At 67.9% G+C, this 57,484-nt stretch carries 45 protein-coding genes and 6 pseudogenes (2 of these 51 cut by a window edge); 27 read left to right on the top strand and 24 right to left on the bottom strand.

The window, feature by feature from the left end; all coding sequences use genetic code 11:
* Positions 1–807, bottom strand: the 5' portion of a protein-coding gene (locus F1D61_RS06525) for a PepSY-associated TM helix domain-containing protein (protein WP_246775756.1). It extends 315 nt beyond the left edge of the window; only the first 807 of its 1,122 coding nucleotides appear in the window; the start codon lies at positions 805–807; its stop codon lies off the left edge, out of view.
* Between the two features lie 411 nt (positions 808–1,218).
* Between F1D61_RS06525 and F1D61_RS06520 the strand changes: the two genes are divergently transcribed.
* A complete protein-coding gene (locus tag F1D61_RS06520) occupies positions 1,219–2,496 on the top strand; it encodes a branched-chain amino acid ABC transporter substrate-binding protein (RefSeq protein WP_203156993.1) in 1,278 nt (425 codons plus the stop codon).
* 16 nt (positions 2,497–2,512) lie between these two features.
* Here the strand turns inward: F1D61_RS06520 and F1D61_RS06515 are convergent, their stop codons facing one another.
* The 3 genes from F1D61_RS06515 to F1D61_RS06505 form a co-directional block, all read right to left on the bottom strand.
* Positions 2,513–3,010, bottom strand: a complete 498-nt coding sequence (locus tag F1D61_RS06515; protein WP_203156992.1) for a CinA family protein — start codon at positions 3,008–3,010, stop codon at positions 2,513–2,515.
* A 42-nt stretch (positions 3,011–3,052) separates the two neighbouring features.
* The gene (locus tag F1D61_RS06510; RefSeq protein ID WP_203156991.1) at positions 3,053–3,196 is read right to left on the bottom strand and encodes a hypothetical protein; all 144 of its coding nucleotides are present in this window, start codon (positions 3,194–3,196) and stop codon (positions 3,053–3,055) included.
* Between the two features lie 310 nt (positions 3,197–3,506).
* The gene (locus F1D61_RS06505) at positions 3,507–4,460 is read right to left on the bottom strand and encodes an NAD(P)/FAD-dependent oxidoreductase (RefSeq protein ID WP_203156990.1); all 954 of its coding nucleotides are present in this window, start codon (positions 4,458–4,460) and stop codon (positions 3,507–3,509) included.
* Positions 4,461–4,650: 190 nt separating this feature from the next.
* Between F1D61_RS06505 and F1D61_RS06500 the strand changes: the two genes are divergently transcribed.
* A complete protein-coding gene (locus F1D61_RS06500) occupies positions 4,651–5,580 on the top strand; it encodes a glutaminase (protein ID WP_203156989.1) in 930 nt (309 codons plus the stop codon).
* Positions 5,581–5,622: 42 nt separating this feature from the next.
* On the top strand, positions 5,623–6,147 hold the full coding sequence (locus F1D61_RS06495) for a hypothetical protein (RefSeq protein WP_203156988.1): 525 nt from the start codon (positions 5,623–5,625) through the stop codon (positions 6,145–6,147).
* 97 nt (positions 6,148–6,244) lie between these two features.
* Here F1D61_RS06495 and F1D61_RS06490 read toward each other — a convergent pair whose 3' ends face one another.
* On the bottom strand, positions 6,245–6,433 hold the full coding sequence (locus tag F1D61_RS06490; RefSeq protein ID WP_203156987.1) for a DUF2735 domain-containing protein: 189 nt from the start codon (positions 6,431–6,433) through the stop codon (positions 6,245–6,247).
* A 403-nt stretch (positions 6,434–6,836) separates the two neighbouring features.
* Here F1D61_RS06490 and F1D61_RS06485 point away from each other — a divergent pair.
* From F1D61_RS06485 to F1D61_RS06470, 4 genes and pseudogenes are all read left to right on the top strand, one after another.
* Positions 6,837–7,870, top strand: a pseudogene (locus F1D61_RS06485) (glutamine synthetase beta-grasp domain-containing protein).
* 401 nt (positions 7,871–8,271) lie between these two features.
* On the top strand, positions 8,272–8,475 hold the full coding sequence (gene tnpB, locus F1D61_RS06480; protein WP_203156986.1) for an IS66 family insertion sequence element accessory protein TnpB: 204 nt from the start codon (positions 8,272–8,274) through the stop codon (positions 8,473–8,475).
* 548 nt (positions 8,476–9,023) lie between these two features.
* A complete protein-coding gene (locus F1D61_RS06475) occupies positions 9,024–9,680 on the top strand; it encodes a hypothetical protein (protein ID WP_203156985.1) in 657 nt (218 codons plus the stop codon).
* 60 nt (positions 9,681–9,740) lie between these two features.
* Positions 9,741–11,771, top strand: a complete 2,031-nt coding sequence (locus F1D61_RS06470) for a glycosyltransferase (protein WP_203156984.1) — start codon at positions 9,741–9,743, stop codon at positions 11,769–11,771.
* A 313-nt stretch (positions 11,772–12,084) separates the two neighbouring features.
* Here F1D61_RS06470 and F1D61_RS06465 read toward each other — a convergent pair whose 3' ends face one another.
* Positions 12,085–13,518, bottom strand: coding sequence for a mannose-1-phosphate guanylyltransferase/mannose-6-phosphate isomerase (locus F1D61_RS06465; protein WP_203156983.1), 1,434 nt, complete (start codon positions 13,516–13,518; stop codon positions 12,085–12,087).
* A 746-nt stretch (positions 13,519–14,264) separates the two neighbouring features.
* On the opposite strand from F1D61_RS06465, the pseudogene istA reads away from it, so the two are divergent.
* The 5 genes and pseudogenes from istA to F1D61_RS35295 form a co-directional block, all read left to right on the top strand.
* Positions 14,265–15,758: pseudogene (istA, locus tag F1D61_RS06460) on the top strand (IS21 family transposase); the annotation flags it as partial.
* A gap of 5 nt (positions 15,759–15,763) precedes the next feature.
* Positions 15,764–16,495 carry an IS21-like element helper ATPase IstB gene (gene istB, locus F1D61_RS06455; RefSeq protein WP_203158950.1) on the top strand — a complete coding sequence of 244 codons (732 nt, stop codon included), beginning with the start codon at positions 15,764–15,766 and terminating at the stop codon, positions 16,493–16,495.
* Positions 16,496–17,379: 884 nt separating this feature from the next.
* Positions 17,380–17,598, top strand: coding sequence for a hypothetical protein (locus F1D61_RS06450; protein ID WP_203159400.1), 219 nt, complete (start codon positions 17,380–17,382; stop codon positions 17,596–17,598).
* A 207-nt stretch (positions 17,599–17,805) separates the two neighbouring features.
* Positions 17,806–17,988, top strand: coding sequence for a hypothetical protein (locus tag F1D61_RS06445; protein ID WP_203156982.1), 183 nt, complete (start codon positions 17,806–17,808; stop codon positions 17,986–17,988).
* Positions 17,989–18,396: 408 nt separating this feature from the next.
* Positions 18,397–18,636: an FkbM family methyltransferase gene (locus tag F1D61_RS35295; RefSeq protein ID WP_203156981.1), complete on the top strand. Its 240-nt coding sequence runs from the start codon at positions 18,397–18,399 to the stop codon at positions 18,634–18,636.
* A gap of 432 nt (positions 18,637–19,068) precedes the next feature.
* Here F1D61_RS35295 and F1D61_RS06435 read toward each other — a convergent pair whose 3' ends face one another.
* Positions 19,069–19,716, bottom strand: coding sequence for an NUDIX domain-containing protein (locus F1D61_RS06435; RefSeq protein WP_348649431.1), 648 nt, complete (start codon positions 19,714–19,716; stop codon positions 19,069–19,071).
* Entirely contained in the window at positions 19,716–19,979 is a 264-nt protein-coding gene (locus F1D61_RS35290) for a recombinase family protein (RefSeq protein ID WP_432443215.1), read from the bottom strand. Before F1D61_RS35290 ends, F1D61_RS06435 begins: the two co-directional genes overlap by 1 nt.
* A 165-nt stretch (positions 19,980–20,144) precedes the next feature.
* Between F1D61_RS35290 and F1D61_RS06425 the strand changes: the two genes are divergently transcribed.
* A complete protein-coding gene (locus tag F1D61_RS06425) occupies positions 20,145–21,578 on the top strand; it encodes a phosphomannomutase (RefSeq protein WP_203156979.1) in 1,434 nt (477 codons plus the stop codon).
* A gap of 850 nt (positions 21,579–22,428) precedes the next feature.
* Here F1D61_RS06425 and tnpA read toward each other — a convergent pair.
* Positions 22,429–22,860, bottom strand: a complete 432-nt coding sequence (gene tnpA, locus F1D61_RS06420) for an IS200/IS605 family transposase (RefSeq protein WP_203156978.1) — start codon at positions 22,858–22,860, stop codon at positions 22,429–22,431.
* 711 nt (positions 22,861–23,571) lie between these two features.
* Between tnpA and F1D61_RS06415 the strand changes: the two are divergent.
* Together F1D61_RS06415 and F1D61_RS06410 are read left to right on the top strand one after the other, a co-directional pair.
* Positions 23,572–24,260, top strand: a pseudogene (locus F1D61_RS06415) (glutathione S-transferase family protein).
* A gap of 86 nt (positions 24,261–24,346) precedes the next feature.
* On the top strand, positions 24,347–25,852 hold the full coding sequence (locus F1D61_RS06410) for an ATP-binding protein (protein WP_203156977.1): 1,506 nt from the start codon (positions 24,347–24,349) through the stop codon (positions 25,850–25,852).
* A 1-nt stretch (position 25,853) separates the two neighbouring features.
* Here F1D61_RS06410 and F1D61_RS06405 read toward each other — a convergent pair whose 3' ends face one another.
* The 4 genes and pseudogenes from F1D61_RS06405 to F1D61_RS06390 all read right to left on the bottom strand — a co-directional run bounded on the left by F1D61_RS06405 (position 25,854) and on the right by F1D61_RS06390 (position 29,852).
* On the bottom strand, positions 25,854–26,246 hold the full coding sequence (locus tag F1D61_RS06405; protein WP_203156976.1) for a DoxX family protein: 393 nt from the start codon (positions 26,244–26,246) through the stop codon (positions 25,854–25,856).
* A gap of 316 nt (positions 26,247–26,562) precedes the next feature.
* The gene (locus tag F1D61_RS06400; protein WP_432443214.1) at positions 26,563–27,969 is read right to left on the bottom strand and encodes an FAD-binding oxidoreductase; all 1,407 of its coding nucleotides are present in this window, start codon (positions 27,967–27,969) and stop codon (positions 26,563–26,565) included.
* Between the two features lie 181 nt (positions 27,970–28,150).
* Positions 28,151–29,034, bottom strand: a pseudogene (locus F1D61_RS06395) (dihydrodipicolinate synthase family protein).
* Positions 29,031–29,852, bottom strand: coding sequence for a GntR family transcriptional regulator (locus tag F1D61_RS06390; protein ID WP_203156974.1), 822 nt, complete (start codon positions 29,850–29,852; stop codon positions 29,031–29,033). The pseudogene F1D61_RS06395 and the gene F1D61_RS06390 overlap by 4 nt, the downstream one beginning before the upstream one ends.
* 138 nt (positions 29,853–29,990) lie before the next feature.
* Between F1D61_RS06390 and F1D61_RS06385 the strand changes: the two genes are divergently transcribed.
* The 4 genes from F1D61_RS06385 to F1D61_RS06370 are packed head-to-tail and all read left to right on the top strand — an operon-like array spanning position 29,991 to position 34,131.
* On the top strand, positions 29,991–31,358 hold the full coding sequence (locus F1D61_RS06385; protein WP_246775755.1) for an ABC transporter substrate-binding protein: 1,368 nt from the start codon (positions 29,991–29,993) through the stop codon (positions 31,356–31,358).
* Positions 31,359–31,398: 40 nt separating this feature from the next.
* Positions 31,399–32,310: a carbohydrate ABC transporter permease gene (locus F1D61_RS06380; protein WP_246775754.1), complete on the top strand. Its 912-nt coding sequence runs from the start codon at positions 31,399–31,401 to the stop codon at positions 32,308–32,310.
* Between the two features lie 10 nt (positions 32,311–32,320).
* Positions 32,321–33,136: a carbohydrate ABC transporter permease gene (locus tag F1D61_RS06375; RefSeq protein WP_203156973.1), complete on the top strand. Its 816-nt coding sequence runs from the start codon at positions 32,321–32,323 to the stop codon at positions 33,134–33,136.
* A 5-nt stretch (positions 33,137–33,141) separates the two neighbouring features.
* Positions 33,142–34,131 carry an ABC transporter ATP-binding protein gene (locus F1D61_RS06370; RefSeq protein WP_203156972.1) on the top strand — a complete coding sequence of 330 codons (990 nt, stop codon included), beginning with the start codon at positions 33,142–33,144 and terminating at the stop codon, positions 34,129–34,131.
* 153 nt (positions 34,132–34,284) lie between these two features.
* Here F1D61_RS06370 and F1D61_RS06365 read toward each other — a convergent pair whose 3' ends face one another.
* The 4 genes from F1D61_RS06365 to F1D61_RS06350 form a co-directional block, all read right to left on the bottom strand.
* Positions 34,285–36,372: a TonB-dependent receptor family protein gene (locus tag F1D61_RS06365; RefSeq protein ID WP_203156971.1), complete on the bottom strand. Its 2,088-nt coding sequence runs from the start codon at positions 36,370–36,372 to the stop codon at positions 34,285–34,287.
* Between the two features lie 103 nt (positions 36,373–36,475).
* Entirely contained in the window at positions 36,476–36,811 is a 336-nt protein-coding gene (locus F1D61_RS06360; protein ID WP_246775753.1) for a hypothetical protein, read from the bottom strand.
* 175 nt (positions 36,812–36,986) lie between these two features.
* Entirely contained in the window at positions 36,987–38,648 is a 1,662-nt protein-coding gene (locus tag F1D61_RS06355) for a Na/Pi cotransporter family protein (RefSeq protein ID WP_203156969.1), read from the bottom strand.
* A gap of 102 nt (positions 38,649–38,750) precedes the next feature.
* Positions 38,751–39,455, bottom strand: coding sequence for a hypothetical protein (locus F1D61_RS06350; RefSeq protein ID WP_203156968.1), 705 nt, complete (start codon positions 39,453–39,455; stop codon positions 38,751–38,753).
* 231 nt (positions 39,456–39,686) lie between these two features.
* Between F1D61_RS06350 and F1D61_RS06345 the strand changes: the two genes are divergently transcribed.
* From F1D61_RS06345 to F1D61_RS06330, 4 genes are all read left to right on the top strand, one after another.
* A complete protein-coding gene (locus tag F1D61_RS06345; RefSeq protein ID WP_203156967.1) occupies positions 39,687–40,238 on the top strand; it encodes a DUF4337 domain-containing protein in 552 nt (183 codons plus the stop codon).
* Between the two features lie 413 nt (positions 40,239–40,651).
* A complete protein-coding gene (locus F1D61_RS06340) occupies positions 40,652–41,308 on the top strand; it encodes a TetR/AcrR family transcriptional regulator (RefSeq protein WP_246775752.1) in 657 nt (218 codons plus the stop codon).
* Complete coding sequence (locus tag F1D61_RS06335; protein ID WP_203156966.1) at positions 41,305–42,573, top strand: efflux RND transporter periplasmic adaptor subunit; 1,269 nt, start codon at positions 41,305–41,307, stop codon at positions 42,571–42,573. The genes F1D61_RS06340 and F1D61_RS06335 overlap by 4 nt, the downstream gene beginning before the upstream one ends.
* A gap of 224 nt (positions 42,574–42,797) precedes the next feature.
* Positions 42,798–45,938 (top strand): efflux RND transporter permease subunit, encoded by a 3,141-nt coding sequence (locus F1D61_RS06330; RefSeq protein WP_203156965.1) that lies wholly within the window; start codon positions 42,798–42,800, stop codon positions 45,936–45,938.
* A 254-nt stretch (positions 45,939–46,192) separates the two neighbouring features.
* Here the strand turns inward: F1D61_RS06330 and F1D61_RS06325 are convergent, their stop codons facing one another.
* From F1D61_RS06325 to F1D61_RS06310, 4 genes are all read right to left on the bottom strand, one after another.
* Positions 46,193–47,005: an ABC transporter permease gene (locus tag F1D61_RS06325; RefSeq protein ID WP_203156964.1), complete on the bottom strand. Its 813-nt coding sequence runs from the start codon at positions 47,003–47,005 to the stop codon at positions 46,193–46,195.
* Between the two features lie 8 nt (positions 47,006–47,013).
* Positions 47,014–47,859, bottom strand: a complete 846-nt coding sequence (locus tag F1D61_RS06320) for an ABC transporter permease (protein WP_246775751.1) — start codon at positions 47,857–47,859, stop codon at positions 47,014–47,016.
* A gap of 233 nt (positions 47,860–48,092) precedes the next feature.
* Complete coding sequence (locus tag F1D61_RS06315) at positions 48,093–49,136, bottom strand: ABC transporter substrate-binding protein (RefSeq protein WP_203156963.1); 1,044 nt, start codon at positions 49,134–49,136, stop codon at positions 48,093–48,095.
* Between the two features lie 24 nt (positions 49,137–49,160).
* Complete coding sequence (locus F1D61_RS06310) at positions 49,161–50,285, bottom strand: ABC transporter ATP-binding protein (RefSeq protein WP_203156962.1); 1,125 nt, start codon at positions 50,283–50,285, stop codon at positions 49,161–49,163.
* 107 nt (positions 50,286–50,392) lie between these two features.
* Between F1D61_RS06310 and F1D61_RS06305 the strand changes: the two genes are divergently transcribed.
* From F1D61_RS06305 to F1D61_RS06300, 3 genes are read left to right on the top strand one after another with little or no spacing between them, the layout of a single operon-like run.
* Positions 50,393–51,556: an amidase gene (locus tag F1D61_RS06305; RefSeq protein ID WP_246775750.1), complete on the top strand. Its 1,164-nt coding sequence runs from the start codon at positions 50,393–50,395 to the stop codon at positions 51,554–51,556.
* On the top strand, positions 51,520–51,810 hold the full coding sequence (locus F1D61_RS33970) for a hypothetical protein (protein WP_246775749.1): 291 nt from the start codon (positions 51,520–51,522) through the stop codon (positions 51,808–51,810). Before F1D61_RS06305 ends, F1D61_RS33970 begins: the two co-directional genes overlap by 37 nt.
* Positions 51,807–52,160 carry a hydroxyisourate hydrolase gene (locus tag F1D61_RS06300; RefSeq protein ID WP_203156961.1) on the top strand — a complete coding sequence of 118 codons (354 nt, stop codon included), beginning with the start codon at positions 51,807–51,809 and terminating at the stop codon, positions 52,158–52,160. The genes F1D61_RS33970 and F1D61_RS06300 overlap by 4 nt, the downstream gene beginning before the upstream one ends.
* Here F1D61_RS06300 and F1D61_RS35285 read toward each other — a convergent pair.
* The 3 genes and pseudogenes from F1D61_RS35285 to F1D61_RS06280 all read right to left on the bottom strand — a co-directional run.
* Positions 52,126–54,765, bottom strand: a pseudogene (locus tag F1D61_RS35285) (GAF domain-containing protein); the annotation flags it as partial. The gene F1D61_RS06300 and the pseudogene F1D61_RS35285 sit on opposite strands and share 35 nt — an antisense overlap.
* Before the next feature lie 189 nt (positions 54,766–54,954).
* Positions 54,955–56,083: pseudogene (locus tag F1D61_RS06285) on the bottom strand (acyl-CoA dehydrogenase family protein).
* 27 nt (positions 56,084–56,110) lie between these two features.
* Positions 56,111–56,872: an SDR family NAD(P)-dependent oxidoreductase gene (locus tag F1D61_RS06280; RefSeq protein WP_203156958.1), complete on the bottom strand. Its 762-nt coding sequence runs from the start codon at positions 56,870–56,872 to the stop codon at positions 56,111–56,113.
* A gap of 216 nt (positions 56,873–57,088) precedes the next feature.
* Between F1D61_RS06280 and F1D61_RS06275 the strand changes: the two genes are divergently transcribed.
* Positions 57,089–57,484: the 5' end (the start) of a CaiB/BaiF CoA transferase family protein gene (locus F1D61_RS06275; protein WP_203156957.1), read on the top strand. The gene runs 717 nt beyond the window's last position; 396 of the gene's 1,113 nt are visible here — the first part of the coding sequence; it begins with the start codon at positions 57,089–57,091; its stop codon lies off the right edge, out of view.

Raw genomic sequence — 57,484 nt, 5'->3', positions numbered from 1 at the left:
GGCGGGCGCCAGGGAGGCGGTGGCGTAGTGGCCGTTCGTCGCCGCCGCGAAGGCCGCGAAGGCGGGATCGAGGGGGACGGGTGCGCCCTCCTTCTTCGTCATGGTCCGGGCCTGCGCGGCGGCGGGCGGCCGGCCGGTGAGCAGGGTGGTCGCGCCGTCGCGGTACCAGCCGTAGGACCACCACAGGCCGGTCAGCGCCATCACCAGGTAGAGCACCAGCACCCAGGTGCCGACGACTGCGTGCAGCGACCAGTACAACGCCCGGCCGCGGCGGTTGAGCGCCGGCTTCAGCCAGATCCGCCAGTCGCGCCGGCCCTTCGGCCAGCGCAGGTAGAGGCCCGACAGGGCCAGATAAACCAGCGCCAGCGCCGAGGCGCCGGTGATCGTGCGGCCCCAGCCGTCGCCGTCGCCGGGGAGCAGCAGCCAGCGGTGCAGCCGCCGCACCGTCTCGAAGAACCCTTCGCCCCGCGCCGGCCCGAGGACCCGCCCGTCGTAAGGGTCGACATAGGTCTCGGTGCCGCGCCCCGGTCCGTCGGCGAGGCGGACCTGCGCCGCCCGGTCCGGGGCGCCGTTCAGGATCATCAGCGTGACGCGCTTGCCCGGCGCCTCGTCCTTGAGCCGGGCGACCAGCGCATCCGGCGTCAGGCGCGGTCCCTCCCGGGCCGGAACGGTGACGATGCCGGGGCTCATGAGCCCCGTGACCTCCTCCTCGACGCTGAGGATGCCCCCCGTCACCCCGACCAGCATCAGCACGAGGCCGGCGGTCAGGCCGAGGAGCCAGTGGAGCTGGAACAGAGCGTTCCTCACCGGCAGGAGCCCGTATCGGGTGGGACGACGGTCGTCGCGAGCACCGGGCCGGGTAGAATCATGGATCGTATTCCCGCGTCGCACGCCGTGCCGAGCGCTCACCGCCGCAAGATCGCCGGCCGATATCCCTCGTCGTGCCGACGCTTATGGCCCGAACGAAGACCGTGTCAACGATTCAAGTCCGGAACGCGGCGTCATCATGATTATAATGATTCCAGCCTGAGGGCGTCTACAAGGTCATTCGCGCGTGAATACTGAGCAATCGAGTGAATCTCACCTGTAAAATGCGGATGAGGGCGAGCGGGCGCAGTTTCTCCTTGACGGCTCTCTCCTCCGCGCCGGACTCTCCCGTTTGGCAACGCGACGCCGGACTTCGAGCCAGAGACGATCGCGGCCGAGAGGAGAGGAAGCATGACGTCCATCCGCGAGGCGCTGCGTGGCGCCGTCATCGCCGTGTCCCTATGCGGCCCGTCCGCGATCCTGGCGCTCCCCGGCCCGGCCGCCGCACAGGAGGCGGCCAAGCAGGAGGTCGTGAAGATCGCCTTCATCGATCCGCTCTCCGGCGGCGGCGCGCCGACCGGCGAGGCCGGCCTGCGCCATTTCCAGTACATGGCCGAGGTGCTGAACGCCCGCCAGAAGCAGTTCCGCTTCGAGGTGCTGGCCTATGACAACAAGGTCAACCCGCAGGAGACCCTGATCGCCGCCCAGAAGGGCATCGATGCCGGCGCCCGGGTGCTGGTGCAGGGCAACGGCTCCTCGGCGGCGGCCGCGCTCACCGATTTCGTCGCCAAGCACAACGAGCGCAACCCGAGCCGCCAGGTCATCTACATCAATTACTCCGCCGTCGATCCGTCGCTGACCAACGAGAAGTGCAATTTCTGGCATTTCCGCTTCGATGCCAATTCGGACATCAAGATGGAGGCGCTGACGAACTTCATGAAGACGCGGCCCGAGATCAAGAAGGTCTACCTGATCAACCAGGATTACTCGTTCGGCCAGTCGGTGCGCCAGCAGGCCCGGGCGATGCTGAAGGCGAAGCGGCCCGACATCGAGATCGTCGGCGACGAGGTGACGCCGTTGCAGAAGGTCAACGACTTCGCGCCCTACGTCACCAAGATCCGCGCCTCCGGGGCGGATTCGGTCATCACCGGCAACTGGGCGCAGGACATCAACCTGCTGCTCAAGGCCGCCGCGGAGGCGGGGCTCCAGGCGAGCTTCTACACCTACTATGCCGGCGGCACCGGCGCGCCCACCGTGGTGCGCCAGACCGGCCTCGCCCACCGGGTGTTCGAGGTCAAGCAGGGCGGCGCCAACGAGGGCGACGCCGCGACCCAGGAGTTCGAGGCCGCGTTCCGGGCCCGCACCGGCATCGGCTCGACCTATCCGCGCGCCTTCAACGCGATGAACGCCCTGTTGATCGCCATGCAGGAGGCCGGCTCGTCCGAGGCGCGCAAGGTGGCCGCGAGGCTCGAACAGGTCCGCATCAAGCCGTATGTCGGCAGCGAGGGTTTCGTGCGGCCCGACGACCACCAGTATTTCCAGACGATGTTCGTCTCGTCCTTCGGCCCGATGGAGCCCGGCATGCGCTTCGACGAGGAGGGCACCGGCTGGGGCTGGAAGAAGGCCGGCGAGGTCCAGACCAAGGATACGCTGCTGCCGACCACGTGCAAGATGGAGCGGCCGAGCTGATCGACGGCTGAGCCCCTTACGGGGCCCGGTCCGCCTCCAAGAGGGCATCCAGGAAAGCGTCGAGCATGGCGGCCGCGAAGGCCTCCATGTTGCCGGCGCGGTCGCTGGCGCCGGTCTCCAGGGTCCGCCGGAGCGTCACCGGACCGACGACGGCGAGGCAGGTATGGCCCGCCGCATCGCCGTAGCGGTTGCCGCCCGGTCCCGCGGCGCCGGTCTCGCACAGCCCCCAGACCGCGCCGTGACGCTCCCGCACCAGGGTCGCCGCACGCTCGGCGTAGGGTTCGCTCGCGCTACGCAGGCCTTCCATCCCGGCCGCGTCGAGGCCGATCAGGGCCTCGCGGGCCTGGGCGGTGTAGATCACCGCGCCGCCGAGATAATAGGCCGAGGCGCCCGGCACCGCGAGCAGGGCCGCGGAGACGAGGCCGCCAGCGGAGGACTCGGCCACCGCGACGGTCTCCCGCCGGGCGGTGAGCCGGGCGGCGATACGGCCGGCCCTGTCAAACAACTCGCGCAAGCAGCGTCCTCCTGCCGAAGGGGAAACCTATCCGGTCGGGCCCTACTCCGCCAGCGCGCCGTCGTCGTCGGCGCCGTTCGGGGCCAGTCGCACCCAGGCGTCGAGGGCCTTGCCGATTCCGAGGCCGACGAGGCCCACGAAGCTCAGCGACAGCGCGATATGGAGGAAAAGGGACGCATCAGACATCATACTCACCCGACATGAAAGGTTTCGAGGAGAACCGCGGAGGCTATGCGCCTCCCGGTCCCGGTTCACGGGCTCCCTGTGGCTGGGGACGAGGCCGGAGGGCTCCGACCTACGAGGTCCGGCGGCGCCGGCTTTCGGGATGGGGCCATCCCGGTTGGAAGAGGTGTCGCACCGCCTTTGGGCGGAACGATGGTCCCGATGTGGCGGGACACGCACCCTGGTGGACGATGCCCCGGCCGTCCCGGACGGGCGGTGTGCTCCCGCACCTTGACGGAAGCCCGGGCCGGAGCACCGGAAGCGGGCCGGATCGTCATGCCGCCTCCGCGAGCACGCGCTCGGCCAGCGCCAGGCCGCTCAGGTAAGCGAATTCCACCCGGGGCCCGAGGCAGCCGTCGCCGGCAAAGCCGAGGCCGGCATCCGGCGCGAACAGGCAGGCTTCGCCGACCGCCCGCTCGACCGCGGCATAGCGCCAGCGATGGGCGGCACGGTGGCGGATCTCGCCGAGCGGAACGATGGCCCGGAGGGCCGTGGCCAGCCGTTCGGCGACATCGTCCGCCCCGCATTCGAGGTTGGCCCGCGACCAGGCCGGCGAGGCATGGGCCACGATCGTCCCGCTGCCGTCGCGCCCCGGCTTGTCCCCGTTCCCGGCGATCCAGGCGATCGCCGCCGTGGGATCCCGGTCCTCGCGGAAAGGTCCACCGGGCAGGGGAGGGCCGTCATGCGCCAGCATCAGGGTCCAGCACGCGGCATAGGCCACCTCCGCCAAACCGGGCAGGGCCTGGCCCGCGCCGTCGAGGAGCGCGAGGCTCTGGGGCGACGGGCAGGTCAGGAGCACGGCCGAGAACGCCGCGCCGTCCGAGAGCGCGGTGCCGTCGGCTTCCGCCAGGCGCCAGTCCCGCCCGTCCCGTACCAGGCGACCGACCGCACGGCCGCAACGGACGTCGAGGCCGTCGAGGAGGTCCCGCACGGGCGCGGCCATGCCGGGCGTGCCGATATGCCTGTCCGCTCCGCCCCAGGGCGCCGCGACGCCTCGCGCCGTCCAGTCGTCCACTCGCGCGATGAAGCGCGGGTCGCGGGCGGTGAAATATTGGGCACCGTGGTCGAAGCGCAAACCGTCCGGGCCGCGCCGCGTCGCCATCCGGCCGCCGGGCGCTCGGCCCTTGTCGAGCACGGTGACCCGCCGTCCCGCCTCGTACAGCCGGCGCGCCGCCGCGGCACCGGCGATGCCCGCCCCGATGATCGCGATGGTCCCGTCCCGACTCAATCCCGTCGCTCCCGCCCTTCCGACCGCGCTCTCGATCGGTCGCAGCGTCAACTCGCAATAATTCGCGTTGGTGCCAATCAATCGCGCGAAATCTCTCGCGTCAGGTGCGGAACTTTTCGCCGCCGGCTTGAGGCCTCGAACTTGCAGGCTTAAGGCCGCGCTTCGTCTTCAAGTCCGGGATTGCCGATCCGTGCCGAACCTCGAAACCGTCGTCAGCGAGATCGCCGACGAGATGCGCCAGCGGACCGATCGCGGCGAGGTGGCGCGCTACATCCCGGAACTCGCCCGGGTCGATCCCGGCCATTTCGGCCTCGCGGTGATCGGCGCCGACGGAACGGTGGCGGCGGCGGGCGATTGCGACGTGCCGTTCTCGATCCAGAGCATCTCGAAGGTCTTCACCCTGACGCTGGCGCTCGGCATGGTCGGCGACAAGCTGTGGCGGCGGGTCGGGCGCGAGCCCTCGGGCAGCCCGTTCAACTCGGTCGTGCAGCTCGAATACGAGCGCGGCATCCCCCGCAACCCGTTCATCAATGCCGGCGCCATCGCCGTCACCGACCTGATCCTGTCGGGCCACCAGCCGCGCGAAGCCCTGGGCGAGATCCTGCGCTTCATGCAGTACCTGGCGCAGGACGGCACCATCACCATCGACGAGGCGGTGGCGGCGTCCGAGCAGCGCACCGGATTCCGCAACGTGGCGCTCGCCAACTACATGAAGTCGTTCGGGGTGATCGACAATCCGGTCGAGTACACGCTTGGGGTCTATTTCCACCACTGCGCCATCAGCATGACCTGCCGGCAGCTCGCGGTGGCGGGCCGGTTCCTCGCCCATTCCGGGCGCGATCCCAGCACCGGCCTGTCGGTGGTGCAGGCCGAGCGGGCCAAGCGCATCAACGCCGTCATGCTGACCTGCGGCCATTACGACGGCTCGGGCGAGTTCGCCTACCGGGTCGGCCTGCCGGGCAAGAGCGGCGTCGGCGGCGGCATTCTGGCGGTGGCGCCGGGGAAGGCCTCGATCGCCGTCTGGGCGCCGGGGCTCGACGCCGCCGGCAATTCCCATCTCGGGCGCATCGCCCTGGAGCGGCTGACGAAGCGCCTCGGCTGGTCGATCTTCGGCGAGTAGGTTGTATCCTAGGCAAACATTGCGCTTGATGCTGGGGGCAGCATGAACTTTCAACAAATTCTGAGCTTTTCTCGATTAAAGGCGGTTTCTGCGCAGTACTTGATTTCTGAAGTCATCGCGTTGTCTAATGATTGTATATTTGGGCAAGATAAGGCCGATCCCGTGCTTTTAAGTTTCATGAACGAATTTTTGAGCAGCGAATACATATATAATTCGGACGGCTCAGATGCCATTTTTTATATATTTTCTGGAGTCGAAGAAATATTCGATTATTTTGATTTGAGGGCATTTATATATAATATATCGAGAAATTTTGGAAAATTTTCAGAAAGTAATTTTGCTTTAATGTATTGTGATTTGGCGGTAAATGCATTATCGAAAGGAGATTGCCTCGATTTGTTTGATAAATTATTGATTTTAGCCACTGAAAAACATCAAATAATTGCGATAAATGTTGGATTTGAGAATTTGATGAAGATAAACCGCGATAATTTTGGCATTGAGTGTGCAGTATTAGAAGGCCGTTTAAATCAGAAAATTGATGAAATTTTTCGCGATTCTAAATAAATGGTCCCCAGTAACGCCGGGGACCGTTCGAGCGACTCAGGGCGACGGAGTGAGAACACCGACGCAATCTCCCATCAATGATCCGCGTGATAGGGCGCTACGGCTTGCGCGCGCGCTCCTCGCGGATCGCCTCGTCGTGGTAGCCGCCGCTGGCCGGCATGATCGCCGGGCCGCGCTCCCGCGCCGCCGGTGCGGGCATCGTCCAGTCGTTGCGGCCGCCGCGTCTGCGGCCGCCGGCCGGGAAAGCGTAGATCGTCGCGGTGGTGCGCGGTGCGGTGGTGCTCATCGAGGGGCCTCCCGTGAGGGCCGTCGCGTCGCCGCTGCGGCCTCTGAGATCGTAACGGAGTGTGCCCGGGGAATGCGCGGGCTGACTACGGAAAAATCAGTGATTGGCTATAATTCGTGCATGCCTGCGCTTGCGTCGGGGCACGACTTGGCGGGTGTGGCGCGTGGTTGGGCGTCATGGCGCCCTGGCGCGCAACCGGGCAGTGAAGTCCGTCGCCGGTGACGGATGAGTGCCGCAGGGGCGTCCCTTCGGGCCCGAGCGGTCGGCAACGCCTCGTTCCGACGATCGTTCCGCCCTCGACGACGGTTTGGCACGGGACCTGCTAGCGTAGGGATGCCGCTGGCGGGTGATGGGCGCCACGAGGAATCACGGGCTCCATCGGAACCTGATAGAGAGACGCGAGATGACCAAATACAAGCTCGAGTATATTTGGCTCGATGGTTACACCCCGACCCCGAACCTTCGCGGCAAGACCCAGATCAAGGCTTTCGACAGCTTCCCGACCCTCGAGCAGCTTCCGCTCTGGGCTTCGACGGCAGCTCGACCCAGCAGGCCGAGGGCAGCTCGTCGGATTGCGTGCTGAAGCCCGTCCGCCACTTCCCCGACCCGGCCCGCACCAACGGCGTCCTGGTCCTGTGCGAAGTCATGATGCCGGACGGCGTCACCCCGCACCCGTCGAACAAGCGCGCCACCATCCTGGACGACGAGGGCGCCTGGTTCGGCTTCGAGCAGGAATACTTCTTCTACAAGAACGGCCGCCCGCTCGGCTTCCCCGAGACCGGCTACCCGGCGCCGCAGGGCCCGTACTACACCGGCGTCGGCTACTCGAACGTCGGCTCGGTCGCCCGCCAGATCGTCGAGGAGCATCTCGACCTCTGCCTCGCCGCCGGCATCAACCACGAGGGCATCAACGCCGAGGTGGCGAAGGGCCAGTGGGAGTTCCAGATCTTCGGGAAGGGCTCCAAGCGGGCCGCCGACGAGATGTGGATGGCGCGCTACCTAATGCAGCGCCTCTGCGAGAAGTACGAGATCGACATCGAGTACCACTGCAAGCCGCTCGGCGACACCGACTGGAACGGCTCGGGCATGCACGCCAACTTTTCGACCTCGTACATGCGCGAAGTCGGCGGCAAGGCGTATTTCGAGAAGCTGATGTCGGCCTTCGGCGATGCCCGTGAGGACCACATCGCCGTCTACGGCCCGGACAACCACATGCGGCTGACCGGCAAGCACGAGACCGCCTCGATCCACACCTTCAGCTGGGGCGTGGCCGACCGCGGCGCCTCGATCCGCGTGCCCCACAGCTTCGTCAACAACGGCTACAAGGGCTACCTCGAGGATCGCCGCCCGAACTCGATGGGCGACCCCTACCAGATTGCCTCGCAGATCCTGAAGACCATCTCGACCGTCCCGACCGAGGTCTCGGCCGCGGCCTGAGCCTCCTCGAGACCGGTAAGAGAGTGAGCGGCGCGGGCCTTCGAGGCCCGCGCCGTTTTTTCGTGATGCGCCCAGCATGGGCGCGTTCTCGAGGGTGGACGTACCTCCGTGAGCTGGCCACGGCGAACGAAGTGACGCGCAACTAGGGCGACCGACCGTGGGGAGGACGCGTGGAGCGCACCTGAGGGCCGACGAACGAGAACCGGATAGAAGGCGCGGCCGAGCAGGAACGGAACCTGCTGTCCGCTGGGAGATCTCGCCTCATGCCTGGAAGGGTGACGGCGTCGAGCCGGAGCGAGACGTCAGCCGAGGTCGCCGTAGGGGGCGGTCTGCTCGGGGCGATCGGAGCCGGCAGCCTGCGTCATCAAACACCTTCCCCGCCCGAAACGAGCGTCTCGGAGGTGTCCGCAGACAGCCTGACCGCTCTCGTCCAAAGCCATCTGGGGCGCGATCCGTTCTCGGGCCAGGCCTTCGTGTCACGCGGCCGGACGGGCCGTCCGATTATGGTGTTGTGGTGGGGCGGCCAAGGGCTGCGCCTGTTCGCCGAGCGCCTGGAGACGGGCTGCTACGTCTGGCCGGCCCCCCCGGTACCGCGCCGGCGCTGACGCCGGCCCAGATCGCCATGCGGCTGAAGGCAATCAACTAGCGCGCGCCGCTGTACATCGTCGGACCGGCGATCGCGGGCTCCAGGCGGCAGGCAGCTCGAACGTCGCCATCGAGGCGCTGGAGGTCGACGAGGACGAGCGCCAAGCCCGAGCAGAGATCGTATTCAGGTCAGCGGCCGCAGAGGCGCCGCGGTCGCACCGAGCCAACCCGAGAACGTCGAGGTTGCCAGTTCGACACCGGCGCGGGCTTAGATCTCGGCTCTGCCCGAGATCCGGAAGCCCTATCGCCGAGCGTCCCGCGATCTGGCTTCTTCGGGAGCATTGCGGTAGATGTATGAGAATGGGGAAGGCCGCAGGAATGATTTACAAGTCCGGAACATGATGGATGAATTCTATCGGCGCAACCGAGTAGTGGTTATCAGGTAAATCACCATATCATTGACAATATCTCAAAGGAGATACCGAAATTGTTAAAATATAATATTGATCTCGTAGGAGAATCTAAGATCGCAGGCTGGGTCTGCGATGTATCGGATCCACAGCGATGCTTGACTGTTGAGGCTGTTTCTCATTCAGGCCAGTCCGCGCGCGCGCCGGCAAACGAGTTCCGGCAAGATCTTCTTGAGGCCGGCCTCGGCGACGGTGCGCATGCGTTCAATCTTGATCTGAGTGGGTGGCATAGCGAGTCCGGTGACGTCACCGTTAGGGTTTTCGAGACGCAGGATGTGCTCGGTATTGTGCAGATAGTTCTGAGCGGCCCTGCTGGACCAGTCATCAATGAAGAGCCTTCCCGCTGGCGATGGCACATCGATAGAGTCGATTCCCTCGCCGTGATCGGGTGGGTACAAGATACTCACCGTCCTTATACCACGGTGTTGCTGCGAGCTACGGGCGACAACGGCAAGACGGTCCCGGTGATCGCGAATAAGTACCGCGCTGATCTCAAGGAAGCAGAGGTTGGGAACGGGCATCACGGCTTCGAGGTGAATCTTGCGCTCATCGGCGCGATGAAGTCAATCAAGCTCTATGTTGCCGAGACGGGTGAAGCGCTTACTGCCGACCCGATCTCGATCGACCCCATAGAAATTATCAAGCGCGGAGGCATCTCAGATAAAATGAAAACTCAGATCCAATTTAAGATATCTGAAATAAGGGCATTATTAAATAACATAGAATCTCGTGGTGGTATAATAGATATGCCATAATTAGGATATTTATGTGCAGTAAATCTGCATCGATTTCGAAACACAGGAACATAAATTACCATGTCTAATCACATCATTCTCCAGCCGGCCGACCCCATCCACGACCCTGAAGGATTGATATCAAAGTATATTCAATTTGAAAGCTTTCGACTGGTCCGCGACCATCACATAAATGATATGAATGGGCCATTGCAAGATCGCCTTAAAGTATTGATGTGGTATCTTATTGACTATCAATCGCATCGCGAAAATCAGGGAACCAGCTTTGAGCTTCCATTGTCTCAAAAACAAGTAAGTTTTCTCAATGCCCCGATGCCGCTGGCTGGATTTTCTCCTGCGGTGACGGTTGCGCTCTACAATTTCGTGATGCGCCAATTGCCTAGTCATATTGATCTGCAAAACAAGAACGTTCTGTTGGAGGCGATTTATTGGTGGTGCGTGGAAAGGGCGCCAAAATCCAAACTGCAGCTATCCCTCGTAACCAAAGAACAGGTCGATTTATTGCAGGCTCCTAGTAATACAGCGCATAAATTATTTCCTTTCAATCAATTCATGGATATGCAATTCGAGAGAGATAAGGAAAGTATCGAATTAGACAAGAATAAGGCCTCCGACCGGGCGGCTTATTTGTGTTATTTGATATTGCAAAGCTATACCAACACCAGCCTAAGGCGATTTCTTCCGAGTGGGGCAGTCCGTCAGCTGCTTCGGGAGCGGCCGGATGGCTCGGCGATATTCGATGACGTGATCGGTGCCATAGCGCTACCGGCTGGATCGACGTCCGCGCAAGCCGTCGAGATCCGTCGACAGGGCGAAACCCTCGCCCGGCACCTGCTTGGGACTGAAGCGGCCCGAACGGCAAGACTGGCTGATCCACATGGTTCCCGAGAGCAAAGGGACCATGGGGAATTCCTGCGTCAACGCTATAAATTTGCCCGGCAGGCCCTGGAGCCTGGTGCCGCCTTGATCGGCCCCCTTCTACAGACCTCCGGTCTCGGCCAAGCGACTCGCCTATCGTACGAAATCCTGGCCGCCGCCGAGGAAATATACCCGACCGCTCTTCCATTCGGCTTAGACAATCCAGCTCCAATCGGCTTCGCTTCAGAAGTCGCGATTGCCCCCTTCACCGGTCCACGCGAAATCAATCTGATACATCTCAACGCCGAGTCGATCCCACTCGTCTTCGCTTTCGAGCAGAACGAGATTACTTCCGACAGTTATAATATTGGATATTTTTTCTGGGAGCTCAATAAGATCCCCAAGTGTCATTATCTGGCGCTAGAACTGCTCGACGAGATATGGGTATCGTCTGAGTACAACCGTGAGATCTATGCACGCTACACCGGCAAGCCGGTTGTAAACGTCGGCATGGCCGTCGAGGCCCTACCGGAAGTGGCTCCCGTGGCACTCGATGATCTTGGTTTGGACGGTGATGAGACTGTATTCCTGACGACCTTCGACTCGTTCTCTTTCATCGAACGGAAGAATCCACTCGCAGCAATCGAAGCCTTTCGCCTTGCCTTCCCTGCAGGCACAGAGAAAGTATGCCTAATTATCAAGACGCAGAACCGGACCCGTATCGGCGATCCGCATCAGTTGTCGATTTGGCGAAAGATTGATGAACATGCGAAGAATGATTCTAGGATTGTCATACTGGACGAGACTCTAAAATATCGAGACCTGTTAGCGCTCAAAAAGGCCTGCGATTGTTATGTCTCTCTGCATCGGTCAGAAGGATGGGGCTTTGGACTTATTGAGGCCATGCAGCTTGAGCGACCAGTCATAGCAACCGCCCATGGTGGAAACATGGATTTTTGCAACGATCAAACAGCCTATTTGATTGATTATGATCTTGTCGGCGTTCAAAAAGACGAGTACATTTTCGTTGAAAGGGGCAGCGTCTGGGCCGATGCCAATTTGCAGCAGGCGGCCATCGCGATGCAAACCGTCGCTGCCGATCGCGATGCAGCTCGCGCCAAAGGAGAGCAAGCGGCTCGCTTCGTCAAGGCGCACTTCAGCGTCACTGCCATCGCGCAGCGATACGCTGCCCGACTTCGGGAGATCAGGGCCGCCCACTTGCCTGGCAGGTGAGAGGCCAAGTGATGCGCATGCTGTCTCACATGAATTGAGATTGGACGGATCGGGCCAATGCTCACTTTGCGTGGACAAGACGGGTTGGCTCGGGCTGATGATGGCCTGACCCATCCTCCCCTGTGGTAGGGGGCATGGGTAATCCGCTTCTCTATGCCGCTGCATTGAACCGCTCACGTCGTCAGGCCCCCGGCTTTGCCGGGGGCCTTTTATTTATAATTTAGCTATCTGAAATATATAGCTTGCCAATCTCGCCAGTGGCTCGATTCAAGAAACCACTGGCAGATAGCGTCATATATTTTATCCAATAATACTATCGTCCGTAGATGTCTTCGATTCTGATAATATCGTCTTCTCCTGTATAGCTACCAACCTGTACTTCGATTAGCTCAAGCGGGATCTTGCCCGGATTAGCCAACCTGTGCACGCTACCGATCGGTAGGTAGATCGCTTCGTTTTCGTGCACGAGCGTAACAGCCTGATCGACCGTGACCTCAGCGGTGCCGCGGACCACCACCCAATGTTCGGCCCGATGGTAGTGCTTCTGCAGCGACAGCCGCCCGCCCGGCTTCACGGTGATCCGCTTCACCTGAAAGCGTGCCCCGACGTCGATGCGCTGGTAGGAGCCCCAGGGCCTGTACATCAGCCGATGGGCATCCGCCTCTGGCTCGCCCCGCCGCCGCAGGGTTTCGACCAAGCCCTTCACCTCTGCCCCGGCGCTCCGGCTTGTCACCAAAACCGCGTCGTCCGTTGTCACCACAACCACGTCGTCGAGACCTACCACCGTGGTTAGGATCTCGCCGGAGGCATGGACCAGGCTGTTGCGAGTGTCCCTCACCGCGACCCGGCCACGCAGAGCGTTGCCGTCAGCGTCCCGGTCCAGAATCTCCCACAAAGCTCCCCAGGTGCCGATGTCCGACCACGGGAAACTCACCGGCAGCACGCCGGCCCGTCTGGTCCGCTCCATGACGGCGTAGTCGATCGAGATCTGCGGTGCCCGCTCGAACGCCGCCTCATCCAGACGCACGAAGTCGAGGTCTCGGACCGCGGACTCGAGCGCGGCTCGAGCTGCCTCCAGTACCGCCGGCGCGTGGATCTCGAGTTCTTCCAGCATCACATCGGCGCGGAACATGAAGTATCCGCCGTTCCAAAGCGCACCCTCGGCGATCAGGCCAGCGGCGCGGTCGGCATTGGGTTTCTCGATGAAGCTGACGATGGCGCGGGCACCGGCTTCTCCGGCCGCGCCGGCCAGAGGGGCGCCGGGCTGGATATAGCCGTAAGCTGTCGAAGGATGAGCGGGCGCGATGCCGAGGGTCATGATGTGCCCGGCCCTGGCTCCGACCTGAGCGGCACGGGCGGCCTGCACGAAGGCGGCATCATCTCCGATCGCGTGGTCGGCCGGCAGGATCAGCACCAAGGCTTCAGGATCGTGGGCGGCGGCGTGGAGGGCAGCGACGGCGACGGCGGCGGCGGAGTCGCGCCGGCATGGCTCCAGCAGGATGTCGGCTGCGATTCCGCCCTGGGCGAGCTGCTCGGCGACAAGGAAGCGGGCATCGTTGGCGGTGATGACGGCCAGTCGCGCGAAGATGGCATCGCCGAGCCGCGCGGCGGCGGTCTGGAACGACGAGCGTTCCGCGTCGGCCAGCGGGATGAACTGCTTGGGGAAGCTTTCACGGGAAGCCGGCCACAGTCGCGTCCCGGATCCTCCGCACAGTATTACAGGGTGGATCTTGCTTGCAGTGGTCATTTATTTGTCCTATTTGTGTTTATCACGAGGTTTTTATTGAACTACCGGATTGTGCGCATCGACCCGGGGGTTCTAGCGCAGGGGCCCGTCGACCGCCAGGATCATCTCTTCAGCCTGGCCCGCGACACCGGGCTCGCGCCTGCCACCAGTTCCTGCGAGTTCGAGGAGACCCGCCCCGGTTCCCATCCTCTGCCGATACCCGCTCGACAACGCTGTCCACCTCCTCGTCCGGGAGCCGAAGCTGATGAGCCGCGCCGCGCAGGGCGACGAGGGGTAGCGGCTCGAACGCGCAGGTGTTTCGGCTATCTCGGGCATGGCACGGGCGATCCCGAGCAACGGCTCCCCGCCGGCCTGTCGGCGGCTGACTTCTCCTCGTAGAGAGCCTGCGATCGCATCTGGTTCTGTGCACCCGCTTCCAACTCCGACAGAGTGCGCGCGGGCGCGCAAGGTGGGACGAATGCGCGAGGAGACGCGCACCGCAGGCGATGCCGACCCGGGTCTGCGCCGCGCCAAGCCGTTGCGTTCGCCGGGCGCGCGGTGCGAGGAGGGGCATGAGTGCTTCGGCGAGGGTTCGGCGTCGACAGGCCGGGTTACGGCATTGGAACCGCCGCACCTCGATGGGGAGACTGCCTGTGATTAGGCGTGGAATAAGGACCCCGTTTCCGGGGTGATCGGCGTCCAAACGGGACCCCCAGGATACTTCATCCAGACTGCCTCCCGCATTCGGAACGGGAGGCTCGCGGAGGATGTTGGTCGTGGAGACGGTCGCGAAGATCCGCCGCGCGTACTTCGTGCAGCATAAGCCGATCAAGCAGATCTGCCGGGAGCTGAAGCTCTCCCGCAAGGTCGTCAGGAAGGTGATCCGCTCGGAGGCAACTGCCTTCCGCTACACCCGCAGCGTCCAGCCTGCACCCAAGCTCGGGCCCTGGCGCGACGAGCTCGACCGGATGCTGGCGGCCAATACGGGGAAGCCGGCGCGGGAGCGGCTGACGCTGACCCGTATCTTCGAGGCGCTGCGGGGGCTCGGCTACGAGGGCGGCTATGATGCCGTCCGCCGCTACGCCAAGACGTGGAAGCGCCAGCAGGCCAGCGTGACGGCTCCCGCCTTCGTGCCACTCGCCTTCGCCCCGGGTGAGGCCTACCAGTTCGACTGGAGCCACGAGATCGTGCTGATCGCCGGCGTCACCACGACGGTCAAGGTCGCCCACGTCCGGCTCTGCCACTCGCGCATGCTGTTCGTGCGGGCCTATCCGCGCGAGAGCCAGGAGATGGTCTTCGACGCCCACGACCGGGCGTTCGCCTTCTTCCGCGGCACCTGCCAGCGGGGCATCTACGACAACATGAAGACCGCGGTCGAGACGATCTTCGTCGGGCGCGAGCGCGCCTACAACCGCCGCTTCCTGCAGATGTGCTCGCACTACCTCGTCGAGCCCGTGGCCTGCACGCCCGCGTCAGGCTGGGAGAAGGGGCAGGTCGAGAACCAGGTCGGGCTGGTGCGCGAGCGCCTGTTCACCCCGCGCGTCCGGGTGAGAAGCTACGACGAGCTCAACGCCCTGCTGCTCGACGGGGTCGTCGCCTACGCCAAGGCCCACCCGCATCCCGAGCAGCGCGAACTGACGATCTGGCAGGCCTTCGAAGCCGAACGGGGAGCCCTGGTCCCCTACGCCGGACGCTTCGACGGCTTCCACGCCGTCCCGGCGGCCGTGTCCTCGACCTGCCTGGTGCGCTTCGACAACAACAAGTACTCGGTCATGGCCTCGGCCATCGGTCGCCCGGTCGAGGTGCGCGCCTATGCCGAGCGCATCGAGATCCGCCAGGACGGACGCGTCGTCGCCGAGCACCCGCGGGCCTTCGGACGCGGCCAGACGGTGTTCGACCCCTGGCACTACGTCCCCGTGCTCGCCCGCAAGCCCGGCGCGCTGCGCAACGGCGCACCGTTCAAGGACTGGGTCCTGCCCGCCGCCCTCGAACGGATCCGCCGCAAGCTCGCCGGCAGCGCCGACGGCGACCGCCAGATGGTCGAGATCCTCACCGCCGTGCTCGGCGACGGCCTCTCCGCGGTCGAAGCGGCCAGCGCCGAGGCACTGCGCGAGGGCGTGCACTCGGCCGACGTGGTGCTCAACATCCTGGCCCGCCAGCGGGAGCCGCCCGCGCCCGTCTCGCTGCTGACGCCCGAGAGCCTGCGGCTGCGCCACGAGCCGGTCGCCGACTGTGCCCGCTACGACAGCCTGAGGAGAGCCCCATGATGGAACGTCAGCAGATCCTCGCCACCATGGGCGAGCTGAAGCTGTTCGGGATGAAGGCGGCCTACGACGAGATCATCAAGGTCGCCCTCAAGCGCAGCCACGAACCGCAGCAGATCGTCGGCGACCTGTTGCAGGCCGAGATCAGCGAGAAGCAGGCGCGCTCGATCCGCTACCAGATGACGATTGCCAAGCTGCCCCTGGCCAAGGACCTCGCCGAGTTCGCCTTTGCCGGGACGCCGATCAACGAAGGTCTGGTGCGCGACCTCTGCGGCGGCGAGTTCCTGGCCCACCAGCGCAACGTCGTGCTGGTGGGCGGCACCGGCACGGGCAAGACGCACCTGGCCATCGCGGTCGCCCGGTCGTGCATCCGGGACGGGGCGCGGGCCCGGTTCTACAACGTGGTCGACCTCGTCAACCGGCTCGAGGCCGAGGCGCGAGCCGGCCGGCAGGGCCGCATCGCCGACCACCTCGCCCGGCCCGACCTGGTGGTGCTGGACGAACTCGGCTACCTGCCGTTCGCGCAGTCGGGCGGTCAGCTGCTGTTCCACCTGATCAGCCGGCTCTACGAGACCACCTCGATCGTGGTGACGACCAACCTGGCGTTCGGGGAGTGGCCGAGCGTGTTTGCCGGCGACGCCAAGATGACGACGGCACTGCTCGATCGGCTGACCCACCACTGCGAGATCGTCGAGACCGGCAACGAGAGCTGGCGCTTCAAGAACCGGGCGTGAGGGCGGCCTGTGCGCGGCTCATCCTGGCCCCCTGCTCAGCCCGGCTGCGCCACCCCGACCCGCTTCGCCGGGCTGAGCAGGGGCGTCGCGCATGCTCAACAAGGGGGCCCGATTGGACGCCGATCAGGGGTCCCGTTCCGATGCCGTTTGACAACTGCCCGGCCCGAGCCCGACACGCCTGACATTCCGGACATCCTGATGACCGTGGCCGGAACTCAGCGCTCGGGCCGCACGCGGCTGAGGACGATGCGCAGGCGTCGAGCCTCGCCATGGCTCGGGCATTCGTCGTCAACGGCGGGACGCTCGGCATCGGTACGCTGGACCGCGTCGCCAACGGGACGAATGCCGCCCAGAGCCAGCTTCTGGACGCGATCCGGATCACCGGCGGCACCGTGGATCGAAGGCGGCGGGATCGCTCAGGTAGCCGGCGGGGGCCGAGCGATCAACACTTCTGGCGAAACACTCGCTCTGGGCGCGGTTACGGTTGACCGTCTTCCGGGCGCTGCGCCATGCCAGCAGCCGGCGTGGCTCGCCCTGGCGGCGCACGAAATCGGCACCCGCGAGAGTGGCGGCAAGGCGAGCAAGCCGATGTTGGTCCGCTGCTTCACCGATGCCGGCTTCTCCGGGGTCAAGGACAGGGCCTCGGACCAGCGAGGCACGCCCGGGGAGGCTGGAGGAGGTCAATGCCAGGATCGCCGACGCGCTCGAGCACCTGGCGGCGCGGAAGCGGCCGCCCACTCGATTCGGGCGTACGCATCGCTGACCCTAACCCACCGCGCCGCCGGTCCGTCAGCTGACGGATATTCCAGGACCCGAGACCCCGCCTTCAGCCCCGCCAGCCGCCGCCGAGCAGGATTTTTCCGCACGTCGAACGCGACAATGACGTGGCTCGCTTCACCGCCGCCTGCGCTCAGCGTGAAACTTGTATCGCTCCAGGACGTTGGACTCTCACGATGATGGGGTACCTCATGAACGCGTCCTGGAAAACGATCTCTCAGATTGCCGCGGAAAAAGGCATCGACCTCAAGGCGGCGCAGGACCTGGTAGAAGCATCCAACTGCCCGAAGGTGTTCGGATTGCACGGCACCGCCTACCTGATTTGATCCATCGAATGAGAGAAAGCTCGCCCGGCTCGCGCCGTGGCGAGCTTTTCTGCACTGGGAGCTACCCGCAGGGTGATGTCACCCGCGTGCACCTTTCCACCATCAGCGTAGTTGACATATATCTCACGTCGTTATCCAATTTATGTGCAGTCTGCCTATTTAAGCGTCGACGTGGTAGGCGCGTTAGATACTGCACGAGAGGTTTCGATGTCGAACGTCAAGCCTTGTTATCGCATCAGCATTCGTCCGGATCCGCGCGATCGAACGCAGTTCCTATGGACGATCTACGGTATCGATTCGATGTTTTGGGAGGAGTCGTCTGTCGCATTCTCTTCAGTCGAGCACGCTCTTAGTGCCGGGAATGAACGCATGTCAGAACTGATGCATTGATGTCGTTTTATTATATGCTGCATTCTACCTGATTCGAGTCTGAAGATACGCGTCGCTCGAGCGCCCACTTATTCGGCCGTGTCACCTTCGAACGGCGACGAGGGAGCTGAACCGTCCAGCAGCCGGTCCGAGCTTCGTGGTGCTACGGCACCCTTTGTGCTCTGCAGCGTCGGCCGGGAGGCGAATAACCCCAACGCTCGATATTGATCTATTCATTACCGAAAAATTTGTTAGGCTTGGCTACAAAGTGCCTGATGCTGGAGCAAATATTGGACTGACCGCCTTGCTCTTCGTGAAAGCTGGCGCATCGCAGGTTGTCGCCTTCGAGCCAGTTCCTGCCTTTGCTGAGCGCGTTCGCGCCATTCAATGTCCCTTGATCCAATGTGATCAGCAGGCCCTCTCGTCTAAATGGGGGAGGCAACGCTATATCTATCTCTCGCGCACAATCAGGGATCTACTTCATATTATGATACGATAGCGATGTCCCCGCAAGTCTACGGCCACGAAAGACAATTCATAAACGTCAAGACGATGCCGGTGGACGACGTGAATCTAGAAATCGATATATGGAAAATTGATATTGAGGGCGCGGAGATTGATGCCATCGACGGAGCGAGTCGGCATTTGGAAGAATTTCCACCAAATTAATTATCGCCGAGCTATATGGCGACAAATACGAAAAGTTCTTTTCGAGAATCAACCATAAGTATAAATTTGCGTATCGAGCCTCCATCAGAATGGACGACTATAGTCTGTGTCTGATCGACCACTCTGATTATGACAAACAAGCGGAAATGTTGCACGCGTTCGCAATGACTTTGTATTTTTGCAGACATCAATCGATGATATTGCGATCGACAAGTAAAAAATCGACACTGAATACTGAGTAATTTATCGAGAATTGCTTACTCGAAGCGTGGTGTGCGGATTGATCTCGGGAAGAGTGATTATTTGCGCTGCGTTGATTTATTATCTGAGGCGCTCCGTGGTGGGCGAAGCCGGGCCGCTTGCATGAGCGCCCGGTTTCATTTTCCAACCTGAGATTTCGAGCTTATCTCGGCTTCTCCGCGGGCTGCCTAGTCAGGCCGGCGAAGGCGTCGATTCGACAGGCCCCGGCCCAAATAAGTCTGGTCGACGCAGTTGGAGGGCTTGGGCGAGAACCAAGGTCTTCATGTCTCGCAGCTTGCCTTCGCTCATGAGCCTGGCCAGGTCGCCAAGGCTCACCTCCTCGACGACCATTTGCTCGCCTTCATGCGCGAGGCCTCCTCCGGCTCCGGTGCGCGCCGCCGACGTGTACGGCGCGAGGTAGAGCCAGATCCGCTCGGACGACACGGTCGGCATCGCATAGGCGTGCACGACAGGTTCGAGCTCGACCAGCCGGACACCGGCTTCCTCGAACGCCTCCTCGATCGCTGTCGCGTCGGGGGTCTTCCCGTCGAGACCGCCCGCGGGGACTTCTGGAAGAAGCTCCGGGTCACCCCAGTACAAGGGCCCAACGCGCTCCTGCCGGACGAGGAGCACGCAGCGGCGCTCCGCATCATAGGGCAGCACCGCGGCTGCCTCGCCATGGTGTTCGAGTGCCCTGTCGATGGCTCGCCCATCTGGCAGGCGGATGGTGGCGATCCCAAAGGTGTTCCAGCCTTGGTGGATCACACGAAGCCGAAAGGTGTCCGTCTCTGTCATGTCACGCTCGCTTGATGTTCGATCCCGCAGGTCGACGACCGCCATCACCCGCTCCAGATCCTCGGTGGTGAGGCTGCATGACCGCTCTCGGTGCCGATGTCGATCGGTTGCACGATGATCACGAGGGAAGCACCTATGGCCTTGAGATAGCTCACGATATCCTGAAGATTGCGGCGGGATCGGCTGAGGCGATCGATGTATGTGACGCCAGGGGCGTCGCCTTTGCCGTTGAGATCCAGGACGTGGCCAGCTCGGCGCTGCCAGTGACTGCGGCTCCGGTGACCTTCCCGACGCGACCGACGCCGCATTCGGCGGCAGTGAGGGCAGCGAGTCAGAGGGAACGGTCCCGGCCGGTGGTGCTGACGCCCGTCGTCTATGATAAGGCGGGGCAGGGATGCTCGCATGCGCTGTGAGTCCGAGAACCGGCATATCCCGATCGAGACGTTATTGCATTCTTCCACTGGCGGGGACTTATGAGCAGTTTAAAATTTGGAACCTCCGGACTGCGCGGCCTCGTAACGGATCTCGTAGGACAGCCTAGTTTCGCCTACGCTGCTGCGTTCTTCGCCTCTGTCGGCAAAGAGGCGGGGGCCAGCCGAGAGGTCGTGATCGGGCATGACCTGCGCAACAGCAGCCCGGAGATCGCCGCAACCGTTGCCATGGCGGCGGCCGCGGCCGGGCTCACGGCGATCCACTGCGGCCCGCTGCCCACGCCAGCCCTCGCCCTCGAAGCGCGGCGGCGTGGAAGCTGCGCCGTTATGGTCACCGGCAGCCATATACCGGAGGATCGCAACGGGTTGAAGTTCTACCGCGCCGATGGCGAGATCACCAAAGCCGACGAAGCCGCCATCCTCGCAGCGCTCGGCGAGGTCGCGACAGGCGCCCCGCTTCCTTCGAATATCCCAGATGTCCCGGCCAATCAGGAACCGGATGCGATCGCGCGGTATCGTCGTCGCTACCTCGATGCTATCAAGGCAGACGCGCTGTCCGGTCAGAAGATTGCTGTTTACCAGCAAAGTTCCGTCGCTCGCGACCTGCTGATCGATGTTCTCGCCGGTTTCGGGGCCAGCGCCGTACCGATCGGCCGATCCGAATCCTTCGTTCCGATCGATACCGAGGCCCATCGACCCGAAGACGTCGCATTCATCCGCGATGTCATGGCATCGGGTGACTTCGACGCGCTCGTGACGACCGACGGCGATGCGGATCGGCCTCTGATCGCAGATGGCACCGGTCGCATCGTGCGAGGGGATGTTCTGGGGCTCATCACAGCCCGCTATCTGGGTGCCGACACCGTCGTCGTGCCCGTGACGGCCGGCTCCGCGATCGAGCGGGCAGGTGGCTTTCAGCGAGTCTGGCGCACCAAGGTCGGCTCTCCCTTCGTGATCACCGGCATGGAGCAGGCCGCGAGGGATGGTGCGAAGGTCGTCTGCGGTTTCGAGGCAAATGGTGGGTTCCTGCTCGGGTCAGATTGTCCGATCGGCGACAAGGTCCTCCCGGCATTGCCGACGCGCGATGCGGTACTGCCGATACTGGCAACTCTGGCTGCAATGCGGGAGGCCGCGATGCCGCTGGCTGATCTGGTCGTCGCTCTCGATGTCGGCGAGACCGCGAGCAATCGCCTCCCCAACGTCGCCGCGGAGCGGAGCGGCGCTTTCCTCCGGCAACTCACGGACGAAGCGTTCCGTCGGGATTTCCTTCGCCCCGTCGGAGTGCCGCAAGCCGTCGACGAGCAGGACGGGGTCAGGATCGGACTCGAAGGCGAGAGGACGATCCACTTCCGGGCGTCGGGCAACGCGCCTGAACTGCGTTGCTACGCGGAGGCGAAATCTGCGGAGGCAGCCGAGAGCCTGGTCCGTTGGGGCCTCTCGGCGGCAGCAGCGGTGATGGACGGGAACGCGGAGTAGCATCGCCTCGGCCTTCTTCCGCTATCACGATTCGTCCTCAACGGGACAACCGCAGCCGTGCGCGAACAGCTGGCTCTGCTCGCGCACGGTCCAGACACCCGCAATGCGAAACACGTGCACGTCGCTGACAATACGAGTTGGCGGAGCCTGGAACGGGTCTTTGGAAAAATGCCTCGAAGCGACCCGAAGTCGTGTCGCGGATCGGGCTGGACCTCATGCCCGGTCCGCTCAGGATGCCCGGCGCCGCTCCGGCAACGGTTCCTGGTCCCATCTCTGCTCCAACTCGCGCCGCTCGCGCGCCAGGGTCGAGGCCGCCAACGCGGTCAGCCGGCGGGAGAGCCCGAAGGGCCTTGTGATCGCTTAAGGCCACGTCGCCCGCGAGATGCACCCGGCAGGCCTGCTGTCGCTCGCCGTGTCCCTGCTGGGCCGAGTCGCGGTCCGAGAGCCACATTGCCGGCCGGTGTCCGGCCATCACCTCGCCGGCCACGGCAGCAGACCGGCCCGGGGCGGCGTGATGCACCACCGCGTGCTCGCGGACGAATACATAGTGCCAACTGTCGGGCCCTCTGGGGTTGTTCCGGATGGGGTTCTTGCTCGTTCTGCATGCATAGCGGTGGAGCGGTGCGGGCCAATGATGCGTCGGGAGCGCCAGCCTGCGGTTGCAAAACGCAGGTGCTGGCCTGAATTGCGGCGCCTGATTCTGTTTGGCTTCTATCGAGCCTCTCGCTCTACATACGAAAGAAGTGAATATCTCCCGGCAAAGCCGGGGCTTTATGATGTGAGCCGCTCAAAGCGGCATGAGGAGAACGCTAACGCGGTCCTGGGTTGCTGAGCCACCTGACAGTGGCGCTCAGCGCCAGAGGTGCAACCGCTCCAAGCGCTCCTCTTCCTGCTCCTGCTGCTTGATGTAAGCCCGGATCGTTGCCTCGTCTCGACCTACTGTAGAGACATAGAAGCCCCTGGCCCAGAAGTGCTGACCCACAAAATTCCGCTTGCGCTCGCCATACACCCTGGCGACGTGGATGGCACTCTTGCCTTTGATGAAGCCGACGACCTGGGAGACGGCATATCTGGGTGGGATCGCGATCATCATATGCACGTGGTCGCGCATCATGTGTCCTTCCTCGATCCTGCTTTCTTTTTGCTGAGCCAGAGTGCGAAAGACAGCGCCGAGGTGCTGACGCAACTCACCGTAGAGCATCTTTCGTCGTCGTTTGGGGATGAAGACGATGTGATATTTGTAATCCCACTTTGAGTGGCTTATAAACTGGGAATAGTTCATCGTTGAAATTTCCGTTGTGTGCTTGGCGGCTTACAAAGGGAAGCTTCTTCGATGGACACTCCAGGAAACGTCAAACTGCTACTGCCACCCCGGCAAGGCCGGGGTTTTCCTATTTTTAATAAGTAACAGCGCGCGTATAATAGATTTCTATAGGACAAGTATAGGCGAACTTGAACATCAAGATCATCTGATAATATTACAAATAGAAAAATTAATTAAACATAATACATCTTTGTGAAATATCATTGAGAGAAGGGCCGTTGAGTGGGAATTCCTACCTGGCCAGCGCGCTTCGACCACTCCGACGAGTGCCCGTTGGGTGATCCGCGGCTGAAGATTGGATAGGTCGTATTCGCGCGCAGCCGCGGAGTGCCGGCCGGCTCGAGTTCATCGATCTCACCCCGACACCACCAGGGACGTGAAGACCGCGCTCGCCGTGCCGGACACGGCGCCTGGCCGCGTGTGCCGGCTGAATGCGATAGTCCACACGGGAGAAGGGGAGGCGCGCTACACATTCAGCCGGACATCCCTGCCACGAAGAGGACAGGCGCGCGACTTTCGAAGGGAGAAACGCTCGAGTCGCGATGTTCGAACGCGATGGTCCGGAAGGGAGAGATCGAGCCGGCAGCGCGTTGCCCCCACCGCTGTCACCCGCCATGATCCACCGCGAAGCCGCCCGGCCCGGACCGGGTGCCGCCGGAGGAAACATTCGTGACCCGCGTGCTCTACGAACTCGCCGCCGCCGATCCGGACCGGCGCTTCAGCCCGTTCTGCTGGCGCATCCGCCTCGCCCTGGAGCACAAGGGCCTCGCCTTCGAGGGCCGGCCGTGGCGTTTCACCGAGACCGGGGCGCTCGCCTTCTCGGGGTCGGACAAGGTGCCGGTGCTGGTCGAGGACGGGCGCCCGATCGCAGATTCCTCGGTCATCGCCGCCCACCTGGAGGCCGCCCATCCGGACCGGCCGTCGCTGTTCGGCGGGCCAGCCGGGCTGGCGCTGACGCGGTTCCACGTCGCCTGGACCGATGGGGTGCTGCACCCGGCGCTGGTGCCGCTCCTCCTCCTCGACATCCACCGCCACCTCGGCGAGGCCGACCAGGCCTATTTCCGCCGCAGCCGCGAGGCCCGGTTCGGCAAGCCGCTGGAGGCGGTCTGCCCCGACCGGGAAGCGCAGCTCGCGACCCTGCGAAAGACCCTGGCGCCGGTGCGCGCGGTGCTGCGGGCGCAACCGTTCCTCGGCGGCGATGCCCGCTCTACGCCGACTACGCGGTGATGGGCGCCTTCCTGTGGGCCCATGGCGTCAGCGCGCTCGACCTCCTCGAAGCCGACGATCCGGTCGAGAATTGGCGCCGGCGAATGCTGGAGCGGCTGGGGGAGGGGTCGCGGGCGCTGACCTTCGGCTGACGCGAACTGCCTGTGGACCCCGGTCCCGGACGCGGATCGGGGCGCCTCCAGGCGTGTTACGAGTCTCGGCATCGCAGGGAGCCGAGATGACGATCAGCGTCGAGATGGGGGTGGCGAGCGGCCGGCCGGCCGCCCTCGACCTGGAGGAGCTGCTGGCGACGCGCTTGCTGGTCCAGGGCAATTCCGGCTCGGGCAAGTCGCACCTCCTGCGCCGCCTGCTGGAGCAGAGCGCGCCGCACGTGCAGCAGGTGGTGATCGACCCCGAGGGCGATTTCGTCACCCTGGCCGACGCCCACGGCCACGTCGTGGTGGAGGGCGACCACGGCGAGGCCGATCTCCAGCGCATCGCCGCGCGGGTGCGGGCGCACCGGGTCTCGGTGGTGCTGACGCTGGAGAGCCTCGACGTGGAGGCGCAGATGCGCGCTGCCGCGGCCTTCCTCGGCGGCCTGTTCGAGGCCGAGCGCGACCATTGGTACCCGGTCCTGGTGGTGGTCGACGAGGCGCAGCTCTTCGCCCCGGCCGCCGCCGGCGAGGTCTCGGACGAGGCCCGCAAGGCGTCGCTGGGCGCGATGACCAACCTGATGTGCCGCGGCCGCAAGCGGGGTCTCGCCGGCATCATCGCGACGCAGCGCCTCGCCAAGCTCGCCAAGAACGTCGCGGCGGAAGCCTCGAACTTCCTGATGGGCCGCACCTTCCTCGACATCGACATGGCGCGGGCCGCCGACCTGCTCGGCCTCGAGCGCCGCCAGGCCGAGAGCTTCCGCGATCTCGAGCGCGGCCACTTCATCGCCCTCGGCCCCGCCCTGTCAAAGCGCCCGCTGCCGATCGCCATCGGGCCGGTCGCGACCTCGGCCCGCTCGTCGAGCCCCAAGCTCGTGCCGCTGCCGAGCCCGGCCGCCGGCGGCGACTTGCGCGAGCTGATCCTGACGCCGTCCGAGAACGAGGCGATCTGGACCCCGGCCCCCCGCCCGGCCCCGACCCCGCGGGCGACACCGGCCGACCTGTTGCAGCAGCTCGCCCAGTACCGCCCGCCGGAGCCGGTCGAGGTGGCGCCGAGCATGAGCGAGGCGGAGCGGGAGGCGGCGCTCGCCGACATCCTGCGCGAGATCGCCGCCGATCCGGACGGGGCGCATCATCCGATCGCCGTGCTCTACCAGGACTTCCTGGTGCGCTGCCGGATGCGCCGGCTGCCGGGCGAACCCCTCGATCTCGGCCGCTTCCGCCGGCGGCTCGCCATCGCGCGGGCCGGCGTCGACGGCGAGGCGGCGGAGGGCGAGGAGGCCGATGCGGTGATGGCGGCCTGCGCCGGCCTGCCCGAGGAGGTCCAGGGCCTGTTCCTGCTGCTGGCGCGGGCCGCCCGGGCCGGGGCGCCGTGTCCCTCCGACGACGCGCTCGCGCGTGCCATCGGCTCGCGCTCGCCGGGCCGGGCGCGCCGCCTGCTCGCCTATGTCGAGAGCCGCGGTGCCGCCGTGTGCCGCACCGATTTCCGCGGCAACCGCGTCGTCGCCCTGCCGGCGCTCGGCTGCGAGACCGCCCCGGGCAACCCGAAGGGCGGCACGGAGGAGCCGGCCGGCCTGTTCGCCGCGGAATAGCTCAGGCCTGCGAGACCCGGAAGGAGGCCGGGATCGCGTCGCCGCGGCGCGCATAGGCGAGACCGAGGAGCAGCCCGAGGATCGCCAGGGCGGGGAGCGCCATCGCCACCGGGTCGCCGGCGCTCACATGGCTGAACGCCGCCCCGACCATCACGGCGGCGAGGAGCAGCGCGCCGTAGGCCGCCGTGGCGCGGCCCCACAGCAACGCGGCACCGAGCAGCTGCACCACCCCGACGGTGTACATGAACCAGAGCGGGTAGCCGAAGCGGGTAAAGCCCGCGACCTCGAACGGCACGGCCGCGAGCTTCATGCCGCCCGCCGCCACGAACAGGGCAGTGAGCAGGCCGCGCAGCACCAGGCTGCCGATCCGTCGCCCGGTCGATGTCGATGTCATGGTTTCAACCCCGCTCGTGTCGTCGCTCCGGCCCTGCCGGCCGGGACGCCTCGATAGCGGCGCGGGATTGCGTCGTGATTGCGTGCTCCGTGTCGTCGGCCCAGGTATACGAGCCCCAGGTACCACGAGCCCCAGGTAACCCGAGCCCGCGCGGCACGTGAGCGAAGCCGATATCCGCATCGCGAAGCGATCGGCCGGGACTCAGATGACGCCTGTCGGCAGGTGGAATGCCACCCACGACCTCACGGCTCGGGCTGACGGGAAGGATTGTCGACGTCTTCCCGGATCGACGGGATTCAACCCATCGACCGGGAACTCACACGACCTTTCCGGGATTGAGCAGGCCCGCCGGGTCCAACGCCGCCTTGAGCCGCCGCATCAGGGCGATCTCGGCCTCCGAGCGGACATGGCCGAGCCAGGGCTTCTTGGTCAGCCCGATGCCGTGCTCGGCCGAGACCGTGCCGCCGAACTCGCGCACCAGGCCGTAGACGACCTCCTGGATCACGTCCTTCGGCTGCGGGCTCGCGCCCTTCAGCCCGGCGACGATGTGCAGGTTGCCGTCGCCGATATGGCCGTAGAACAGCGCGAAGGCCCCCGGCAGGCGCTCGGCGAGAGCCGCCTTGCAGGCCTGGACGTAGGCATCCATCGCCGCCACCGGCAGGCCGATGTCGAAGGGCTCGTGCGGGCCGAGCACGATCGGGAATTCCGAGCAGGCGTCGCGCACGCCCCAGAAGGTCTTCACGTCGGAGAGCGAGCGGGACAGGACCGCGTCGGCGAGCAGGCCCGCCTCGGCTTGAGCCTCCAGCCACGTCTCGAAGCGCGGCCCGTCGAAGGTCTCGTCGGTCCCCTGCGCCTCGATCAGGCAATAGGCGGCGTGGCTCGGGGCCAGCGGCACCCGCACCCCCGGCATCGCGTGGACCGTCTCCCAGTAATCCGGCCACATCACCTCGAAGGCCGAGAGCATCGGGCCGAGGCCCCGGCGGGCCGCCGCGAGGAGCCCGACCACCGACTCGTAATCCGGCAGGGCGCAGAGCGCCGCGAAGGTGCAGGCGGGCTTGGGGAAGAGCCGCAGCACGAGCCGGGTGATGATGCCGAGCGTGCCTTCCGAGCCGATGAACAGGTGCTTGAGGTCGTAGCCGGCGTTGTTCTTGATCATCCGGTTGAGGTTCGTGACGACGCCGCCGTCGGGCAGCACCACCTCGAGGCCGAGGATCATCTCGCGGGTCATGCCGTAGCGGATGACCCGGTTGCCGCCGGCATTGGTCGAGGCGTTGCCGCCGATGGCGCAGGAGCCCCGGGCGCCGAGATCGAGCGGGACCAGGAACCCGGCAGCATCCGCGGCCTCCTGCACCACCTGGAGCGGCGTGCCGGCCCGGACGGTCATCGTGGCCGAGGCCGGGTCGATCGCCTCGATGCCGGTCATCCGCTCCAGCGACAGGGCGACCGAGCCCGCGAGCGGCCGGGCGCCGCCGCACAGGCCGGTGAGCCCGCCCTGCGGCACCACCGGCACGCCGTGGGCCGCGCAGATCCGCATCGCGGCGGCGACCGCCTCGGTGGTGCTCGGCCGGACCACCGCGAGGGGGGCCTGCGGCCCGAGCGTGCTCCAGTCGGAGGCGTTGCGGGTCGGCAGATCGGTGCCGGAGAGCACCGTCTTCTCGCCCAGTTCCGCCGTGAGGGCGGCCACCACCGCCTCATTGCGGGACGCGTCCGGCATCGCCGTCATCCTGTTTTCCTCCCTGGGCGGCGTGGATCGCCGCTCGTGTCGATGGTCTTCGCGGTTCTTGTCCAGATCGAGCGACGGAATCAACATCCACCGGCTCATTCCGGGCTCCGCTGTCCCGGCCCCGGAATGACCCGGAGGGTGTCAGGTCCTCCGGGATCGACCAAACAGGTTCTGGCAATGCTCACGCCGCCGCGGCGCGCGTCAGGCCGGCGATCTCCGCCGCGATGCGCTGCCCGATCCCGGCTTCCGCGGCGACCAGCGGGGCGCGCACCCGGCCGAAGGCGGGCTCGCCCGTCATCGCCGCCATGGCGGACTTGAGGACCGGCACGAACGGACCGCGGATCAGGCCGATCGCCGCCCGCATCGGCGCGGCGGCGGCGGGATCGGTGAACATCGCCCGCACCAGGTCGGGGACGAGGTTGGCCATGCCGCAGATCGTCCCGACCCCGCCCTCGGCCAGCGCCCGGCCGATATCCGCCTCGTTGCCGACGCAGACCGCGACCTCGGGAGCCGCCGCCCGGAAGGCCTGGAACTGGGCGAAATCGCCTGAGCTGTCCTTCACCCCGGCGACGAGATGGCCGTAGCGGGCGCGCAGCGTCGCCACCGCCGCCGGCGGCAGGCCGACGCCGGAGGTCTGGGGATGTGGTAGAGCGTCGCCCGCAGGCGGTCGTCGCCGACGCCGTCGAGGATCGCCGCGAAGGCATCGACGATGCCGGCCTCGGTCACGTCGCGGTAGAAGTACGGCGGCAGCACCAGGGCATGGGTGAGGCCGAGCGCCAGCGCCGCCTTGGTCAGCGCGATGCTGTCGGGAATCGCCGGATAGCCGGTGCCGAGCCCGATCTGCGAGGCCGGGATGCCGGCGGCCAGCAGCGCCTCGACCGCCGCGAGGCGCTCGGCGCCCGAGAACGAGGTGCCCTCGCCGGTGGTGCCGAACGGCACCACGCCGTCGCAGCCCCGCTCCATCAGGAACCGGACGTGGCGCACGAGGGCGTCATGATCGACCGCCCCGGTCGCGTCGAGCGGCGTGGCGAGGGCGACCCACAATCCGGTGATGGCGTTGCTCATGCGGTCCTCCGAGAGGGCGCTTCGCGCCCGTTTGAATCGAGAGAAGCGGGCGCTTCGCGCCCGTTTGAATCGCGGGAAGCGGGCGCTTCGCGCCCGTTTGAATCAAGGGAAGAGGGCGCTTCGCGCCCATCGACGTCAGGGGAAGCGGGCACCTCGCGCCGGTCGGCCTCCCGGCCGGTATCGAGGCCGAGCGCCCGGCGGCGTGAGGTTTCGAGGTGCCGGCGCAGGGCCGCCGCCGCCGCCTCGGCATCGCGGTCCTCGACCGCCGAGAGGATCGCGGCATGCTCGGCGAAGGCCGGCGGCAGCACCTCGGGCGAGAGCGCGACGCGGCTCTGCATGATGACCCGGATGCGGATGAGGTTCACCCGGTGGATCTCCGAGACGAGGCCGTTGCCCAGATGGGCGACCACCGCATCGTGAAACCCCCAATCCGTGGCCTGCGCCTCGGCGATCAGTGCCTCGGTGACGCCGGCTTCCGCCGCCGCGCTGATCCGCGCATGCGCCGCCCGCAACGAGGCCACCAGGCCGGCCGGCGCGGTGCGGGCGAAATGCGCCACCGCCGCGGCCTCGATGATCTCCCGGAGCTGGAACGCCTCGTGGACCAGCCGCAGGTCGACCGCCGCGACCTGGAGCCCGCGCTGCGGCAGGGTCGAGATCAGCCCGTCGGCCTCGAGCCGCGGGATCATCTCGCGCACGGCGCCGAGCGGCAGGCCGGTGAGCGCCACCAACTCGCGCTGCGTCACGAAGGAGCCCGGCGCCAGGCGCCCGTCCAGCAACTGCTGGACGAAGGCGTCGTAGGCTTGGTCACGCTGTTTCATGTCACTCATCTCTCATTGACATGTCAGTCTGTCAATCGCTAAAGGTTCGTCCAACACGCAGTGACCGTGCAGGGTGCCGGGAGGCGCCGGGCGGCCAGAGACGTGAATGGGAGCCGGGCTCCGGCCCGAGGAGGAAACATGACGACGATGCCGCGCAGGGCAGCCTCACGCCGTTCCCGCTTGCCTGTGGGTAGGGGGCGCCGGCCGACGGTCGCGCTCGCCGGCCTGCTCGCGGCGTTTCTCGCCGGCGCGGCCCCGGGCGCCGCCCGCGCCGAGGGCTTCGACTGGAAGCGGTACGACGGCCAGACCATCAATCTCGTCCTCACCAACCACCCGTGGGGCAACGCCATCCGGGAGATGGCGCAGCAATTCACCGACAAGACCGGGATCAAGCTGCGCATCGAGATCCTCAACGAGGACCCGCAGCGGGCGCGGCTCAACACGCTGCTCCAGGCGAAATCCTCCGACGTCGACGTCTACATCTCGCTCAAGATCCGCGAGGGCGCGGTCTACAACAAGGCCGGCTGGTACGCCGACGTCACCCCGATGCTGAAGGATCCGAGCCAGACCGCGCCGGATTTCAAGATCGACGATTTCGGTGCCGGCCTGATCCGCAACGAGACGTTCGGGGGCAAGCTCACCGGCCTGCCGATCAACGTCGAGGGGCCGCTGTTCTACTGGCGCAAGGACATCTTCGCCAAGTGCAACGTCACGGTGCCGGAATACCTTGAGGATATTCTCGACGCGGCGCGCAAGATCAAGGCCTGCGATCCCGCGATCCATGCCTGGGCTGCCCGCGGCGTGCGCAACGCCGTGCCGTACCCGATGGCCGCCTTCGTGTTCAACATGGGCGGCGGCTTCAAGTCGGTGGACGGGACGAAGCCCGGCCTGTGCCGGCCGGAATCGGTCGCGGGGCTGACGCTCTATACCGACCTCCTCAAGGATTTCGGCCCGGTCGGCGCCACCAACCACAGCTTCCCGCAGGTCGTCGAGCTTCTGGGCCAGGGCAAGGTCGCCATGACCCATGAATCCTCGAACGAGTTCTCCAACATCATGAAGTATCCCGGTCGCGAGGACGACCTCGGCCTCAAGGTGCTGCCGAAGGGGCGGGCGAGCGGCGTGTCGCAGCCGATCGGCTTCGGCTGGGGCTTGTCGATCTCCGAATATTCCCGCCGCAAGGGGCCGTCCTGGTACTTCCTGCAATGGGCGACCTCGCCGGCGATGCAGGCGACCCTGGTCGATCGCGGGGTCGCGCCCTCGCGCAGCTCGGTCTTCGAGGGCGAGGGGATGCAGGCCTGGGCGAGCCAGAAGCCGGTGCGCCAGCAATGGGTCGCGGCCTTGAGCGAGATCAGCCGCCGCGGCACCGGCGACTACGCCTCGCCGACCGACCGGGTGCCGGAGACCCGCGAGATCATCGGCCGGGCGGCCCAGGAAGTGGTGCTGGGCCAGAAGACGCCGCAGCAGGCCGCCTGCGACGCCGACGCCGCGCTGCTCAAGCTGCAATAGCCGGGACACCGGCCGACCATCCCGTCACGGAGGAGTGCGCGTGACCACCATCGCCAGCCCCGCCCTGGCCGTTGCCCCCGACCGGGTGCGAGCCGGCCAGCACAAGATCTCGTTGACCTGGATGGTCTGGCCGGCGGTGGCCTTCGTCGTCCTGATGATGGTCTTCCCGCTCGTCTACGCGGCCTGGATCTCGCTCCAGGACGCCTCGCTCGGGACCGAGCCGCGCTTCGTCGGCCTCGACAACTACCTGAACCTGGCGAGCGACCCGGAATTCCTCAACGCCTTCCGGGTCACCTGGGTGCTCTACGGGGTGGCGCTGGCGATGCAGCTCGTGCTGGGCACCTGGCTCGGCATCGTGCTCAACGGCGTCAAGGTCGCGCGCCACCTCGTGCGCACCATCGCCATCACGCCGTTCATGATGCCGCCGGTGGTGGTCGGCATGATGGCGATCGTGCTGCTCGATCCCTCCGTCGGCATCGTCAACTGGCTGCTCGGCACGGTCGGCGTGCCGCCGCTCCTGTGGCTGGCGAGCCCCCGGTGGGTGCTGCTCAGCGTAGCGCTGATCGATACCTGGCAATGGGCGCCCTTCGTCGGGCTGATCGTGCTCGGCGGCCTGCAATCGCTGCCGGCGAGCGTGTTCGAGGCGGCGGAGGTCGACGGCGTCATCGGCTGGCGCCGCTTCGTCTACGTCACCCTGCCGCTCCTCGGGCCGACCTTGCTCACCGCGGCGGTCCTGCGCTCGGTCGATCTCCTGCGCTTCTTCGACCTCGTCTTCATCGCCACACGCGGCGGGCCGGGCAACGCCTCGACCACCATGAACATGTACGCCTACCAGCAGGGCTTCGAGTTCTCGCGCTTCGGCCATGCCTCGGCGGCGATGCTGACGCTCTCGATCGTCGTGCTCTGCACCGTCATGGTCTTCGCCCGCCTGCGGCGCGCCCTGAGCTACTGAGGATTGGCCGATGACCCCGCCCGTCTCCCGCCGGATTCTCGGCCGCGTCCAGGTCGCCGCGATGCTGGTCGCGGTCCTGGCGCCGCTCGCCTGGATGGTCCTGTCCTCGTTCAAGGTCAGCCGGGACGTGATGGCGCTGCCGCCGCAGCTGGTCTTCACGCCGACGCTCGACAATTACCGCGAGCTGTTCCTGCGCACCGACTTCCTGCACAACACCTGGAACAGCGTGGTGGTGGCGTCCGGCGCCACCCTGCTCGGATTGCTGCTCGGAGCGCCGGCCGCCTTCGCGATCTCCTGGCACCGCACCACCTGGCCGGCGACGCTCACCCTGTTCGCCCGCATGGCGCCGGGCACGCTGTTCCTGCTGCCCTGGTTCATCCTGTTCTCGCAGGTCGATCTCATCGGCACCTACACGGTGCTGATCCTCACCCACGGGGCGATCACCGTGCCGGTCGCGCTCTGGACGCTGCTGCCCTATTTCGACGCCCTGCCGCGGGCCCTGATCGAGTCGGCCCAGATGGACGGCTGCCGGCCGCATGCGATCCTGATCCGCATCGCGCTGCCGCTCGTCGCGCCGGGGCTGGTGGTGGCGGCGATCCTCTGCTTCGTCTTCACCTGGAACTACTTCCTGTTTGCGCTCGCCTTGTCGGGCTTCGACACCAAGACGGCGATCGTCGCCTCGTTCAACTTCATCGGCGAGGGCGTGACCAACTGGGGCGCCCTGATGGCGGCGGCCACCATGATCGCGCTGCCGCCCCTCGTCCTCGCCCTCCTCGTCCAACGCCAACTCGTCTCGGGCCTGTCGTCCGGGGCGGTGAAGGGATAGACCCGATGTCGGCTCTCTCGATCCGCAACGTCGTCAAGCGCTACGGGGCCGCCGAGGTCATCCGCGGCTTGAGCTTCGACGTTTCGCCCGGCGAGTTCGTGGTCTTTGTCGGCCCGTCCGGCTGCGGCAAGTCCACCCTGCTGCGCATGATCGCCGGGCTGGAGGACTTCCAGGAGGGCGAGATCGCCATCGACGGGCGCGTGGTGAACGGGCTCGCCCCCTGGCAGCGCGACATCGCCATGGTGTTCCAGGATTACGCGCTCTATCCCCACATGAGCGTGGCGGCCAATATCGGCTTCAGCCTAAAGATGGCGGGGGTCGACAAGACGACCGTCGCCGCCAAGGTCGACCGCGTCGCCGAGGTGCTCCAGATCGGCCACCTCCTCGACCGCAAGCCGAAGGCGTTGTCCGGCGGCCAGCGCCAGCGCGTCGCCATGGGCCGGGCGATGGTCCGCGATCCCAAGATCTTCCTGTTCGACGAGCCGCTCTCCAACCTCGACGCCAAGCTCCGCGTCGACATGCGGGCCGAGATCAAGCAGCTCCACCAGCGCCTCGGCGCGACAATGATCTACGTCACCCACGACCAGGTCGAGGCGATGACGCTCGCCGACCGCATCGTGGTGCTGAAGGAGGGCCGCATCGAGCAGATCGGCACCCCGACCGAGCTCTACCGGGCGCCCGCCTCGCGCTTCGTCGCGAGCTTCATCGGCTCGCCGGCGATGAACTTCGTGTCGGTCGATGTCGCCGACGGCGCCGTCACCCTGCCGGGCGGCGAGCGCGTCCCGATCCGCAGCGCCCATGCGGGCCGGGCCGCCTTCGGCATCCGGCCGGAACACCTGAGCCTCGGCGGGGAGGGGCCGGCGATCCGCGGCACGATTTCGCTCGTCGAGCCCCTCGGCGCGGATACCCTGGTGACGGTGGTGGCCGGCGACGAGCGGGTGCTGGCGCGGCTGCCGGGGGATGCGGTGCCGGTGCTGGGGAGACGATCGCCCTGACCTTCGATCCGGGGCGGGGGGCGTTGTTCTCGGTGGAGGGGCGGCGGGTATGAACGGGGGCTGGCGCGAGGGTCGCGCCGGCCTCCCCTGACGGCTCGTCGCGCCGGCCGGCGGCTTACCCTGCCGGCTGTCGCGACGGAGCGAAGTGCAGGCTCAGAAGGCTGCCCGCACCCCGGCAAACACGCTTCGACCGTTGCCGGGATAGAAGGCCGTGAGGGCCGCGGGGCCACCCGCAACCCTCGCCGCGTTGGTCACGACCGAGATGTCCGAGACGTAGCGCGCATCGGTGAGGTTGCGGGCATCGACGAAGAGCGAGACGCCGTTCTTGAAGTCGATGCCGGTCTGGACGTTGACCAGCGCGTAGCCGGGCACCCGCAGGGTGTTGGCATGGTCGGCGAAGGCGCCCCGCGGCACCCAGTCCACCGAGGGCGAGAGGTAGAAGCCGCTCGGATGGACGTAGCCGAGCACCGTGCGCAGCACGTCGTCCGGAATGCCGGCGATCCGGTTGTTGCCGAAGACCGGATCGCGCACGAAGCGGAAGTCGTTGTGGGTCCAGATCTGGGTCAGGCTCACGGTGTCGCCGATCCCGGTCAGGTCGCGCACGACCTCCAGCGAGACGGCGGCCTCGATGCCCTGATGGAGGGTGCGGGGCGCGTTGAAGGTCGCAGCCGGGATGTTGAGGCCGGGATTGATCGAGAAGTTGATCAATTCTTCGCGCAATTCCGAGCGATAGGCGGTGACGTCCCAGGCCAAGCGGTCGATCCGGCCGCGCGTGCCGGCCTCGTAGGTCCAGGCGCGCTGGGCCTCCAGGGGCACGAAGGTGGTCCGCAACAGGTTCGTCTGCGCGAGGTCGCTGAAATCCGGTACGTCGCGCGAGCGGGTGATGTCGCCGAAGACCTGGATATCCGGCAGCGGCTGCCACAGCAGCCCGAGCTTCGGGCTGATGCCCTCGTAGGTGACGGTGCCGAACTGGACGGTCGGGTTGGCGGCAAAGCCGCCCTTGTTGCTGTAGGTCCGGTTCGAGGAGAACAGCTTGGCGCCGGTCATCAGGGCCATGTCGGGCAGGAACCAGAACCGGTTCTCGCCATAGGCCTCGTAGTTCGAGGCGCTCTGGAGCGCCTCGAGGGTCTGGCTGCCGCGCTGGCCGGCGACGTTGACGAATTGCCGCGCCGCATTCTGCCCGGCGAAGGCGCGCAGCCCGAGGATCATGTCGTTGCGGTAGCCGCCGAGATCGACGGTGCCGGCCCAGCGGGGGGCGATCCCGTAGGTCCAGCCGTCCTGGTCGATGACCTGGAAGATCGGATGGTAGAGGGACTTGTGGATCGCCCAGGTATCGATGTCGAGCTTGCCGACGTCGAGCAGGAACGACGTCCGGTTGGCGATGCGCTGGGTCTCGACCTGCCGGGACTGGTTGCCGCCGATCGCGGTCGGGTTCGCCCGCTGCGGGGTGTTGAGCGCATCGAGCAGCGTTAGCGTGCCGGGCAGCTTCTGGTCGGTGTCGTAGGCGCCGAGGTAGAACCGCGTCTCGACCCCCGGTGCCAGCCGGTAGCCGAGATTGGCATTGAAATTCTGCGTGCGCTGGGTCTCGTGCGTGCGGTAGCCGTCCGAGTTCGTCAGGGTCCCGCTGATCAGGACGTCGGCCGGGCCCGAGATGCGGGAGAACTGGAAGCTCTCGCGGATCGTGTTGAAGCTCCCGCCGTCGATGCGCAGGATGTTGGGGGCGAAGGTGGTATGGGCCGTCGGCGTGACGAAGTTGATCGCACCGCCGAGCGTCGTGGCGCCGAAGGTGAGGGCATTGCCGCCCTTGTAGACCTCGATCGATCGGAGCGCGAGCGGATCGATCTGGTAGAAGTCGCCGCTACCGTCGGCGAGGTTCAGGGGAATCCCGTCCTGGAGCAGCTCGATGCCGCGCAGGTGGAAGCCGCGGGCGATGCCGGATCCGCGCACCGACAGCCGCAATTCCTGGCCGTACCGCTCCTGCACGAAGACGCCGGGCGTATCCCTGAGGACGTCGCGCAGGGTGTTGGCGTAGCGGTTCTGGAAGCCGGCGGCATCGACGAAGGCGACGGAGCCGATCGTCGCGGTCACGACGGCGCGCTGCTGGGCGACGCTCGGCACCGTGACGGAACCGGCCGGCGGGCCGGAGACCGGGGGAGCGGCGCCCGCAACCGTGATCTCGGCGAGCGGAATCGGGGTCGAGGCGACGGTCTGCGCGAGGACGGAGGTCGTCGCGAGCAGCATCGAAAGCAGGGCGGCACAATGAAGCGAGGCGGCGCTTGGCGCGACCCGCGGAAGGCAAAGCATGGCTGTCATCCATCATCTGACTGGTCCGAAAGGCGGCGAGTCAGAGGACGGGAGGGGCTCTTGCGCTGGCGCTGACCCCGGGCGGGGCGCGCGGACGAGCCGTGATCTCCGGGCGCCAGCGGACACCGACGGTCGCACGGGCGGGCCAGATGACGACCGTCGAATCCGGGGCGTGGACGGTCGAGACGCCCGAGCAATGGGCCGCCGTGCAGCAATCCGGATGGCTGTGACCGGGAGGCGCCTTGGCCGGACCGTCGGGCGAGGCGGTGATGTCCGGCGCGCACAGGATGTGAGGCAGGCCCGGCTGGACCGTGACCAGCGCGTTCGCGAGGAGGACTTGCAGCGCGAACGCGTACAGCGCGGCGATGGCGATCACCGCGCGGCAGGCAGTCCGTCTCGTCCTCTCCCCCGGCATGTCATCGGCGTAGGGCCACGCTTGCGCGCGGGTCAAGCCGGTCGGCCGGGCCCCCTCACCGATTTCGTGCGTCTATGCGTCTCGCACCGGCCGCATCGGCGATCCGCAGCCCCGGCCGGGTCGGCGCGCCGATCCATCACGGCCCCTCCAGCCGGCTCGCCCGCAACGCCCCCCGGCTCTCCAGGATCGGATAGGCCGCCCCCGCCACCAGATGGTCGTTGACCCGCTTCAGGTCGCGCACGAGGTCGGGATAGAGCGCCGTGGCCTCGGCGGGCCCCAGGCCGGGGCCGGCCTCGCGCAGGCGGCGGAAATGGGCCTCGGTCGCCCGGGCCTCGAGATCGCGGAACACCGCCTTCTCGTCGGCCAGCCGCCGGGCGGCGCGGGGATCCTCGGTCAGGAAGGCGGCGCCCGCCGCGCTGAGATTCGCGGAGAGGCGGGCCAAGAGCGTCCCCACCGCCGCCTTGCCCTCCGTCGAGAAGGTCAGGCCCCGCTTCAGGCGCTTGGCGGCATGCGTCATCACGTTGCGCGAGAGGATGTCGCCGGCATGTTCCAGGTTGGTGGTGAAGGCGACGAGGGTCGCGATCCGGCGCTCGTCGTCTTCGCTCAGGGCGTCCGGGTCGAGGCGGACGAGATAGGCCTTGATGGCGGCGTTGAGCCGGTCGAGCGTGTCGTCCATGCGGCGGATCTCGGTCACCTTGGCCCGGTCGCCGCCGGTCAGCGCCTCGCCGGCCCCGGTCATCATCTCGGCCAGCACGTCGGCCATCCGCAGGGCCTCGCGGCCGGCGGCGCCCAGGGCCACCGGCGGGGTCTCCAGCGCCGCCTCGTCGAGATGGAGCGGCCGGCCGGGATCGTGGGCGTCGATCCGCTCCGGCACCAGCCGGCGCAGCAGGTCGGAGACGGGACCGAGGAGCGGCAGGAAGACCAGCGCCAGGGCGAGGTTGAAGGCGGTGTGGAAATCCGCCACCGCCCGCGACAGGTCGGGCTGCCAGGTCACGAGGAGCGGTCCGATGAGGCCGAGGCAGGGCAGGGCGACCGCGCAGCCGACGGCCCGGGTGAGGAGGTTGCCGAGCGCCACCCGGCGCCCGGCGGCCTCGCCGTCGCGGGTCCCCTCCAGCACCGGGTTGAGGGCCGAGCCGAGATTGGCCCCGAGCACCAGCGCCATCCCGGCCTCGAAGGGCAGCACGCCGGCATGGGTGAAGGACATCACCAGGAGCACGATCGCCACGCTCGAATGCGCCGCCCAGGTGAGCACCGCGCCGAGCAACAGGGCGATCAGCCGGTCGGTGGCGACGGCGCCGAGCAGCACGCGGAGGGCCGGCACGTCCTCGTAGGGGGTGATGACCTCGACGAGGCGCGACAGCGCCATCAGCATCAGCCCGAGGCCGATCGCCGCCCGGCCGAGGTCGCGGGTGCGCGGCTCGGACCCGCGGCGAAACAGGATCACGCCGACCAGCACCAGGACCGGCGCCACCCGGGCGACGTCGAAGGACAGGACCTGGACGATCAGCGTGGTGCCGATATTGGCGCCGAGCATCACGGCGAGCGCCGGCACCACCGCCACCAGCCCGGCGCCGGCGAAGGAGGCGATCATCAGGCCGGTCGCGGTGCTGCTCTGGAGCAGCGCCGTGACCCCGAGCCCCGCCGCCAGCGCCTTGACCCTGTTGCCGAGCGCCACCCCGAGCAGGCGGCGCAGGTGCGGCCCGAGGGCGCGCTGCACCCCCGTCTGCACCATGTGGATGCCCCAGAGCAGCAGCGCGACCGCGCCGCACAGGTCGAGCAGGGTGAGGGTTGTGTCCATCCGGTCGGTCGCCCTCCATCCTGTTCCAGGCACTGACATAGAGCGCCCGAACAACGAGGTTCCGGCGCACGATGCACATCTGATGCCTGTCGGGCGAAGGGATCAGGGTTTCGGGCAGGCCGTGTCGCTCGGGCGGGCGGCGCGGCGGAAATCCAGCACCTCGCGCGTATAGGTCTCGACCACCTCCGAGAAGGGCTGGCGCTCGCCCGTGAACAGCACCGCCCGGTGGCTGAATAGGTGCTCGGGCACGCTGAGCGTCCCGCAGGCCGGGGCGGGCGGTGCCGCCTGGTCCCACCCCTCGGGCAGGGGCTGCCACAGGGGCTCCGCGCCGACGGTCTGGCGGGTGGTGCCGAGCGGCGCCACCGCCCGGCCGAACGGCGTGTCGGTTGTCTCCAGCACCCGGTTCATCTCCGGCGTCAGGCGGGCGGGAACGTACCAGTTGTCGGCCTCCGACAGGACGTGGTCGCCGCAGGCGAGCCGCACCCGGCGGTAGCGCAGGGGCTCGTCCGGCGAGATGGCGAGGCGCTTGCGGGTCTCCGGGCTCGCCGGCTTGTCGACGCCCCGGTCCAGCCGGGCGACGAGGCGCGGCGTCTCGGCCATCCGGTGGGCGGCGCACCAGCCCTCGAGGGTCGCGGTGGCGCTGCGGCTCGCCAGCAGGGCGGCGTTGAGGCTCTGGACCACCGCCACCGCCTCGACGCGGGAGAGGTAGGTGTCGGGCCAGTCCGGCCCCGCGGCCCGGGCGGGGAGGGCGGCCAGCGGAAAAGCGAGGCCGGCGAGCAGCGGCGCGAGCAGGCGGACATGCGACATGGGGGGGCGTCTCTCCGAGCCGACCCTTGAGAGGGGGCCGTGGCGAAGGCGTGCCCGGTCCGGCTTCGTGCCGCAAGCGGGGGCTGGCGCCGCCCCGCGGCCCGGCTATGAAGACGCTGAGCAGAGCCGATTCGCCGCCTGCGCGCGGCGCGGCCGGTCTTCGTCCTGTCGCAGGGTTTCGCCAGATCGGGCGCGAAGCGCGCCGTCATGGCCGGTTGAGGAGAGACGACGATGTCGGGTGGTCACGGAGCGGTCGATGGCTCCAACAAGAAGATCGCGCTGCTGATCTCGGTCCTGGCGCTGTTCCTCGCCCTCGGCGAGACCCTGGCGAAGAGCGCGCAGACCGACGCGCTCGGCGCCAACGTCGAATCCTCGAACCTCTGGGCCTATTTCCAGGCCCGCACGATCCGCGCCACGGTGCTGAAGACCGCGAGCGAGGAGATCGCCCTCGAGCCCGGCGCCCCGCCGGAGGCGGTGAAGAAGCAGGTCGAGGAATGGGCCAAGACCATGGCCCGCTGGGAGTCCGATCCGGCCTCCGGCGACGGCCGCAAGGAACTCGCCGCCAAGGCCAAGAAGGCCGAGGAGAAGCGCGACCTCGCGCTCGCCCGCTACCACCATTACGAGCTCGGCTCCGCCGCCTTCCAGATCGGCATCGTGCTCGCCTCCGCCCAGGTCATCACCGGCATCGCGGCGCTCGCCTTCGCGGGCGGGGCGCTGGGGATCGCGGGGATCGGCATGCTGGCGATCGGGCTGTTCGCGCCGCACGCGATCCATCTGTTCTGAGGCGGGATACCGGAGGTCCAGCAGGACCTCCGGCCGATCATCCTCCTGTCGGCGCCTGCCCCGGAACGTCGTCCCGGGTCCGCGTGGCGGCGTCCGGGGTCGAGAGTGGGAACGGCCGAGACGAGGGTGAGCAAGCGTCCGGCCAGTCCTGCCGCGCCGCCTCGACTGTATTGCGGATCAAGACGGACCGCCGCGGACTGGTGCCGCGGCGGAACGGGTGCGGCGAGACGCTGATCCGGATCGTGCGGCGGACGAGGTCCGCCCCGTCTCCACTCCGCTGCCCGATCCGCCGGGATGCCGCGGCGCGCGCGGTGGCAGCGCTTTCTTATCGTGCTATTATGTCGCGGAAACCCGCGCTTGCCAGCGCGGCGCCCCGCCCCGCTAACTGAACCCGTCAGTTCAGTTAGGGCTTCATGAGCGACGCCGTACGCCGATCCGATCGACCCGTTGCCGATCGCCCGCAGGTCGCGCGCACGCCCGTCGAGCGGCCGCTCGATCCCGGGCGACGGCGCCGCATCCTCGAAGCCGGGATGGGGCTGTTCTCGGGGCTGCCCTACGCCGCCGTCCACATGGATGCGGTCGCGGCCGCGGCCGGCGTCGCGAAGCCCACGCTCTACCGCTACTTTCCCACCAAGGAAGCCCTGTTCATCGATGGGCTCGCCTGGACCCTGGCGGATCTCCGCGACGCGATCGGGTCCATTCCCGCCAGCGAGGCGCCGGCGCGCCTGCGGGTCGCGGTCGGGCTGGTGCTGGAGCGCATCGGCGCGCTCTCGCCGGCGCTGACGGCGATCGAGGGGCGGGGCGCCGAGTTCGGCGAGCGCAGCCGGCGGGTGCTGCGCGAGGGCTTCGACGGCTTGCGCGATGCCCTGGCCAGCCTCCTGCGCGCCGGCGTCGCCGCGGGCGAGCTGCATGTGCCCGACATCGATCTGGCCGTGCTGATGCTGCTGGGCGGCATCCGCATGGCGGTGCACGGCACCGGCCGACGCCCGCCGGCCTCGGCCGCGGTCGCCGATTTCTTCCTCAACGGCCTCGGCGCGCCCCCCGCGCCGCGTCATGGAGCCCCACGATGATCCGCCTCGTCCTCGTTCTCCTGGCGCTCGTCGCGGCCGGGGCGGGATGGCTCGTGCAACGCCATGGCGGCGACACGCGCGCCGCCTGGAGCACGGCCCGGGGCGCGCTGCCGGCCGATCTCGCCCGGCACCTGCCGGAGCACCTGCCGGTCGCCTACGTCCCTCCCGCGCCCCCGGCTCCGGTCAATCCCGCCGCCGCCCGTCCCGTCGTCACCACGGTGGCGGCGGGCGTCACCGACCTCGCGCTCACCCGCTCGGCGGTCGGCTGGGTCGAGCCGATGGCGAGCGTGATCGTGCGCCCGCGCATCGACGGAGTCATCGTCGAGCAGCTCGCCCGCGACGGCCAGGTGGTGAAGGCCGGCGATGTGCTCTACCGCCTCGACGACCGCGAGATCCGCGCCCAGATCGCCCGGGACGAGGCGGCGCTCGCCCGCGACCAGGCGACCCAGGTCCGCACCCAGAACGACGTCCGCCGCGTCGGCGAGCTGCTGTCGCGCTCCTCCGCCTCGCAGGCGCAGTTCGACGTCGCCACCGCCGAGGCCAAGGTCGCCTCGGCCAACGTCGCGGCGTCGCAAGCGGCGATCGAGGCCGACAAGGTCCGGCTCGACTACACCACCGTGCGGGCCCCGATCGCCGGCCGGCTCGGCCGAGTGCTGGTCACCACCGGCAACCTCGTCAAGGGCAACGAATCCGCCGGCACCGGCCTCGTCACCATCACGCAGATGCGCCCCCTGCGCGCCACCTTCTCGCTGCCCGAGCGCGACCTCGACGGGTTGCGGGCGGCGCTGATGCGGCCCGGCACCGCGCCGGTCCGGGTCTTTTCCAGCGGCGGCGAGGCGGTGCTGGCGGTCGGGCGGCTCTCCTTCGTCGATTCGCTCGTCGACCAGGCGTCCGGCACCGTCACCGCCTGGGCGCTGTTCCCGAACGAGGACGACCGGCTCTGGCCGGGCCAGTACGTCCGGGTCGAGGTCGATCTCGGCCGGCGGCCCGGGACCGTGACGGTGCCGCAAGCGGCCGTGCAGCCGGGGCAGGAGGGCAGCTTCGTCTGGGTGGTGCGGCCCGACGGCACGGCCGAACGCCGCACCGTCGAGGTGATCACCTCCCGCGACGGCCGCGCCGCCCTGAGCCTGGGGCTGAAGCCCGGCGAGCGGGTGGTGGTCGAGGGCCAGTTCCGGGTCCGCCAGGGGCTCCCCGTCACCGAGCGCCCGCAGGACGCGACCGAGGCGCAGGCCTCCGCCCCCGGCGCTCCCACCCGGATCGAGTGAGAGCCTGTTTGATTGACTCGAGCACTCACTCCCACAAACGACCTCATCCTGAGGTGTCAGTCTATTGAAAATCGGCTGACCTCGAAGGAGGGCTCCAGGGATCGCGAAGATTTCTGGAGCCCTCCTTCGAGGCTCCTTATAGTCGCACCTCAGGATGAGGTCGCGACAGGGATAGGGCAGGTCGTCGCGGCTAGATTTTCGCAAGTCAAACAGGCTCCAAGACGATGAACCTTTCGGCCCCGTTCATCCGCCGGCCCGTCGCCACGATCCTGCTGTCGATCGCGCTGACGCTGTCGGGGCTGTTCGCCTACCGCTTCCTGCCGGTGGCGGCCCTGCCGACCGTGGATTTCCCGACCATCTCGGTCACCGCGCAGCTGCCCGGCGCCTCGCCGGAATCGATGGCCGCCTCCGTGGCGACGCCGCTGATCAAGGAATTCTCCACCATCCCGTCGATCGCCACGATCTCGGCGACGAACTACCAGGGCTTCACCTCGATCACCGTCGAGTTCGAGCTGTCGCGCAACATCGACCAGGCCGCCGCCGACGTGCAGGCGGCGATCACCCGGACCCTGCGCCGTCTGCCGGTCGAGCTGACGATCCCGCCGAGCTTCCGCAAGCTCAACCCCGCCGACGCGCCGGTGATTCTCCTCGCCCTGTCGAGCGAGACGACGCCGCTGCCGACGCTCGACGCCTTCGCCCAGACGGTGATCTCGCCGTCCCTGTCCACCATCACCGGCGTCGGCCAGGTGCTGGTCTATGGCAGCCAGAAATTCGCCGTCCGGGTCCAGCTCGATCCCAACGTGCTCGCCGCCCGCGGCATCGGCGTCGACGAGGTCCAGGCGGCGATCCAGAACGCCAACACCTCGACGCCGGTCGGCGTGGTCGAGGGCAGGGGCCAGAACCTCACCATCCAGACCAACACCCAGTTGATGAACGCCGACGGTTTTCGCGACGTGATCGTGGCGGTCCGCAACGGCCGGCCGGTGCGCCTCGGCGAGGTCGCCCGCGTCATCGATTCGGTCGAGAACAACCGCATCGCCTCGTGGAAGGACGGCACCCGCGGCCTGGTGCTCGCCGTGCAGCGCCAGCCCGACGCCAACACCGTCGAGGTGGTGGATCGCGTGCGCGCCATGCTGCCGAAGTTCCAGGAGCAGCTCGGCGGCAGCGGCACCATCGACGTCGTCAATGACCGCTCGCTCTCGATCCGCGAAGCGGTCCACGACGTGCAGTTCACGCTGGTGCTGACCATCGTGCTCGTGGTCGCGGTGATCTACCTGTTCCTCGGGCGCCTCGCCGCGACGCTGATCCCGTCTGTGGCGGTGCCGATCTCGATCATCGCCACCTTCGGGGCGATGTACGTCCTCGGCTACTCGATCGACAACATCTCGCTCTTGGGCCTCACCCTCGCCGTCGGCCTCGTCGTCGACGACGCGATCGTGATGCTGGAGAACATCGTCCGGCACGTCGAGGAGGGGATGAAGCCGTTCGAGGCGGCGCTCAAAGGGGCGGGCGAGATCGGCTTCACCATCCTGTCGATCACCATCTCCCTCGTCGCGGTGTTCATTCCCGTGCTGCTGATGGGCGGCGTGGTCGGGCGGATCTTCAACGAATTCGCCATCGTGGTGACGATCGCCATCGTCGCCTCGGCGGTCATTTCCCTGACGCTCACCCCGATGCTCGCCGCCCGCCTGCCGGCCGATGCCGCCGGGCACGGCCAGAAGAAGAACCTGTTCGAGCGCGGCTTCGCGCGCATCCAAGGGTCTTACGAGCGCGGCGTCGATCTCTGCCTGCGCTGGCCCTTCGCGGTGCTGATGGTGTTCTTCGCCTCCGTCGCGCTCACCGCCTGGATGTTCATCGTGATCCCGAAGGGGTTCTTTCCCTCGGAGGATATCGGCCAGCTCCAGATCGCCACGGAGGCCGGCCAGGACGTGTCCTTCGACGCGATGAGCGCGCTCCAGCACGAGGCCGAGGTGATCCTCGCCCGCCACCCGGCGGTGGCCCACGTGGTGAGCCGGGCGGGCTCGAACGGCTTCTCCGGCACCCTCAACCAGGGCTCGTTCTTCGTCGAATTGAAGGACCGCGACCGGCGCCCGCCGCTCTCCCGCACCATCACCGAATTGCGCCGGGATCTCGCGACGGTGCCGGGCCTGACCTCGTTCATCACGCCGGTGCAGAACCTGCGGCTCGGCGGGCGCCAGTCGAAGAGCCAGTACCAGTACGTCGTCCAGGGCCTCGATCGGCCGGGGCTCGAGCGCTGGTCCGAGCGCCTGACCGAGGCTTTGGCCAAGGATCGCGCCACCTTTACCGGCGTCACCAGCGACCTCCAGAACGCGGCGCTCCAGGCCAAGGTCACGGTCGATACCGACAAGGCGCAGGCGCTCGGCATCACCTCCGACCAGATCCGCCAGACGCTCTACACGGGCTTCGGCACCCGCCAGGTCTCGACGATCTACGGCACCGCCGACAGCTACCAGGTCATCACCGAGTTCGACCCGCGCCTGAACTGGACCGCCGACCGGCTCGACGACATCCGCCTGCGCTCATCCAGCGGCAAGCTGGTACCGCTCTCGGCGGTGGCGAGCGTCACCCGCGTCCCGGGCCCGCTCTCGATCAACCAGCTCGGCCTCCTGCCGGCGGTGACGATCTCGTTCGACCTCGCCCCGGGCGTGGCCTTGGGCCAGGCGGTCAACCGCATCGCGGCGATCAAGGATGGGCTCGGGGTGCCCGGCACCATCACAACGACCTTCGCGGGTACCGCCCAGGTGTTCCAGGACGCGCTGGCGAACCAGGGCCTGCTGCTGGCGGCCGCCGTCATCACCATCTACCTCGTGCTCGGCATCCTCTACGAGAGCTTCATCCACCCGCTCACCATCCTCACCGGCCTGCCGGCGGCGGCGATCGGCGCGCTCGGCGCGCTCCAGCTCTACGGGATGGACCTCTCGGTGATCGCGATCATCGGCGTCCTGATGCTGATCGGCATCGTGAAGAAGAACGCCATCATGATGATCGACGTCGCCCTGGTGCTGCAACGCGAGCAGGGCTGGAGCCCGGCGGCGGCGATCCGCGAGGCCTGCTCCTTACGCTTCCGCCCGATCATGATGACGACCGCGGCCGCCGTGATGGGCACCCTGCCGATCGCCATCGGCCACGGGGCGAGCGCCGAGCTGCGCCAGCCGCTGGGCGTCGCGGTGGTGGGCGGGCTCTTGGTGTCGCAGCTCCTCACCCTGTTCATCACGCCGGTGCTCTACCTCTACATGGACCGGCTCGGGACGGGAGCGACCCGCCTCGTCCTGTCGCTACGCCGCGGCCGCCGTTCTGGGGGCAGGCCGGAGGGAGAAGCGGGCCGGCATCAGCCAGCGGAGTAATGTACTATTTAGGAAAGTCCTTGCGCCGAGGGTTAGTAAAGGCTGTTCGATCCGATCGACGATCGTGAAACCCTCCTCGTCATTCCGGGGCCGCGGAGCGGAGCCCGGAATCCAGACGCTCAGGTGGTCGCGGATAAAGCGGGACGCTGGCCGCTCTGTTCTGAACCAACTGCGGCTCTGGATTCCGGGCTCCGCTTCGCGCCCCGGAATGACGCGGAGGTGATGACGTATGTAGAGGCCGATCAACTTAGCTGTCACACCAGCCGCCGCGACAGTCCGGTCAGCCGCTCCATCACGGCGATGCCCCCAATCGTCGCGACGATCAGGATTCCCGACAGGGCCGCGATGGTCACGTCGAGGCGGCCTTCCAGGTCCTGCCACATCCGGATCGGCAGCATGTCGGTGGCGGCGTCGCGCAGGAACAGCGAGACCGGGATGTTGTCGAACGAGGCCATGAAAGCGAGGAAGCCGCCGGACAGGATGCCGGGCCGGATCAGCGGCAGGGTGATGCGGCGGAAGGTGTAGAGGCGCGAGGCGCCGAGGCTCGCCGAGCCTTCGAGCATGGACGGCTGGAGCTGGGTCAGGGCCGCCACGGTGTTGCGCACCACGTACGGCACGCAGACCACGGTGTGTCCCAGCACCAGCGTGAAGACCGAGACCGGCCAGCCGATGAGCGAGAAGAACATCAGGCTCGACAGGCCGAAGGCCAGGGCCGGCAGGATCAAGGGCGACAGGAAGAAGCTGTCGAGGAGGCGCGCCGACAGACGCGGCGAGCGCGCGACCGCCAAGGCCGCCAGCACCCCGAGCCCGATCGCGAGCGCGGTCGCCAGCACCGCCACCGTGAGGCTGTTCTTGAGTGCATAGTGAAGCTGCCAGGCTTCCATCAACTCGCCGTACCAGCGCCAGGAATAGCCCGGCGGCGGGAAGCGTAAGGAAAGCCCGTCGGTGAACGAGACCACCAGCACGATCACCGTGGGGGCGAGCAGCAGCACCACCGCGAGAATCGCCAGGAGGTGCAAGAGGCCTTCGAAGCTGAATTTGTCGAGGGCGCCGGAGGAGCGGGACATCGTCACTCTCACGTCTGCGCGTAGCCGCGGGCGAGGCGGCCGAGCGCGTTGAAGGCCAGCACCACGGCGAGCACCGCGACGAGGAAGATCACCGACATCGCCGCCGCGAAGGGCCAGTTCTGGAGCGCGATGGCCTGCTGGTAGATGTAGCCGGGCATGAACAGCATCTGCCCGCCGCCGATCAGCGACTGGGTGATGAACCCTGAGATCGCCGCCGCGAAGGTGAGGACCGAGCCGGCGATCAGGCCCGGCAGGCAGAGCGGTAGGGTCACACGGAAGAAGGTGCGCCAGCGCCCGGCGCCGAGGGCTTCCGAAGCATCCCACAGGCTCGGGTCGATGCGGGCGAGCGCCGTCATCAGCGGCAGCACCATGAGCGGCATCTGCACCTGGGCGAGGGCCGCGACGAGGCCCCCTTCCGCGTAGAGCATCCGCACCGGCGTCTCGACCAGCCCCAGCGAGGAGAGCAGGGAGTTGATCACCCCCTGCCGCCCGAGGATCACGATCCACGCGAAGGTGCGGATGACGACGCTGGTGAGGAGCGGCGTCAGGACCGCCAGGATGATCACGCCGCGCACCCAGCCGCCGGCCCGGGTGGCGACGAGCGCCAGCGGCAGCCCGAGCACCAGGCAGGCGGCCGTCACCTTCAGCCCGAGCCAGAGCGTGCCGAGGAGCACGCCGAGGCTGAACCCGTCGCCGAGGAAAGCCACGTATTGCGACAGGCCGTAGCCCCCGTCCGCGCCGCGGAGCGACAGGGCCAGCAGCGCGACGAGGGGCGCGGCGAAGAACGCGGTGAAGAAGACAGCGAGCGGGCTCGCCAGCCGCAAGGGGTAGGTGGTGACGTCCGGCAGAGCCACGGGGGCAATTCCTCAGAGCCTGTTTGATGTGATCGACAGTACTGACACCCTCCGCGTCATTCCGGGGCCGCGAAAGCGGAGCCCGGAATCCAGAACCTCAGATCGTTCAGAAAGAGACGGATCGCGGTTCGCTTTATCTTGTCCCATCCGCGGTTATGGATTCCGGGCTCCGCTTCGCGGCCCCGGAATGACGCGGAGGGTTCGAGATCTGGAGGAGGTGATCAAATACAGGGTTACAACTTGATCTCGCGGTTGAACCGCTCGATCCAGGCCGGGCGCTGCGCGTTGATCGTCTTCCAGTCCTGGAACACGAACTTCTTCTTCAGGTCGTCGGTGTCCTTCGCGAGAACCCGGGCGATCTCGCCGGTCATCTTGACCCTGGTGTTGGTCGGAACGACCAGGTAGGGCGCCTGCATCAGCCGGGTCTGGACCGGCTCGGAGATCGCCGCCTCGATCAGCTTGAAGGCGAGCTCGCGGTTGGGCGAGTTCTTCACGATCTGGATCAGCGTCTTGAACGCGATGGCGCCTTCCTTCGGTGCCACGAACTCCACCGGCACGCCCTTGGCCTTCAGGATCTGGATCGCGTTGAAGTTGCCGGGCGAGATGTCGACCTGGCCCTGCTGGAACAGGGTGGCGAGCGCGCCGGGATTGGCCGCCACCGCCGAGAGGTTGGGCTTGAGCTTTTCCATCGCCTTGAAGGCGGGGTCGATGTTCGATTCCGAGCCGCCATGCATCTTGGCGATCTCGACCATGAAGCCGGTGCCCAGCGTCGAGTTCATGTTGGTGATGCCGACCCGGCCCTTGTATTCGGGCCGCCACAGGTCGGCCCAGGAGGTTGGCGGGGTCTTCACCGTATCGGGATTGTAGGTCAGGCCGACGACCTGGAAGAAGGCGGCCGGGCCGTGCGGGTCCTGCGCGTCGGGGATCAGCTCCTTGAAGGCGGCGCTGCGCTCGACCGGGTAGGGCTCGACGAGATCCTGAGCCAGCGCGGTGAGCGCCGGGCCGGGATCGTGCAGCATCACGTCGATCGGCGGGTTGGCCTTGGCGGCCGAGACCTTGGCGATCTGGTCGACCGACAGCATCGGGTCGAGGACGATCGGGGCGTTGCCCGTCTCCTTGCGGAAGGCCGGCACCAGCACGGCCTTGTGCGCCTCCTCCCAGCTGCCGGTGAAGGTAGCGAAGACCAGCGGCCGCGCCTGGGCGTAGGACAGGCCGGGAAACAGCTCCATCGCGCCGAGCGACAGGGCGGTGGTCAGGAGAGTACGGCGGTCGAGCATCGAAAAGGCTCCTCGGGCAAAAGGTCAGGCGGCGGCCGGGAAGGCGGAGGCGAGGCCGGGGGCGACGGCGATGCGCACCGGCGTGCCGGGCGGGCGCAAGCCGCCCCCGCCGAGGCGCGGCTCGGCGATCTTGAGCGGGCGCCCGGCCCCGACCCGGACCTCGTGGACGACGGTGGGGCCGAGCGGCAGGGCCATCTCGACCACGCCCGCGATGCCGTCCTGCCCATCGGTGAGGCGCAGGTGCTCGGGCCGCAGGCACAATGTCACCCGGGATCCCGGCAGGATCGGCCGGGCGAGCCGTCTCGCCACGACCTCGCCCCCGGCATCCAGGGCGATGCGGGGCCCCTGGTCGTCCTGCCCGACCATCACCCCCGGCACAGCATTGGCCGAGCCGACGAAGGTGTTGACGAACAGCGATTCCGGCGCATCGTAGACGGTGGTCGGCGCCGCGAACTGCTCGAGCCGCCCGTTCGACAGGACCGCCACCCGGTCGGAGAGCGACAGGGCCTCTTCCTGGTCGTGCGTGACGAGCAGGGTCGTCACCCCGGCGACGCGCTGGAGGCGCTTCACCTCGATCTGCATGTCGAGGCGCAGGTTCTTGTCGAGGGCCGCGAACGGCTCGTCGAGGAGCAGGACCGCCGGGCGGATGGCGAGCGCGCGGGCGAGGGCGACCCGCTGCTGCTGCCCGCCGGAGAGCTGGCGTGGATAGCGGCCACCTGCATGGCCCAGCTGCACGAGGTCGAGAAGCCTCTTGGCTTCGGCCGCCTGCTCGGCCCGCGGCGCGCCGCGGGCGGCGAGCCCATAGGCGACGTTCTCGGCCACGGTCAGGTGCGGGAACAGGGCGTAGTTCTGGAACACGATGCCGACGGCGCGCCGGCTCGGCGGCAGGGCGTCGATGACCTGATCCCCGACGATCACCCGCCCCTCGGTTTGGCGCAGGAAGCCGGCGACGATGCGCAGCAACGTGGTCTTGCCGCAGCCCGACGGCCCGAGCAGCGAGACCAGCTCGCCGCCCTTGATGTCGAGATTCACGTTCTCGACCGCGACGGCCCCGCCGTAGCGGTGGGTGATGCCGTCGAGCACGACGGACCGGCCTTCGGCTTGCTGACCGTCGGATCGGGTCTGGTTGCGGAGGCCGGATGGTGTCACGGTGGCTGTTCCTGCGGCATCGATCTTGCTGCCCCAAGCGTCGCAAATCGTATGCCATTTTCGGGAAAGCCCATGACTGACCAAGACTTGATGGCGAGGGGCACCGCATGAGCACCGAGCTGTGGCGGCTCTCCGCGACCGGGCTCGGCCGGCTCTTCGCCGCGGGCCGCGCCTCGCCGGTCGACGCCCTGGAGGCGGGGCAGGCCCGCGCCGCCGCGTGGGAGCCGCACCTCAACGCGATCGCCCGGGATAATCTGCGGGCCCGGGACGAGGCCGAGGCGAGCGCCGCCCGCTGGCGCGCCGGCGCCCCGCTCTCGCCCCTCGACGGCGTGCCGATGACCGTGAAGGAATTCCTGGTCACCGAGGGGCTGCCCTCGACCTATGCCGAGCCGGGCGAGGCCGCTCCCTCGCCCCACGACGAACTGCCCGTCGCGCGGGCCCGCCGCGCCGGCCTGGTGATGCTGGCCAAGACCACGATGCCGGAATTCGCGGTGCAAGGTTACACGGCATCTGCCCGTTTCGGCGTCACCCGCAACCCGTGGAACGTCGCCCTCACCCCCGGCGGCTCGACCGGCGGCGGGGCTGCCGCGACCGCCGCCGGCTACGCGCCGATCGCGCTCGGCACCGATGGCGGCGGATCCCTGCGCCGTCCCGCCGCGCATACCGGCCTCGTCGGGCTGAAGAGCAGCCTCGGCCGGGTGCCGCGCCAGGGCGGCCTGCCCTCGCCGCTCCTCGATTTCGAGGTGGCGGGCGCGCTGACCCGCACCGTCGCCGACAGCCGTGCGGTGCTGCACCTGATGCAGGGCGCCGATCCGCGGGTGCTGTGGTCGAGCTTCGCGCCGGGTCCGGTGCCTGAGCGCCGCCTGCGCGCCCGCTACGTCGAGCGCATCGGCGACGCGCCCCTCGATCCGGTCGTCGCCGCCGCGTGCCGGCGGGCGCTCAGCCATCTCGACGCGCTCGGCGTGGAGATCCAGGAGGGGCCGCTGCCGTTCGAGATCGCCGGCCTGAACGCCCTGTGGCCCGAGATCGGCAAGATCGGCCTCGCCCGCCTGTTCGAGGCCGATCCGGCGCTGGCCGCCCGGGCGAGCGCGCCGTACCGGGCCATGGCCGAAGAGGGCAGGCGGGCTCCCGCCACCCTGCTCGCCGCTGTCCTCGAGCGGGTGCAGGCCCTGCGCAACGCCGCGAACGCCGCGTTCACGGAGATCGACCTCCTCGTCACCCCTCGGCGGCGGCGATGCCCTGGGCGGCGGATGCGGTCTATCCGGAGGTGATCGACGGGCAGCCGGTCGGTCCCCGCGGCCACGCGGTCTATTCGGGCTGGGTCAACGCCGCCGCCCTGCCGGGTCTGAGCCTGCCGGTCGATCCGGCACCGGACGGGATGCCGATCGGCCTCCACCTCGTGGCGGGTTTCGGCCGCGACGACCTGCTCCTCGACCTCGCCGAGGCGTTGGAGAGCCGCCGCCCCTTCGCCGATCGCTGGCCGGCCCTGCCCGGAACCGCCGGGGCGCGGGAGGCCGTCCGATGAGGGGGGGCGGCATCTCGGTCCATGCGGTCGACGTGGCGGAGGGCTGCCCGGCCCTCGGCCTGCGGGTCACCCTCGCGGCCCTGGAGGAGTCGGGCCCGCGCCCGGTCGCCGAGGGGGTGATCGGGAGGGACGGCACCTTCGACCATCCGGTCGTGCGCGGGGTCGGGATCTCACCCGGCATCTACGAGGCGGTGTTCCACCTCGGCGACTACTTCACCGCGCGGGGGCATCCCGGCCCGCATTTCCTCGACCGGGTGCCGTTCCGCTTCACCCTCGCCGATGCGGCGGAGCATCACCACCTGCCGCTGAAGTTCACGCGCTTCGGCTACGCCGTGTTCCGGGGGGTGTGAGCGCCCGCCCGAGCACGGGCGCGAGCTCGCCGAGCGGCATCGGCCGGCCGAGCAGGAACCCTTGCGCCCCGGTGCAGCCCGCCTCCCGCACGGCGGCGAGCTGCGCCTCGGTCTCGACGCCCTTGGCGACGACCTCCCGGCCGAGCGCCCGACCGAGGCCGATGACGGCGCTCATCAGGCCGGCGCCGTCCGGGCCGGCCGACAGGGTGCGGTCGAGCTTGATCCGCCCGAAGGGCAGGCGCTGCAGCGCGCCGAGGGAGGAGGCGCCGGCGCCGAAATCGTCGAAGGCGAGCCCGATCCCGAGGGCGGCGAGCTCCGTGAGCGGCCCGCCCGCCGCGGCGGCCGCGCCCTCGGCGATGTCGAGCTCCAGGCGGTCGGGCGGTGTCCCGGCCGCCGAGAGCGCAGCGCGGAGGGCGGAGACGAGACCGCCCTGGCGCAGCTGCGCCCCCGCGACGTTCACCACCACCCGCATCCCCGGCGGCAGCGCCCGGGCGTCGCGCAGCGCGCTGCGCAGAACCCATTCGCCCAGCGGCACGATCAGGCCGGTCTCCTCGGCGAACGGGAGAAACGCGTCGGGGGCGAGCCGGCCGCGGACCGGGTGGTTCCAGCGCAGCAGCGCCTCGACCGCCGCGACCCGGCCCCGCGCGAGATCGAAGACCGGCTGGTAATCCAGGGCGAACTCGCCGCGCTGGAGTGCGAGGCGCAGGTCGACCTCGCGGCGGTGACGCGCCTTCGCCGCCCGGTCCATGGCGGCGGCGAAGATCCGATAGGTGTTGCGCCCCTCGGATTTCGCCCGGTAGAGCGCGAGATCGGCCCGCTTGAGCAGGGTGTCGCCGTCATCCCCATGCCCGGGCGCGAAGGCGATCCCGATGCTGACCCCGACCGTCGCCTCCCGCCCGCCGAGATCCACCGGCTCGCGCAGGGAGGCGACCAGGCGCTCCGCCGTCGCGGCGGCACGGGCCGGATCGGCGTCGCCGCCGAGCAGGATCGCGAACTCGTCGCCCCCAGGCGCGCCGGCAGGTCCTCCTGCCGCAGGACGGCGCGGATCCGCCGGGCCACCTCGCGCAGGAGGGCGTCGCCCGCCGCGTGGCCGTTCGTGTCGTTGACCGCCTTGAACGCATCGAGGTCGAGGCAGAGCACGCCGCAACTCCCGCCATGGCGCCGCAAGGCGGCGAGGCGCCGGCCGAGGCTGTCGTGGAACAGAGCCCGGTTCGGCAGCCCGGTCAGGCCGTCGTGCCGGGCCATGTGGGCGAGTTGCGCGTCCGCCGCCTTGCGCGCCGTGACGTCGGTATAGGTCCGCACCGCCCCGCCGGTGGGAAGCGCCACGGTGCGGATCTCCAGCACGGTGCCGTTCGGCCGGGTGCGCTCGTAGGTGTGCGGATGGCCGGTGAGCGGCCCGTAGGCGACCTGATCGCGCAAGCCGGAGTCGCAGCCCGCGAAGTCGCCTGTCGCGATCTGGTGGCACCGCACCGCGTCGAAGGTCGGGCCCCGCGCATCAGGTCCCGCGGCAGGTCGAGAAGCGCGATCGCGCGCTCGTTGCACACCCGCACGATCCCGGCCTCGTCGACCATCATCAGGCCCTGGTCCATGTGCTCCAGGGTGGCGTCGAGGAGGGCGGTGCTGGCGCGCAGCTCGGCTTCCGCCCGGTCGCTCTCGGTCACGTCCTGCACGCTGCCGAACAGGGCCTTGGCCGCGCCGGACTCGTCCACCTCGCAGATGCCGCGGGAGACGATGGTCCGCTCCTCGCCGTCGCGCCGCACGATCCGCGCCTTGAAGTGGAAACCGGTCCGGTGCTCCCGCGCCCGCGTGACGAGGCCGGCGATCCGCTCGCGGTCCTCCGGGTGGTAGTAGGACAGGGCCTCCGCCACGTCGGAGGCGGGATCGCCCGGCGCCCGCCCGTGCATGCGGCAGACCTCGTCCGACCAGGTCGTGGCCCCGGAGACGAGATCGACGCGCCAATGGCCGATATGGGCCATCTGCTCGGCCAGGAGCAGGTTGCGGTTGGCGCTGGCCAGGGCCTCCTCGCTCGCCCGCCGGGCCGCGGCCTCCGCCTCGCTGGCCGCCCGGGCCTCGTAGTGGCGGAGCTGCGCCACAACGACCGCCGTGAGGTCGGCGAATTGCGCGGTCTCCTCGTCCGAGAGCCGGCGCGGGACGGTGTCGGCGAGGCAGAGGGTGCCGAGGGCGAGGCCGGGCCGCAGCACCAGCGGGGCGCCGGCATAGAAACGCAGGCCCGGCGCTCCCGCCACCGCCGCGACGTCGCGAAAGCGCGGGTCGCGCACCGCATCCTCGACCATCAGCGGCGCGTCGCCCAGGATGGCGCGGTGGCAGAAGGCCGCGTCCCGGGCGAGAGGCCCGAACTGGATGCCGGACGACGCCTTGCACCACAGCCGGTCGGCGTCGACCAGCGAGATCCAGGCATAGGGCACCCGGAACAGCGTGCGGGCGAGGCGGCAGACCGCGTCGAAATGAGCCTCCGGCGGCGTGTCCAGAATGCCGAGGGACTGGAGGTCGGAGAGCCGTTCGGCCTCGCGGTCGGGACGAAGATGCACCACGACGCTCCTTGCCGGCAGGTCGATGCCGGAACTCCGGGCGGGTCTCGACACAACGTCAAAGAAATTAAGCAGCCGTTAAAACGCGACCGCCGTGCCGGTCCCGCGCCACGAAACGGCCTAGGCCGGACGATGTCCACCGCCGCCGCGACCCGTGACCGTGCCCGAAGTCCTCGGCCGCCCGGCGATGAACTGGCGCTGAATGAGCGAGGACTGATCCTGCCGGATGACGCAACGATCGGCAATCATGCCGTGAGCGCCCGGCTGATCACGATGCGCTGGACGTCGCTGGTGCCCTCGTAGATCTGGCACACCCGCACATCGCGATAGATCTGCTCGACCGGGTAGTCGGCGAGGTAGCCGTAGCCGCCGTGGATCTGGATCGCGTCGGAGCAGACCGCCTCCGCCATCTCGGAGGCGAAGAGCTTGGCCATCGCCGCCTCCTTCAGGCAGGGCTGCCCGGCATCGCGCAGCCGCGCGGCGTTCAGCACCAGGAGGCGCGCGGCCTCGATCCGCGTCGCCATGTCGGCGAGCCGGAAGGCCACCGCCTGGTGCCGGTCGATTCTCTGCCCGAAGGTCTCGCGCTCGCCCGCATAGGACAGCGCCGCCTCGAAGGCGGCGCGGGCCATGCCGACGGCTTGCGCGGCGATGCCGATGCGCCCGCCCTCGAGGTTCGAGAGCGCGATCTTCAGCCCTCGCCCTCCTGGCCGAGCATCAGGTCGGGCGTCAGCTCCATGTCCTCGAACACGATCTGGGCGGTGTCCGAGCAGCGCTGGCCGAGCTTGTGCTCGATGCGCGCCACCTTGTAGCCGGGGGTCCTGGTCGGCACGATGAAGGCCGAGATGCCGCGCTTGCCCGCCTCCGGATCGGTCACCGCGAACACGATGGCGATGTCGGCATTCGCCCCCGAGGTGATGAACTGCTTGGTGCCCGAGAGCACCCAGGCATTGCCGGAGCGCCGCGCCCGGGTCTTGAGGGCGGCGGCATCCGATCCTGCCCCGGCTCCGTCAGGCAGAAGGCGCCCAGCTGCTCGCCGCGGGCGAGCGGGCCGAGGAACCGCGCCTTCTGTTCCTCGCTGCCGAATTTCAGGATCGGCATGCAGCCGACCGAATTATGCACGCTCATCACCGTCGAGACCGCGCCGTCGCCGGCCGCCACCTCCTCGATGGCGAGCGCGTAGGCGACGTGGTCGACGGCGGCACCGCCATGCTCCTCGGGCACCAGCATGCCCATGAAGCCGAGCGCGCCCATCTCGGCGATGGCCTCCCTCGGGAAACGCGCCTCCCGGTCCCACTCGGCCGAGAACGGCTTCAGTCGCTCCTGCGCGAAGCTTCGGGCGGTATCGCGGATCAGGATCTGGTCGTCGCTCAGCATCGCGCAGTTCCCCCTCGTTTCGTCCGCCTACTTCGCCTGCATCCGCAACGCCCCGTCGAGGCGGATGACCTCGCCGTTGAGCATCGGGTTGTCGATGATCGCCATCGCCAGCCTGGCATATTCCTCCGGCTTGCCCAGCCGCGATGGGAACGGCACCGCGGCGCCGAGCGAATCCTGCACCTCCTGCGGCAGGCCGCGCAGCATCGGCGTCTCGAAGATGCCGGGCGCGATGGCGCAGACCCGGATCCCGGCCGGCGCGAATTCCCGCGCCGCCGGCAGGGTCAGGCCGACGATGCCGGCCTTCGAGGACGCGTAGGCCGCCTGGCCGACCTGGCCCTCATAGGCCGCGACCGAGGCGGTCGAGATGATGACGCCGCGCTCGCCCCCTTCCAGCGGATCGAGCGCCAGGGCGCCGGCCGCCACCAGCCGCATCAGGTTGAAGCTGCCGATCAGGTTGACCTGGATCACCTTGGAATAGGCCGCGAGATCGAGCGGGCCGTTGCGGCCGACGATGCGGCCGGCGGTGGCGACGCCGGCGCAGTTGACCAGGATGCGGGCCGGGCCGTGTGCCTCCGCCGCCCGGGCCACCGCCGCCTCGGCGCTGCCTGCATCGCTCACGTCGCAGGGGAGGGCGAGGCCGCCGATCTCGCCCGCGACCTCCGCGGCGGCGCCCTCGTTGAGGTCGAGGAGCGCGACCTTCGCGCCCGCCGCCGCCAGCGCCCGGCCGGTCGCCGCGCCCAAGCCCGAACCGCCGCCCGTGACGATGGCCGCTACGCCGTTGACCTTCATGCGCGTCCTCCCCGATCCTCGTCCCCACTCGACCGGTGGGTGACGGCCCCTCGTCGCTTTGCGCCGATGCCGCATCTCCCATGACGGGGTGCCGGCCGGTCTGCTAGGCGAAGGGCTCCTTGCGGCCCATCGCTATGGGCCGGGCCGAGCATCGTCAAGGCGGCGCCTCAAGCGACAACAGCCGTCGGATCACCGCGGCATCGGGGGGGAGACAGCATGAATCCAGCCGGGCAGGGCGGGCCGCTCGCAGGGCTACGCATCGTCGAATTCGCCGGCATCGGCCCCGGCCCGTTCGCGGCGATGCTGCTCGCCGACATGGGTGCCGAGCTGGTCCGGCTCGACCGGCCAGGGGGCAGCGATCCCTATTCGAAGAACGTGGTGGCGCGCGGCCGCCCGACCGTGACGGTCGACCTGAAGGATCCGGGCGACCTCGCCAGCACTCTCGCACTTTTGGAGACGGCCGATGCCCTGATCGAGGGATTCAGGCCCGGCGTGATGGAGCGGCTCGGCCTCGGGCCGGACGTCGTGCTCGCCCGCAACCCGCGCCTCGTCTACGGCCGCATGACCGGCTGGGGCCAGGACGGCCCGCTGGCCCGATCGGCCGGGCACGAC

Source organism: Methylobacterium aquaticum, from assembly GCF_016804325.1.
Classification (GTDB): domain Bacteria; phylum Pseudomonadota; class Alphaproteobacteria; order Rhizobiales; family Beijerinckiaceae; genus Methylobacterium; species Methylobacterium aquaticum_C.
This window is presented reverse-complemented; position numbering and strand designations above follow the sequence as displayed.

What these genes read in the sequence shown, in the direction of transcription:
- F1D61_RS06335 (WP_203156966.1), top strand. Translation starts at nt 41,305, where the DNA reads ATGATCCGCCTCGTCCTCGTTCTCCTGGCGCTCGTCGCGGCCGGGGCG.
- F1D61_RS06355 (WP_203156969.1), bottom strand. Translation starts at nt 38,648, where the DNA reads ATGGACACAACCCTCACCCTGCTCGACCTGTGCGGCGCGGTCGCGCTG.
- F1D61_RS06375 (WP_203156973.1), top strand. Translation starts at nt 32,321, where the DNA reads ATGACCCCGCCCGTCTCCCGCCGGATTCTCGGCCGCGTCCAGGTCGCC.
- F1D61_RS35295 (WP_203156981.1), top strand. Translation starts at nt 18,397, where the DNA reads ATGGGGGAGGCAACGCTATATCTATCTCTCGCGCACAATCAGGGATCT.
- F1D61_RS06385 (WP_246775755.1), top strand. Translation starts at nt 29,991, where the DNA reads ATGACGACGATGCCGCGCAGGGCAGCCTCACGCCGTTCCCGCTTGCCT.
- F1D61_RS06340 (WP_246775752.1), top strand. Translation starts at nt 40,652, where the DNA reads ATGAGCGACGCCGTACGCCGATCCGATCGACCCGTTGCCGATCGCCCG.
- F1D61_RS06305 (WP_246775750.1), top strand. Translation starts at nt 50,393, where the DNA reads ATGAGCACCGAGCTGTGGCGGCTCTCCGCGACCGGGCTCGGCCGGCTC.
- F1D61_RS06325 (WP_203156964.1), bottom strand. Translation starts at nt 47,005, where the DNA reads ATGTCCCGCTCCTCCGGCGCCCTCGACAAATTCAGCTTCGAAGGCCTC.
- F1D61_RS06365 (WP_203156971.1), bottom strand. Translation starts at nt 36,372, where the DNA reads ATGCTGCTCGCGACGACCTCCGTCCTCGCGCAGACCGTCGCCTCGACC.
- F1D61_RS33970 (WP_246775749.1), top strand. Translation starts at nt 51,520, where the DNA reads ATGCCCTGGGCGGCGGATGCGGTCTATCCGGAGGTGATCGACGGGCAG.
- F1D61_RS06520 (WP_203156993.1), top strand. Translation starts at nt 1,219, where the DNA reads ATGACGTCCATCCGCGAGGCGCTGCGTGGCGCCGTCATCGCCGTGTCC.
- F1D61_RS06510 (WP_203156991.1), bottom strand. Translation starts at nt 3,196, where the DNA reads ATGTCTGATGCGTCCCTTTTCCTCCATATCGCGCTGTCGCTGAGCTTC.
- F1D61_RS06345 (WP_203156967.1), top strand. Translation starts at nt 39,687, where the DNA reads ATGTCGGGTGGTCACGGAGCGGTCGATGGCTCCAACAAGAAGATCGCG.
- F1D61_RS06435 (WP_348649431.1), bottom strand. Translation starts at nt 19,716, where the DNA reads ATGGCGGTCGTCGACCTGCGGGATCGAACATCAAGCGAGCGTGACATG.
- F1D61_RS06280 (WP_203156958.1), bottom strand. Translation starts at nt 56,872, where the DNA reads ATGAAGGTCAACGGCGTAGCGGCCATCGTCACGGGCGGCGGTTCGGGC.
- F1D61_RS35290 (WP_432443215.1), bottom strand. Translation starts at nt 19,979, where the DNA reads ATGCGGCGTCGGTCGCGTCGGGAAGGTCACCGGAGCCGCAGTCACTGG.
- F1D61_RS06400 (WP_432443214.1), bottom strand. Translation starts at nt 27,969, where the DNA reads ATGACGGCGATGCCGGACGCGTCCCGCAATGAGGCGGTGGTGGCCGCC.
- F1D61_RS06370 (WP_203156972.1), top strand. Translation starts at nt 33,142, where the DNA reads ATGTCGGCTCTCTCGATCCGCAACGTCGTCAAGCGCTACGGGGCCGCC.
- F1D61_RS06350 (WP_203156968.1), bottom strand. Translation starts at nt 39,455, where the DNA reads ATGTCGCATGTCCGCCTGCTCGCGCCGCTGCTCGCCGGCCTCGCTTTT.
- F1D61_RS06490 (WP_203156987.1), bottom strand. Translation starts at nt 6,433, where the DNA reads ATGAGCACCACCGCACCGCGCACCACCGCGACGATCTACGCTTTCCCG.
- F1D61_RS06405 (WP_203156976.1), bottom strand. Translation starts at nt 26,246, where the DNA reads ATGACATCGACATCGACCGGGCGACGGATCGGCAGCCTGGTGCTGCGC.
- F1D61_RS06465 (WP_203156983.1), bottom strand. Translation starts at nt 13,518, where the DNA reads ATGACCACTGCAAGCAAGATCCACCCTGTAATACTGTGCGGAGGATCC.
- F1D61_RS06300 (WP_203156961.1), top strand. Translation starts at nt 51,807, where the DNA reads ATGAGGGGGGGCGGCATCTCGGTCCATGCGGTCGACGTGGCGGAGGGC.
- F1D61_RS06470 (WP_203156984.1), top strand. Translation starts at nt 9,741, where the DNA reads ATGTCTAATCACATCATTCTCCAGCCGGCCGACCCCATCCACGACCCT.
- tnpA (WP_203156978.1), bottom strand. Translation starts at nt 22,860, where the DNA reads ATGAACTATTCCCAGTTTATAAGCCACTCAAAGTGGGATTACAAATAT.
- istB (WP_203158950.1), top strand. Translation starts at nt 15,764, where the DNA reads ATGGAACGTCAGCAGATCCTCGCCACCATGGGCGAGCTGAAGCTGTTC.
- F1D61_RS06495 (WP_203156988.1), top strand. Translation starts at nt 5,623, where the DNA reads ATGAACTTTCAACAAATTCTGAGCTTTTCTCGATTAAAGGCGGTTTCT.
- F1D61_RS06315 (WP_203156963.1), bottom strand. Translation starts at nt 49,136, where the DNA reads ATGCTCGACCGCCGTACTCTCCTGACCACCGCCCTGTCGCTCGGCGCG.
- F1D61_RS06330 (WP_203156965.1), top strand. Translation starts at nt 42,798, where the DNA reads ATGAACCTTTCGGCCCCGTTCATCCGCCGGCCCGTCGCCACGATCCTG.
- F1D61_RS06425 (WP_203156979.1), top strand. Translation starts at nt 20,145, where the DNA reads ATGAGCAGTTTAAAATTTGGAACCTCCGGACTGCGCGGCCTCGTAACG.
- F1D61_RS06410 (WP_203156977.1), top strand. Translation starts at nt 24,347, where the DNA reads ATGACGATCAGCGTCGAGATGGGGGTGGCGAGCGGCCGGCCGGCCGCC.
- F1D61_RS06445 (WP_203156982.1), top strand. Translation starts at nt 17,806, where the DNA reads ATGTCGAACGTCAAGCCTTGTTATCGCATCAGCATTCGTCCGGATCCG.
- F1D61_RS06390 (WP_203156974.1), bottom strand. Translation starts at nt 29,852, where the DNA reads ATGAAACAGCGTGACCAAGCCTACGACGCCTTCGTCCAGCAGTTGCTG.